Here is a 57,671-nt window from a genome sequence, read left to right as displayed (position 1 = left end):
TAGGGATCGTGACATTGGCAGAGAGGTATTTGACAAAGTCCCATAACGGGAAAGTGCTGGAACTGCCCCAAGAGCGATTTATGATCATAAGTATGACCTTATGCATGAATGAGGAGAAAGAAAAACGAATCTCACTAATTGAAGAAGCGTATTGGGCCCTCTCCAATTTGTATATGACCGTGGCAACCCCTACATTTGCAAATGCAGGAAAAAGCCATGGCCAGTTGTCCAGCTGTTTCATTGATACAGTGGAAGATGATTTAAGAAGCATTTATGACAGTAATACAGACGTTTCTACACTGAGTAAAAATGGAGGGGGATTAGGGATATATTTAGGTAAGGTCCGGAGCAGGGGTAGTGACATCAAAGGCTTTAAAGGGGTGAGTTCAGGTGTCATTCCGTGGATGAAGCAACTGAATAATACGGCTGTCTCAGTCGATCAATTAGGGCAGCGTCAGGGTGCGATTGCCGTATATTTAGATGTATGGCACAAAGATATCTTTCCATTTCTCGATACACGGTTGAATAATGGGGACGAAAGACAGCGGACCCATGACCTTTTCACGGGTGTCTCTATACCGGACTTATTTATGGAACAGGTGGAGGAGCGGAAAGATTGGTATTTATTCGATCCACATGAAGTGAAAACAATCATGGGCTATTCACTGGAAGATTTCTATGATGAAACAAAAGGCGATGGAACATTTCGGCAAAAGTACTGGGAGTGTGTAGCTCATCCGATCCTCTCCAGGGAAGTGGTGCCGGCGATTGACATTTTTAAGCGGATCATGATCTCCCAGCTTGAAACGGGGACACCTTATATGTTTTACCGTGATAGCGTAAATCGCCTGAATGCAAACTCACATAAAGGAATGATCTATTGCAGTAACCTATGTACGGAAATTGCTCAGAATATGAGTGCGACTGTTATGGAAGAAGAAGTGATCCGGGATGGAAAGATCGTCACGTATAAGTCTCCGGGAGACTATGTCGTTTGTAACCTCGCCTCCATCTCCTTAGCCAAGACGATGATGGATGATGAACTGAAGAGAGTCGTCGCCATAGGAGTAAGATTGCTTGATAATGTGATTGATATAAATAATCTTCCCGTCCTTCAGGCACAAATAACCAATCAGCGATACAGGGGGATAGGATTAGGAACATTCGGCTGGCATCATCTCCTTGCCTTGAAAGGTTTGAAGTGGGAAAGCAGACAGGCAGTTGACTATTGTGATTCCCTTTATGAAGAGATCGCTTATTACACGATAAAAGCAAGTCATGAACTGGCAAAGGAAAAAGGGGCTTATTCTTATTTCAATGGTTCGGACTGGTCCACGGGAGAGTATTTTACCAAGAGGGGATATTCAGGTGAAAGATGGGACCAATTAAAGGAAGATGTTTCTGATAAAGGGTTGCGAAACGGATACCTGATGGCGGTTGCGCCGAATTCCTCAACCTCGATCATAGCGGGGTCCTCAGCGAGCATCGATCCGATTTTCAGGCTCCAGTATTCTGAAGAAAAGAAGGATTATAAGATTCCGGTGACCGCTCCCGATCTGTCCCCGGAAACGACCTGGTACTACAAGACCGCCTATCATGTGGATCAACATTGGAGTGTGAAACAGAACGAAATGAGACAAAGGCATATCGATCAAGGGATTTCATTTAATCTGTATGTACGTAATGACATCAAAGCTAAAGAATTATTGGATCTTCACCTTGATGCTTGGAAGTCAGGATTGAAAACCACATATTATGTAAGGTCTACGTCCGTATCCAATTTTGAAGAATGTGAAAGCTGTCATAGCTAGCAGGGGGAGGAAGAGGTAAAGATGAATGAATTGAAACAGCGGGTCCTGATCGATTCACAGGCCCCAAATAAGTCGACAGGCATCATAAACGGAGCAAGCTCCAATATATTAAACTGGGATGATGTTCGATATCCCTGGGCATATCCCAAATATAAGAGGATGTTGGGGAATTTCTGGACTCCTTTTGAGATCAATATGGCCAAGGATATCAAGCAGTTCCCTACGTTATCACAAAGAGAGCGGGAATCTTTTTTGAAAATCATTGGGTTGCTTGCCTTACTAGACAGCGTTCAGACCGATTATGCCGGAAAAGTGGCAGATTATCTGACAGATTCCAGCCTGAATGCATTGATGATCATACTGGCACAACAGGAGGTCGTGCATAACCATTCCTACAGCTATGTGTTGTCAAGCATCGTATCTAAAAGCGAGCAGGATGAAGTGTTTGAATTCTGGAAAACCGAACCGATCTTGATTAAAAGAAATGAATTCATTACGAATGGATACAAAGGCTTTGTAGAATCGCCAACTATTGAGAATCTATTAAAGTCAATCATCTATGATGTCATCCTGGAAGGATTGTTCTTTTACTCAGGTTTTGCTTTTTTCTATCATTTGGCCAGAAACCAAAAGATGGTCGCAACCAGCACCATGATCAATTATATCAATCGTGACGAACAGCTCCATGTCGGTTTGTTTGAGAAGATATTTAAAGAAGTTTTGAATGAAAATCCCTCTTATCAGACAGAAGAACTGCGTACCTTTGGGAGAGAAACTTTTAAACAAGCGGCACACCTTGAAATAGAATGGGGGAGGGAAATCATCGGCTCCCATGTGGAGGGGCTTTTGATGAGCGACCTCGAGGACTATATAAAATTCATGGCCAATAAGAGGGCGAAGCAATTAGGGTTTGATGAGCCGTTTGAAGGATACAGAACAAATCCGCTAAAATGGATCATCGCCTATCAGGAAGTCGATAGGGGAAAGACCGACTTCTTTGAACAACGTTCAAGGCAATATACCAAAACATCGGATTCGAATGGATTTGATGAGCTGTGAAGAAGCCATAACAAAAAGCGAGTCGGCATGACTCGCTTTTTTGTTATCTTTTTTCAATAAAAGGACCGTAATCCCTTCTTTTATGTTGAACAGCCACCCATTTCACAGTCGTGAATTCTTCGAGGGCCCATTCTCCGTTAAAGCGTCCCAATCCTGAATCCTTTTCTCCACCGAATGGCATATGGGGCTCGTCATTCACAGGTTCATCATTGATATGAATCATCCCGGTTTCCACTTGATGGGCCACATTCGTCGCTCTTTCAATGGATGAAGAATGGACTGCTCCGCTTAATCCATAAGGGTGTTCGTTGGCTAGTCCTACAACTTCTTCTTCGGAGTCGAATGGAATGATGGCTGCCACCGGTCCGAAAATTTCATTCTTTGCAATAGGCATTGAATTGGTCACGTGTTTCAGTACGGTCGGATATAATAAGTTCTTTTCTGCATTTCCGCCAAGGACAACTTCAGCGCCAAGTTCCTTGCTGCTTTCAATATCTTTCAATATCCGGTCTACTTGATTTTGATCGATCAAAGGACCGATATGTGTCTTTTTGTCGGAGGGATCTCCAACATGTAATTCTTTTACCCGGGAAACGAAGGCATCCACAAACTTATCATACATGCCTTGGTGAACCATGATCCGGTTGATGCTCATGCAAATTTGACCCTGGTGATAGAATTTCCCGAAAAGGGCTGATTCCACAGCCTGATCGAGGTCTGCATCATCAAGTACAATAAAGACATTATTGCCACCGAGCTCCAAAGCCGTTTTCTTAAGGTTTTTCCCTGCAAGCTCCCCGATCCGACGTCCCACTTCCGTAGATCCCGTAAAGGAAATCAAGCGTGGGATGGGGTGAGTCACGATGTCATCCCCGATTTCCGACCCTTTTCCTACTACTACATTAAGTAGTCCTTTCGGAAGTCCGGCTTCTTCAAATATACTTGCAAATAATAACCCGCCAGTCACAGGAGTATGGGTTGCGGGCTTAACCACAACCCCGTTTCCAGTAGCTAAAGCAGTCGCGATGGAGCGCACAGCTAAGTGGAAGGGGAAATTCCATGGGCTGATGATGCCTACGACTCCAAGTGGTGCTCTGTACACCCTGTTTTCCTTACCGGGAACTTGGGAAGGCAGGATCTTTCCTTCCATTCTATACGGATACGTAGCAGCTTCCTTCATGCTGTTGATGGAGACAGTCACTTCTCCTGCAGCTTTCATGTACGTACTGCCGGACTCCTTGATGAGCCATTCTATAATTAAATCCTTATTTTCTTCCACAACGGCGACTGCCTTTTCCATAATGGCTCTCTTTGTTTGTGGAAGCTCATTTGCCCATGATTTTTGTGCTTCTTGTGCTGATTGATACGCTTTATCGAGATCTTCTTTACTGGCAGCTTTAATGGATCCGATTTCAGTGTGATCAAAAGGGTTCTGATTCGGGATTGTATTTTCACTGCTTCCATCAAGCCATTCACCATTGATGAAGAGTTTGTCAAATTGTGTATTCATAAACTATTTCCTCCTCGTTGTTTACATATCCTGCTGTGTTGGTCTTACAATGATTTCATTGACATCTACATGATCCGGCTGCAGAACGGCATAAGAAATCGCTTTAGCAATATTTTCACTGTCCAGGGGCTTCATATCCCGATCCTTGAAACCGGCTAGGATATCTTCGTCTGTAATGGTATCAGTCAGTTCTGTTGCAACTGCGCCAGGACAGATGATGGTGGTCCGGATGTTATGCGATGCATTCATTTCCATTCTCAAGCCTTCTGTAATCGCCCTGACGGCATATTTAGTTCCACTGTAGACTGAACTGCCCGGCATGACTTTATGTCCGGCTACGGATGAAATGTTGATGATATGTCCTGACTTCTGGTCCTCCATATAAGGAAGAACTGCAGATATTCCATAGAGTACGCCTTTAATATTCACATCAACCATCTGATCCCATTCTTTGATTTTTCGTTTATTGATGAGTGAAAGGGGCATGAGACCGGCATTGTTGACCAATACATCGATCCGACCAGCTTCTTCTACCGTTTTCTTCGCAAGTTGCTCCATCTCTTCGACGTTCGTTACGTCTGTAACGTGATAATAGGCAGTTCCTCCCATTTGCTCTATTTCATTTTTCAATTCCTTTAAACGTTCTTCCCGTCTCGCTGCAAGCATGACCGTCATATTATTTGAGGCTAATTCCTTTGCCGTTGCCTGGCCAATCCCGCTGCTCGCTCCCGTAATAATCGCTACTTTCTTTGAACTCATATTCTTTCGTCCTCCTAAAAATTCATTTATCTTATTTACCTCTCTTTTGTTTACACGTAAAGTGGAGGAAATAAACAATGCAAAGAGAGTTGAGTGGGTTTTTTCCAAATAAAAGAAAATAAATGATTATTCCTTCCTTTCCTGGGAATATACATAGTAGATTGACTGAGAGGAGAGGTTGGCTACATGGCAAATCATTCTACAGAAGAAAAGATGGAGTCGAAGGTAGGCAATACAATGGATCGTATGTCACAGGACAGAAAAGAGGACATCCTTTCAAACTTTGATCATTTCAAAGAATACTTAGGTAATAAGGTTTCCTTAGCGGATAAGTTAGGAATGAGTGAAGAGCGGCAGGCAAAGGCAGCACAGAAGGTCGGGGACTATCTTGCAGCTCATGAAGAACCGAAAAACAGGGAAGAGAAGTTGTTATATGAATTATGGAAAGCGGGAAATAAAGAAGAACAGCATATGCTTTCTCACATGCTCGTGAAGCTTGTTCACGCAGAATCGTGAGCAAACAAATAAGGGCATCCAATTGGAAGCCCTTTTTTTTGCTACATATGTATTTCTGGATCTACTTTCATCATTACATTCCCTTTAATGGCACGGGTGATCATGCATGACTGTTCAGCCTTCTGCATTAATTTCTTTGAAAGTGCGATGTCTTTCTCACTAGCAGCAGAACCCAGTGACAGGATTGGCCGATGAATGATTTCTTTGTACGTGATGACCCCTTTTTCTACTTCTACAATTCCTTCAGATGTCATCGTTAAGTCTTTTTTCTCTATATGACTTCTTTCCAGCATAGCAGCAAGAGTGATGATATAGCATGTAGCTGCAGCTCCAAGGAGCATTTCATCAGGGTTTGTCCCGATTCCGGGACCGTCCATTTCAGGTGGGATCGAAATTTTCGTATGAAAATTTTCCGAGCTCAAAGTACCTGTATCATTCCTAAGACCCGGCCATTCAGTGGAAATATGAAACGAGTGTATTGCCATATACAGAATCCTCCTGGAAAACATGTTAAGAATATTGTATACACATTGTGAATGGATGGCAAAGAAAAAAGACTCTACAGAGTAGAGTCTTTCAGTATGCATAAATTATGCTTTAGTAACGTTAGCTGCTTGGTCGCCACGGTTTCCTTGAACGATTTCAAAAGAAACTTTTTGACCTTCTTCTAAAGTTTTGAATCCTTCGCCTTGAATAGCTGAGAAGTGTACGAACACGTCGTCTCCACCTTCGCGCTCGATGAATCCGAAACCTTTTTCTGCGTTAAACCATTTAACTGTACCTTCTAACATAATGTTACCTCCTCGTGTGTTCTCCACACAATGTATTACTATTCTTGCTCATGTAACTTCAAGGCGAAAAGCTTTAAAAACTTTGTCTATCCTTCCATTCCGAACAAAAATAATTCTATTACATATTATCAGGTAATTTTATATATGGCAACCCCGCGGATCGACTGAAATAAAAATAGGCTGAAAAATGTGTGAATAGTACATTTATTTTAATAACCTTTTAAAGGGTATGTGTAACGGCAGGATCAAAGGGTTGTGCGCACGTTCCAAAGCTCAGGGAAAAAGCGGTGGTCAAGCACTTTTTTTAAATACCCGACACCGCTGGAGCCACCGGTACCCAATTTATGACCGATGATCCTTTCGACTGTTTTCATATGGCGGAACCGCCATTGCTGGAGCCAATCCTCAATGTCGATTAATTTTTCAGCCAACTCATAAAGGTCCCAATATTGTTCGGGATTTCTATAGACGGTTGACCAGGCTTCAAGTACCGACTGGTCTTCACTGTAGGGCTTTGTATAATCACGATTCTTCACATCTTCACTAATAGGCAATCCTGCACCCGCCAAAGCAAGGATGGAAACATCATATAGGGAAGGGGCTTCATAGGCATCGGTAAGCTGGGCCAATAACTCAGGATCTTTTTTATAAATTTCAAGAACATGCCTTGTTTTATACCCCAGGGAAAATTCGATCATTCTGTATTGGTACGATTGAAATCCGGAGGCTTGACCAAGGCTGTCCCTGAATTGGACGTACTCTGATGGAGTGAGGGTCGATAACACATCCCATGCATGGATGATCTGTGATTGTATCTTTGAAACCCTGGCAAGCATTTTAAATGCCGGGGACAGTTCGCCCTTTTGAATGGAAGCAATGCTTGCCCTGGTTTCATGCAGGATCAATTTCATCCATAGCTCACTGACTTGATGGATGATGATGAACAGCATTTCATCGTGGTGACCGGATAAACGCTTTTGACTCTCCAGTAGCGAATCAAGCCCCAGATATTCACCATACGTCATTCTGTTAATAAAGTCCGTATATACTTCTTCATTCCCCATGGAATCGTTCTTGTTAACCATAAAGTTTCTCCCTTTCTTCTGTGTGAATTCAGAGATGCAACCAATTCATTCTCCTAGATATATATTTCTGGAGAGAAACGGGAAATTCCTCCCTGTAAGGAAGATAAGCGGTTCGTATAGGATTGAATCGTATCTTAAAGGGGAAAATAAGAGTATCTTTTCCTGTTTAGGAGTCTAAAACCATGAATATCTTACATCATATAAAGACGGTGACCCTTCGATTTTTCAAGGAACGGTTCTTCGATCACTCAGCACAGCTGGCCTATTACTTATTGTTATCGATTTTTCCATTTTTGATTTTCGTGTTTTCATTGATCAGTTATCTTCCCATATCCGAGACCAATGTGCTGCTTCTGATCAAACCTTTTGCACCAGATAAATCATACGCCATCATCCAGGATAATATTGAACGCATTCTTTATGACCAGAGAGGGGACGTCTTATCGGTTTCCATTTTCTTTACCTTCTGGCTTTCTTCGATGGCGGTCCAATCGATGGTACGTTCGTTGAATCAGGCATATAGGATAGAAAGGAAGAAACCTTTTTTAATCGCTCTGTTGTATGATCTCTTATTGACGGTCGGTTTCATGGTCCTTATTTCATTTTCCCTCATTGTACCGGTTGTCGAGGAGTATGTCCGTCATGCACGGTTTACAGAAGGCAAAATTAACGGCGAGTGGAGTCAGGCCTGGGTGATCGGCAAATGGGGCTTGAGCTCGGTCTTTATGTTCATTCTTTTTGTCTTTCTGTATATGGTCGTTCCAAGTAAAAGAATATCACTTCTCCATGTCATTCCTGGCGCCCTGGTTGCGACATTCGGGTGGCAGGGGGTGTCGTGGCTTTACGGAACTTACGTAAAATTGAATGACTATTCCCAATTTTACGGTCAGCTGGGGAGCGTCATTACGCTGGTGGTATGGTTTTATATATCTTCAACTATCCTTTTGATCGGGGGCTTGTTGAACGGAAGTGTAGCGGAGAAAACATTGAAATAGAAATCGCTTGGCTATAGTGCCAAGCGATTTCTTGTTGTTATATATGATTTTCTTCCCTCATCATTATTACGAGCTTCTTGGATATGGTCAGCAATACTAATCCTAATATGATGGCGGCAGCGCCAATGACGGCAAATATTTCTAAATACCCCAGGGTCGCAGTGAGGGAAGCGAGTTGACCTGCAAGTAAGCTTGCCACCCCTATGGCAGCCATCCAAACGCCCATCAAGAGTGAGGCAATCTTCACGGGGGCGACTTTACTGACGAGAGACAAACCGACAGGGGACAGAAATAATTCCCCTAGTGTGTGAAGCAAATACGTAAAGACAATGAACAAGAGATTGGCTTTTACTGTGATGTTTTGTTCATCGGACCCCGTTTGCATGACTGCAGGTATGAGGACCATGAATCCCAGGCCGAGTAGGATCATTCCGATCCCCATCTTTGTCGTCATATTTAAATCTCCCCTTTTCGACCGGGAAAGCCGTAACCATACACTTGAGAGGATCGGTGCAAGAATGACGATGAATAATGGATTGACGGATTGGAACCAAGCAACGGGGATGGTATAACCAAACACGTCACGATCGATGAAATTTTTTGTGTAGAGAGTGAATGAGCTCCCTGCCTGTTCAAATCCAGCCCAAAAAAATACGACGAAGCACGCTAGGATGAGAATGGCAGTCGTACGCTGCTTTTCCTTCTTCGTCAAAGGTACATCCCTGTCTTCGTTTGCTTCTTCCGCTAATAGTTTATTCGGCTTCAATCCAACATCCCCGAGATATTTATTGTTTAAAGCACTGAAGATGATCTGTCCGGTGATCATTCCAATTGAGGAGGCAAGGAATGCCCATTTGAAACCGTAATGCATCGTTCCATCCGTCATGGTTGTGAGGAATAGATCTTCTGCAAGAAAACCTGCAATGAGTGGGGCGAATAATGCTCCAAGGTTGATGCCCATATAGAAAATGGTAAAGGCTGCATCTTTTCGTTTATCGTTCCTGGGGTACAGCTCCCCGACTAATGTGGAAATATTCGGTTTGAAAAAACCGTTCCCTAGTACGAGCAGGGCAAGTCCTGCATATAAGCCGATGTGGGAGTGGGTCAGGAAAATGGTGAAATCTCCACATGCCATGGTGATTCCTCCAATGGTGATCGCCTTTCTCAGCCCGATATATCGATCCGTCAGCCACCCTCCTAATATAGGGGTAAAGTAAACACTGCCGGTATAAATACCATAAGTGGACAATGCTTTAGCCGGATCGACTCCCAAGCCTCCGCTTACAAAGGCTGTCGTTAAGTAAAGAACGAGAAGGGCCCTCATTCCATAGTAACTATACCGTTCCCATAACTCTGTAAAGAATAGCAGGTAAAGACCTTTGGGATGTTTTTTACCTTGAGGTAAACGGTCTAATGTTGATGAGTTCACTATATCACTCCTATTTTAATATAAATAAGCAGGTCCGGCAGAAAAGGGAGGTGAGTAAATTTTTTTCCAAATCCTTTCATAGTATTCCCGTTCTTTTCATAGGCATGTACAAAAAGGGATGGTGGGAAAATTGTTCACTGGATGTTTGTATTGCGGTCATTCTAGCTTGACGGAAAACGAATTATATATGAATGAAGGTTATGGAGAAACCAAATGGAACGTCACTGGACAGAGAGTGGAAGGGGACATGGTCATGTACAGCTGTGATCAATGCGGATTCCTTCACCCCTTCATTAAGAAGAAACGAAAGAATTTCGAAAGGGAAGGCATGAAGAAATCCAGGAGCATTCGATGGAATATTCGGTAAACAGCATTTGTAGTAGTATTGCAGTTGACGGTATAATATGGGAAGGGAGGGAGTCAAATGAATACATATCCAGATACGAAGAAGACCATTCAATTGATAAAGGAACTTGTAGAAATACCAAGTCCTTCAGGAAATACGAATACGATCATGAATTTTGTGGAGGAATATTTCTCGGACTTACAGGTAGAAATGAAAAGGAATCGAAAGGGTGCACTCATCATCACCCTGCCTGGTGAAGATACATCGAAGCACCGCATGCTTACGGCACATGTCGATGCATTAGGTGCCATGGTCAAGGAAATCAAGAGCGATGGGCGCTTACGGTTATCCATGATCGGTGGATTCAGATGGAATGCGGTGGAAGGGGAGTACTGCAGGATTGAAACATCTACAGGAAAATCCTACAGCGGTACCATCCTCATGCATCAAACGTCTGTCCATGTCTACAAAAATGCAGGTGAAGCGAAACGGGACGAAACGAATATAGAAGTTCGGATCGACGAAAAAGTACGGAATGCAACAGATGTAAGAAAGCTGGGAATAGAAGTAGGAGATTTCGTATCATTTGATCCCCGTGCTGAAATTACAGAAAGCGGGTTCATAAAATCCCGTCATCTTGATGATAAGGCGAGTGTAGGGATGCTCATGCAGTTAATTCGCCATATTCAGCTTGAAGGAATCACGCTTCCTTATACGACCCATTTTCTTATTTCGAATAATGAAGAAATCGGCTACGGGGGGAATTCAAATATTCCTGATGAAACGATTGAATATTTGGCTGTGGATATGGGGGCGATCGGTGATGGGCAATCCACGGATGAGTTTACCGTATCGATTTGTGCGAAAGATTCAAGCGGACCTTATCACTATGGATTGCGCAAGCATTTAGTCTCATTGGCTGAAGAGAATGGGATCGAATATAAAGTGGATATTTATCCGTATTATGGATCGGATGCTTCCGCTGCCATACGCGCAGGGTTTGATATTGTCCATGGATTGATAGGGGCAGGGATCGATGCATCTCATGCTTACGAACGTACCCACGAATCGTCCATTCTTCACACAGAAAATTTGCTGTGGCATTATGTTCGATCCAAGATGGTCATTGAATGATCAAGGAGTCTTCCATCATCTTTTTTATAGATGATGGAAGACTTTTTTTGTTTGGTCTAAATTCAATAGGGGTATGGTGACATTTGTGTGAGAAAAATTTGTTTTGATTTTAGGAGGTATTTCTCTTATCAAAGCTAAGATGATAAGATAAAATATAAACAATATTAACTTAAAATGAGGTAAAAGAATGATTACATATAATCTGTTAGAGAGCATTAAATTAAAAACGATATACGGTGAACTTCCTTCGGAGATAACTGATATTCACGTCGATTCAAGAAAAGTGACAGAAGGCACGATGTTTGTATGTACGAGAGGTTACACAGTGGATGGGCATGATTTCGCTGCAATGGCCGTTGAAAAAGGGGCGACCTTAATCGTGGCTGAAAAGCAGCTTGATATTGATCTAAGTAAGGCGGCATTAGTCGTAGTAAAAGATACATTCAAAGCTTTGGCTCAATTATCGAATAAATATTACGATTATCCTTCTCAGAAACTCACTGTTCTAGGTGTGACGGGCACGAACGGAAAGACCACAGTAAGTAATCTGATCCATTCCATTCTTAAACGCGCCGGTCAGAGTTCGGCTTTATCCGGAACGATCGGGTTTAACCTGAATGGTGAATTGCTTCCCAGTGAAAATACGACATGTGATAATTTAACGAATCAGCAGATGATGCAAAGTGCCCTTGAACGGAAGATTGAAAACTTCACCCTTGAAGTATCCTCTCACGGATTGGCGCTCGGAAGATTATGGGGAATCGACTTTGATGTTGTAGCATTTACAAACCTAAGTCATGATCACTTGGATTATCATGGGACGATGGAGCATTACGGATATGCAAAAGGTCTATTATTCTCCCAGTTGGGGCAGGACCTTCAACATCCAAAGTATGTCATCCTGAATGCCGATGATGAATGGTATCATCGTTACAGCTACATGACTCCACATGAAGTCATCAGCTATGGACTAGACGCACATGCAGACTTCAAGGCTGTGGACATTGAATATTACAATGATATGACGAAATTCACTTTGAATTCACCGGAAGGAAGCTTTGAGGTGGAAATGAAGCTCTTGGGGAAATTCAATGTCTATAATGTACTGACTGCCATGGCATGCCTGTATGCAAGGGGGATGGAAATCTCAAGACTAGTGGAACTCATCCGTGACCTGCCTCCGGTGAATGGACGAATGGAGAAGGTTGACATGAAGGCACCGCTTTCAGTGTACATCGATTACGCCCATACACCTGATGCCATCGAAAACGCCATTCAGTCCGTCCTTCCGTTCAAGGAGAATAAAATCATCTTCCTTGTCGGTACAGGTGGAAACCGTGATAAGACGAAACGTCCGACTATGGCAGAAAAAGCATCAATTGCAGATTACGTCATCCTGACGACGGATGACCCGAGGTATGAAGAGTACGATAGCATCCTGAACGATCTGGAAAAAGGCATGCAGCATGACAACTATGCCCTTATCGGGGATCGTGCTGAAGCCGTTAAGCATGCCATTGAGGTAAGTGAACCGGGAGATATCATCATCTTCGCAGGAAAAGGGCATGAGGACTATCAGATCATCGAGAACACAAAATATCCACACAGTGATAAGCAGATTGCCGCAGAAGAAAGCAAACTGAAGTACGGGACAACTGAATAAAGTCTATAGTGGAACAGATCAATACACAAATATTGGTCTGTTTTTTTGATGAGGATAGACGGAATTCACAATCTTTGGTAAATTTAAAGTATATATTAAAAGATGAGAGAATGAAGCGAATGAAGTTTTCATTATATTTAAATGATTATGAAACAGAAAAATTATTTTCCACTTTGAGATGGGTGTTTGTCCTGATTGCCACGCTCTTCTTTTACATACCTCCATTTTCAGAGAATATTACAACGAACAAAACGTTCTTTCCTTACTTATTGGTGTCGGGAGTCATTTATATGCTGGTGACTCAAATTGCATTGGTACGGGCTAGGGAGGACAAGCGCAGTCTTCAATTCATCCTGAAGGCGGGTATCGGCTTTGATTTTCTGGCGTTGATTTGGCTGATGGTCTTATCAGAAGGAATACATAGTCCCCTTTATCCGATATCCATTTTATTCGTGATGCATGCGACGATCTACTGGAGGACGAAGGGGGCACTCATCTCCCTGTCTGTATTCAGTGTCACCTATGCTGTGATGGGCTTTATGACAGTCGACATCCTACAATTTCAGCATTATTTCACTTTGACGTCCAACTTGTTCTTTCTATGGATCATCGGGTTGTTCGGGGCGTTAATCATGTTAAGAGAGCGGGCTCATTATGTCCAAAAAGAAGCTTACCATCACCTTGCCCATAAGGACTATTTATCAGGTTTGTTTAATCATCGTTCGTTCCAGGAAAGATTCAGAAGCAAGTTGGAAGAGAAGGAATCTTTCATCCTATTACTGGGAGATATAGATGATTTCAAAAAGGTGAATGATGATTACGGCCATTTAACAGGGGATGACGTCATTCGGAAGACAGGTGAAGTATTTCGTTTACATGCAGAAGCATACAATGGGCAGGCGTTCAGATATGGTGGGGAGGAATTTGTTTTTCTCTTACCGAACATGGATGAGCATAACATCCAACAGTTCCTGCAAGAATTATACGGACAACTAAAGAAGTTGGAGCCAATAGCCATTTCCATGAGCTTCGGTCAGTCTCAAACAACTGAAACCCTGGAGCCTGAAAGACTGATTGCACTTGCTGATGAGCGGCTGTATCATGCCAAGAAAGCGGGGAAACGAAGAACCTGTCTGGCAGATGATACACTGATTGTGCCTTGAGACCCAACAAGCTATAACGAAAAAGAAGCCATCCGGTAGTGGATGGCTTCTTTCATGAAACGGTGAATTAAATGAACATCCCGGCAATGGCAGCACTTAATAATGAAGCAAGTGCACCTGCAATGACCGCTCTGATTCCTAAGCGGGCGATATCACCCCTGCGATTCGGTGCGAGATTTCCAAGTCCGCCGAGTAATATCCCCAGGGAAGAAAGATTCGCAAAACCACATAGGGCGAATGAAATGATCGCAACGGTTTTATCTGATAGGTTTCCGATTTCCGGAGCGAATGCTGAATACGCTACAAATTCATTAATGACAAGTTTCTGCCCAATGAAGTTTCCTGCTGTAACCGCTTCATGCCAAGGTACTCCAATTGCAAAGGCAAGTGGTGCAAATACATAACCAAGAATAAGCTGAAGTGACAGGCTGTCGAATCCGAACCATCCACCCACAAATCCAAGTAAGCCATTGATAAGCGCTACCAGGGCGATGAATGCAAGAAGCATTGCACCAATGTTTAAAGCCAATTGCAGTCCGACGCTTGCACCGTTAGCTGCCGCATCGATCACGTTGGCAGATTCCGAATCCGCTTCCATTTCAAACGCTTCAGGTTCCGGAGACTCATCTGTTTCCGGAACAAATAACTTGGCCATGACAAGTCCCGCAGGTGCAGCCATGAAGCTTGCAGCAAGTAAGTATTCCAGTGGAACTCCTAAAAGAGAATAACCAACAAGGACAGATCCGGCTACTGATGCCAATCCTCCCGTCATGACCGCGAAAAGTTCCGATTCAGTCATTTTTGCTAAGAAAGGTCTTACGACTAAAGGTGCTTCTGTCTGTCCGACAAAAATATTCGCTGCGGCGGACAATGATTCCGCTTTCCTTGTTCCCAACAGTTTAGACAAACCGCCGCCTAAAATCTTGATGAAAAACTGCATGATTTTTAGATAATAAAGAACTGAAATTAAAGCTGAGAAGAAAATAACGACTGGAAGTACATTGAATGCAAAAATGAACGCTATGTTTGATTCCTCAGTGTAAAGTCCTCCAAATAGGAAAGTGATCCCCTCGTTGGAATAATTGATGATGGCATTCACCACTTCGGTCAAACCTTTAAGTGCACCTTGTCCCCAAGATGTCTTTAACACGATAAAAGCGAAAAATAACTGTATGGCAAGTCCTCCAAGGACTGTTCTGAAATTAACCCGCTTTTTGTTCTTGGAAAATGCAAACGCAATTCCCATAACGACAATGATACCCATGATACCCCATAAATATTGCACTTCTTTCACCTCTTCGATAAGTATGATTGGAACTTGATGCTTTCGGATTTTTATTTTACAATTCTTTCAGACGTCTGACAACCTACAAATGCAAGATTTGTCGAAAGTTGTACGGACAACATCGTCAATAGTATGCGCAAATACAGCGTTTTCATGAAAGGGGATACAATTATGAAGATCAGAAAAAATTTTTTGGAAGGCTTGGAACAAAAAGTATATATTTATGAAAATAAGAAAGAAGAGTTCTTCCTAATCGCTGTACCTGCAATCGAATGGTCGTATTCATTCTTATATCAGGATGAAGAAATCCAATCAAAATTGCTCCATTCATTAATGGAAAGGGTTCCACTCGAGACAGCTGAAACATTAAGTTCACGTATTGTCCAATGGACCACTGAGATGTAACAGACGTTTCACCCGGCACTTATTATTCTTGAAAGCGGTAAACGGCGGCTTCTTGCTCCATTCCTTGTTGCATTGTTACTTTAGAACGAATATGATGAGAAAGTGAGAATGACGAGAAAGGATTTTATGAATGAAAATAGACTTTATACAGGAAGTTCAGTCAAGACGGACTTTCGCAATCATTTCCCATCCGGATGCTGGGAAAACAACCTTAACAGAACAGCTTCTATTATTCGGAGGTGCGATTCGCGCCGCTGGAACAGTTAAAGGAAAGAAATCAGGTAAGTTTGCAACATCTGACTGGATGGAAATCGAGAAGCAGAGAGGGATTTCTGTCACTTCTTCTGTCATGGCCTTCGATTATGATGATTATCGCGTGAATATCCTGGATACACCAGGTCACCAGGACTTTTCCGAAGACACCTATAGAACATTGATGGCAGTTGACAGCGCTGTGATGATCATCGATTCAGCAAAAGGGATTGAAGCACAAACCTTGAAACTATTTAAAGTTTGTCGAATGAGAGGTATTCCGATCTTCACCTTCATCAATAAGCTTGATCGCCAAGGGCGTGAACCACTTGAGTTATTGGAAGAGCTTGAAGAAGTATTGGGAATTCAATCTTATCCAATGAACTGGCCGATAGGAATGGGGAAAGAATTCTTAGGAATCTATGATCGCTTCCATAATCGCATCGAGCAATTTCGAGTAGAGGAAGATGATCGCTTTATTCCATTAAATGATGAAGGTGAAATAGAGGGGGAACATCCTCTTAAAGAAAGCAATCTATATAATCAAACTCTTGAAGATGTCTTGTTGCTGAATGAAGCTGGTAACCAGTTTTCCCGTGAGCGGATAGCGAATGGAGAATTGTCTCCGGTCTTTTTCGGAAGTGCATTAACGAATTTCGGTGTCCAGACATTCCTTGAAACATACTTACAGTTTGCTCCATCTCCGCAGCCAAGGAATTCCGATGCTGGAGAGATTGAGCCGACAGCAGAGGATTTCTCCGGGTTTGTATTCAAGATTCAAGCCAATATGAACCCTGCTCACCGGGACCGGATTGCATTTGTCCGCATTTGCTCAGGTCAATTCGAGAGAGGGATGACGGTGAATCTTTCCCGAACAGGAAAGTCCATTAAGCTGGCGCAATCCACTCAATTTCTTGCAGATGATCGGAGTACGGTGAATGAAGCGGTCAGTGGGGATATCATCGGGGTTTATGACACGGGTACGTATCAAATCGGTGATACACTCGTCCAGGGAAAGCAAGGCTTTCAGTATGAAAAGCTGCCTCAATTCACGCCGGAACTTTTTGTCCGTGTCACAGCCAAGAACGTGATGAAGCAGAAGCACTTCCAAAAAGGGATCCTTCAGCTTGTTCAGGAAGGTGCCATTCAATACTATAAAACACGTACGGAAGACATCATTCTAGGGGCAGTCGGTCAACTTCAATTTGAAGTATTCGAGCATAGAATGAAGAATGAGTACAACGTTGATGTGAAAATGGAACCGATCGGATCTAAAATTGCCCGTTGGATTGAAAACGAAGAGGATGTCAAGGAGTCCATGTCCAGCTCCAGGAGCATGCTCGTCAAGGATCGACATGATAATCTTGTCTTCCTTTTCGAAAACGATTTTGCCATGAGATGGTTCAATGATAAAAATCCTGATATCCGATTATATAGTTTAATGTAAGTACCCTTAGCACTTCTCCTAAAACTGGAGGAGTGCTTTTTCCATTTAATAAAGTTATTCTCTCTATGTTGCATTTGAATTAGCGAGTGCTGGTTGATTTCCACTCTAGGTGCTCGCTTTCCGAGGGGGGTAAGAAAAACTAAAACTCCTGAATGAAAAAAAATTCACAGTCATTGAGTAATTTTTCCTAAAATAAAGGGATATCACTGGTGTTAACAGGGTATTAAGTCTTAGTATATAGGTATGGTTATTTTTTGACGTTACAGGGGAAGGAAGAGATGTTATGCAATATGCTTGTGCGAATTGTGGGATAGAGATGGAATATCATGAGGCAGGGTTTTTATTTTTACATAACGAAAAAAGATTGGACTTACCGGTGACAGGATCAGTTGATAGGACAGAAGAAGGCTTGTATGTTTTTCCATATGACAATCTTGATGACCTTTATGAAAAATTATCAGAAATAGAAACCACATTAGTGAATGAAGGATGGACATGCAGTTTTAATTGTTCGGGGCAGCCAGGTCCCTTCCGTCCTGCAGGAGAGTTCCTGGATTTAATTAAATATAGAGAAATGGTAAAGCTGATTCAGGGAGGGGAATTTAAGAGTCATCTTCAGCCGATCATTGATCTTAGTGATTTCAGTCTTTTTGGCTATGAATCGCTCTTACGCTCAAATAGTGGCAATAAGCGCATCAATCCAGGGGAGTTGTTCGAAGCCGCCTCACGAACTGGTTTTCATTCCATGTTGGATCAGAAGGCGAGAAAATCAGCCATCGAGTCTAGAGAGGGCCAAGTCGATCCCGGTACGAAGAGCTTTATCAATTTTCTTCCTTCCACGATTTATAACCCTGAATTTTGTTTGCGCCATACATTCAAGATTGTGAAAGAATGCAATGTGAATCCTGAAGATCTCGTCTTCGAGGTGGTAGAAACAGAGAAGATTGAAGATGTCGATCACTTGAGGTCTGTTCTTGACGTATATAAGAGAGAAGGCATGAAAGTCGCCCTTGATGATGTAGGTTCAGGTTTTGCAACGGTTGAGATGTTCAGCCTGCTTCAGCCGGACTATGTAAAGATTGATCGATCCTTCATCAATCACTGTGATCATGATGAGGATAATCAGGCATTTTTACGTAAAGTGATGAAGATTGCCGGAGAATTGGACATTTCGGTCCTGGCAGAAGGGATTGAGAGAAAAGGAGAATTACTTTTCTGTAAAGAAATCGGAATCCACTATGCCCAAGGCTATTTCATAGGAAAGCCACAAGAAGAAGCGATGGAACCATTTGCAGAGACTCAATTCGTTTAACCGCCAAGCCCTTCCCGACAATTACGGGAGGGGTTCTTTTTGTATGGGGGATCCTTCATAGGGAAAAACAGGATGAAATAGTTCCTTGACAAATTCAAATAGCATGATATTATATTACTATAAAATACTTTAGTGCATAAAAGCTTAAAAGCGTTTAAGGGTAAAAGAGTAAGGAGATCCCTAAACAATCAATCACATATTCATTGTCTTGAACAACGCAGTAAGAAAAAGTGAGACAGCAATCAGAGACTGGACGTCAGCTGGAAGTCCAGGTCCGCTTCTTTCTGAATTACATTGTTTATGAATCCTCTAAGTGTTTTAGGGGGTTTATCAAGAGACAACCTTTATGAAGTGGAAATAAATCATGCGATGTTATGCCAGTCATGAGTTTATTTCAATTAGGGTGGTAACGCGGAGAACTCTTCGTCCCTATCGGGGATGGAGGGTTCTTTTTGTCATACCATCCCATACTAGTCACATAGCTCACAGAAGGAAGTGTTAACATGTTAAACATTCATAGCGTTCATAAACCGTCCGTTAAAGAAGCATCCACAGTATTACTCGCTGTGCTGGGAATCATCAGTGTCAGCATCATCGGAGTGGGAGCGGTCCCTCATATACCAATCATACTTTCCCTCTTCTTTTTAATGGTTTATGGACTGATACGGAAAGTGAAGTTTCAAGAAATTGAAAAGGGGATGATTGCAGGTGCTCAGGGTGGATTAGGTGCCATTCTCTTATTTTTCTTTATTGGACTTCTTGTAAGCAGCTGGTTGATCAGTGGGACCATTCCCACGTTAATGTTTTACGGATTTGAATTTGTCACTCCTCATTATTTTTATGCGATTGCCTTTTTACTCACATCCTTAAGCGGAGTGGCAATCGGAAGCTCACTGACTACGGCAGCTACCATCGGTGTGGCGTTGATCGGAATTGGTGAGGCCATGGGTTTATCCATGTCGATCACAGCTGGTGCGATCGTTTCAGGTGCCTTTTTTGGAGATAAAATGTCCCCTTTATCGGATACAACCAATCTTGCGTCATCCATCGTCAAGGTGGATCTGTTCACCCATATTCGAAATATGGCATGGACGACCGTACCCGCCTTTATCATTACATTGATTGTATTTGGTGTCCTTTCGCCGGGAACCAGTAAGATCAATCTATCCGAGCTTGATGGGTTGCAGGAAGGTTTAATGCAGACAGGCCTTATCCACTGGTACAGCTTAGTTCCTTTAGTGTTACTGGTGGTACTGATTGTATACAGAACCCCTGCGTTATTCACACTGGCCATCACGATTGCCGTCTCTGTGATATTATCTTTTATCCACGGGACGTTAGGGGTAAATGAATTGTTCCAGGTACTGTTCGAAGGGTTCACATCGGAAACAGGGGTGGAATCCGTTGACTCGCTTTTATCAAGAGGGGGAGTGAACAGCATGATGTTTACCATTTCCCTTGTTATTCTCTCACTGAGTCTCGGAGGATTACTATTTAAACTTGGAATCATCCCTGCGTTGCTCCACAAGGTGTCTGCTGTCATTCAATCTGAAAGAAGAACGATTCTTTCCACTGCATTATCAGCGATCGGTATCAATCTTGTAGTAGGAGAGCAGTACTTATCCATTCTATTGACGGGTGAAGCTTTTCAATCTCAATACAAGAAATTGGGTCTTCATCCTAAAAGCTTATCCCGGACATTGGAAGATGCAGGAACAGTGGTGAATCCTCTTGTACCATGGAGCGTATGCGGTATATTCCTTACAGACGTACTAGGCGTTTCAACTATGGAATATCTACCATTTGCGGTCTTCTGCCTCATCTCTCCTGTCATCACGATCCTCTACGGTTTCACAGGATGGACCATCGAGAAAGAGCAAACGGAGAATAACCCTGCTATATCAAATTCATAACAATCGGTAATAGAAAAGGACTGTCCTTCTGAATGATTCATTCTCTTAGTATGAGGATGATTCATTTTGAGGACAGTCCTTTTTGTTGCATTTCTCTATATGTGTCAAAATATCGTTCGTAATAATGGCTTCCTGCAGAAATCATGAATAAATGAAATAGAGGGAGTACGCCGATCATCGCTGGATTGTTAAACAATAATACACCTTCTTGTGCCATAAATACCTCAACGGTCAAAAGAAAAAGGATGCTCCATAATGTATATTTCCAATCCCTGTTCCTAAAAAAAATAACCAAGCTATAAAAGTACGTCGCAAACCAAATGTACATGGCATTCCCTGCGATCAAATCCCTGACAGGATTCGAAAAATGATTCAGGGGAATGATATATAGCTTCAGCAGGGAAGATAAAATCCAGGCAAAAGAAAGTGAGACGGTGGAGAGTGAAAAGAACAAAGTGATGAAATGAACATAATGATTCGAAGAGTCCTCTAGAACCTTCCACCAGGTCTTGGCCAGTATAACAGAAAGGATAAGAAAAAATGTTGTATAATACGATTCCCACCAATGATGTTCGTATAAATTCGTGTGTATGAACCACGTTTCAATAAGGAAGAAGACACCGATGATGACTGCAATCCTCCATGCGGGCAAGCGGTACAACACAATGTACGTTATGGCAACCGGAACCGAAAATGCCTGTGAACTGATCGAACCGAGGACGCTGTCATTGTAATTATTCGATAAAATATGGGGATGATACGTATAGCTGTTAAATAATACAAATATGACATATTCAAATACATAGGCCAACCCGGAAATGAAAAGCCAAAATAGAATGATCCGGCCAGAAATTTGACGATTCTTCATCACGATGAAGAATAATGTAAAAATGCTGAAAAGGCTAAGGAATACAAAGGGAACCCAGTTCGCCATTCTAATGCTCCTTACGTTACAGTATAAAAATAGTGTTCACCGATAAGGTGGAATTATTTATTTTATAGAAAAAAATTGATATTTAGTATCCACAGACGGTTTAATATTGAAGGATCTTCCTTAAGAGACTATAGTTAACAGTAACTCCTTCCAAACCGAATTGAACGCTATACATAAAGAAAGGGGAGCACTTCATTGAAAATTAGTGATTTTTCCATACGACGACCGGTGTTCACCATTGTCACCATGCTGCTAATCCTAATTCTGGGAGGGGTTTCCCTTCTCAGGATTCCGTTGAAACTCATTCCCGACCTCAATCCACCGGTTGGTGTCGTGGTGACCAATTATCCTGGAGCTGGTCCTCAGGAGGTGGTGGAAAAGGTAACAAAACCACTTGAAGAAAGCCTGTCCACCTTGCCTGGGATGAAGAACCTTCAATCGACTTCCAGGGAAGGTTCAAACTTTATTCTCCTTGAATTTTCATGGTCGACCTCCATCGATGAGATTGAAAACGATGTCCTGCAGCGCCTCGACCAAACTCCACTTCCGGACGGGGCCGAGAAACCAAGGTTTCTCAAATTTGACCCTGCCCAGTTCCCGATCATTCAATTTTCTTTACGGGAAGAAGGGGACGAGTCCAATCTAAAGACACTATCCCAGAATTTGAAACAGGAACTGACAAGAGTGGAAGGTGTCGCAAATGTAAATGTTTCAGGTTCATTAACGGACGAAGTGGTCATCGAACTGAATCAGCAAGCATTGAAAGATAATCGTCTAAGTCAAGGGGATGTGGTCAATACCATCCGCGCTAACAATGTGACAGCTCCCGGAGATACGATCGAGACAGAAGGCCAAACATTGACTACGAGAGTAGTAAGCAAGCTCCAGTCTGTGGATGAATTGAAGGGATTGGTCCTTCAAGTGAATCCTCAAACCGGAAAGAAGCTTAAGCTTTCTGATGTTGCGAAAGTTGAACAGAGAAAACAGGATACAAACACAATCACACGTGCAAACGAAGAATCTGCCATTCTTTTCAGTGTGCTGCAGCAATCAGATGCTAACACTGCCTCCGTATCGAAAGCGTTTCAAAAGGAACTGGACCGGCTCCTTAAGCAGGATCAATATAAATCAATCAAAGCTGATATCCTGTTCGATCAGGGGGATTACATTGCTCAAGCCATCGGAAATATCGCCAATTCCCTCCTGATAGGTGGAGCCTTTGCCATGCTTGTGCTCTTCTTATTTTTGAAGAATGTAAAAAGTCCCCTTATCATCGGGGTAGCGATTCCTTATTCAGTCATTGTTACATTTGTTCTTATGTTTTTTGCCGATTTCGCATTGAATATCATGACATTGGGTGCCTTGGCTCTTGGAATTGGAATGCTGGTGGATAATGCGATAGTAGTCATTGAAAACATTTATCGCCATTTATCCTTGGGGAAAAATCCGAGGGAAGCTGCTAGTATCGGGGCAAAAGAAGTAGGGGGGGCCATTACCGCTTCTACCCTGACTACTGTAGCGGTATTTCTGCCGGTTGTTTTTATATCCGGTTTACTGGGTGAATTGTTTACCGAATTCGCCCTTACGATTTCTTTTAGTTTATTGGCCTCCCTTGTAGTGGCATTGACGGTTATACCGATGCTCGCAAGCAGGCTGCTGAAGAAACCAAAAGGGAATATCGAAGCAAAGCGGAGACGTTCTAAGAGCAGAAAGACATTCGCCCGGTCAGTTAAATGGGCGCTTCGTCACCGGTTCATCGTATTATTTATCACTCTCATTATATTAGTGGGTGGCGGGCTTGGTCTTATGACGGTTGGGACGCAGTTTTTACCACCAACTGATGAAGGGTTTTTCAACATGAGAGTCGAATTGGATAATGGGGCTTCCGTCGAAGAGACCAATAAAGTCGTCAAAGCGATTGAAGGCCGGTTGGAAAAAGAAAAAGATGTCGATGTTTTCGTAAGTCTTGTTGGTACAACCCAGGAAGAATCATTTAGAGGAAGTGGAAAAGCGAATATTGCAGAAGTTTATGTGAAGATGGTGCCTCTTGATGAACGGGAGAGGTCGATCTTCAGCTTTGCGGATGAAGTAAAGCCTAAAGTGGAAAAAGCTGCACAAAAGGTAAATAAATCTGCTGAAGTTTCCTTTAACTTACAATCAACATCCGGCTCCAGTCCTCAAACCTTGACGTTTAACTTGAGAGATACGGATCAGAATCGACTGAAGGAGTCCGTCGATACGTTATTCGCTTCTTTAAAAGGCATGAAGGATGTCACAGAGGTTTCAACAGATCAGATGGAGACTGTGAAAGAAGTCCAAATGAAGGTGAACCGGGAGAAAGCCCTTGAACAAGGCTTGGCACCTGCTCAAATCGGGACGCTCGTTCAAGATGTAACCAGGGGGGTCCTGACTACCCAAATGGTCACAGGGTCTTCTGACGTCATCAATGTTCTCGTTCAATATGACAGGAACATCACCGAAAATCTCGATTCTTTAAAGAAACTTCTCATTCCAAATGGACAAGGAAAGTATATTCAATTAAGCTCCGTCGTCGACTTTTCAATTGAGGATGGACCTGTCAGCATTCAGAGAATTGACCAGCAGCATGCCGTTCAATATACACTCAACTATTCATCCTCAACCAATCTTGGAGCCATTTCGAAGGCGGTTGATGAGAAGATCGAATCATTAGATCTTCCAAATGAGACATTGGTTTCATTCAGTGGGGACAGAGAGCTCCTTGAGGATTCAATTGATGACATGGTACTGGCCCTTGGGCTTGCCATCGTGCTTGTCTATATGGTCATGGCTGCACAATTCGAGTCATTTAAGTACCCGTTTGTCATCATGTTTACTGTTCCCCTCATGGTAATAGGTGTAGCGATCGCCTTAGCCATTACACAGACACCTATCAGCATATCGGCGATCATTGGAGTGATTGTACTGGCAGGGATCGTCGTCAACAATGCTATCGTCATCGTGGATTATATCAATCAGCGTAAAGAGGCGGGTACGGGCAGCTTTGACAGCATCGTCGAAGCGGTTCAGGACAGGGCAAGACCGATCTTCATGACGGCACTGACGACGATACTCGGCTTATTGCCACTGGCACTCGGGCTTGGGGAAGGTACCGAAATCAATCAGCCTATGGGCATTGCCGTCATCGGTGGACTGGTCAGCTCGACTTTATTGACCATTTATATCATACCGATTGTTTACAGCTTCTTTGATAAAGAGACGAGAAGAATGAAGAAACCAAGAGAAACATACGTATATAAAGAATAGAACACACAACGAGAGTTAACCAGGTGCTAAGCAATCACCTCAGTATGATGAGGTATCTTAGTCGAAAGGTTAACTCTTTTTTTATCAAAAAATTATGGTTACAAGCGGGGGAGAAGATCGATTTGGAAAAAGGTATCTATTTGATCACGGGGTTTCCGGGCTTTTTAAGTCATAATATTGTGGAAGAGTTACTCAAACAGAATAAGGTATCGAAGGTATACTTACTTCACCTTCGTTCAATGAGGAAGCAGGCGGAAGAAGGTATACGTAAACTGAGATTTCTGTCAGATGCAGAGATCATCCTTGTAGAAGGGGACATTACCCGAACGAATCTTGATATGGCAGAAGAGAAGATCTTCGAGATTCGGGAGGAAGTGGAATATGTTTGGCATTTGGCAGCCATCTATGATCTTGCAGTCCCTCAGGATCTTGCACAGAAGGTAAATGTAGAAGGCACACGACATGTCAATAATTTCTGTCAAACCTTAGCGGAATTAAAAAGATACGTGTATTTTTCCACTGCTTTTATAGCGGGATCACGTGAAGGTGAGCTAATGGAGAATGAATTGATCCTTCCTGAGCGATTTCATAATTTCTATGAAAGGACAAAATATGAAGCAGAGGTCATGGTGGAAGGATTGAAGGGGAGACTGCCGATCACGATCATCCGTCCGGGTATCGTGAAAGGAAACTCAGAAACCGGCGAGACCGTGAAGTTCGACGGACCATATTTTATTATGAATATGTTTAAGCGATTATCTTTCCTGCCGTGGATTCCATTTCTCGGTGAGGGTACCTCTTATATAAATATTGTGCCTGTTGAATATGTCGTGAAAGCATCCATTTATCTGTGCCATGAGGAGGTTGGGACTGGAAAGACGTATCATCTGACTGATCCAGAACCACTGATGGTAAAGGAAGTGTATGAGCAGATTTTATGGCATATGTTAAAAAAGAAACCAAAGGGGAATATTCCATTACCCCTTTCTAATTGGGCACTCGGATTCCGTTTTATACGACGTTATTTAAAAGTCGAACGGGAAGCCTTGGACTATTTTACACTTCCAGGTGAATTCAATTGTCAAAATGCCCAAAATGACCTGGAGGGGACATCGATTATATGCCCAACCCTTTCCAGCCAGATTGAAAAGATGGTTGAGTTTTATCTTGAACATGCGTCTAATGAGCGATTGCACGTAAAAATTGATTAAAAGCCAAATGGAAACATTCTAAGGAACATTCATCGTAATAATTGGGAGAGATATGGTAAAAATAAAGGGAGAAGCATCAATAGGAGGAATCTCAAGATGTCATTTTCCCTTACTCTATACCCTGATCGACACAAACACAGTCCCTTCCATATGCCTATTAAAAGTATCCCATTTCAGCACTCCATTTTTACGGGGTGTATATGAAGTCATCCATTACAAAATTAGAAGGGATCCTCTGGAGTATTGCGCTGCCGGGTTTTCCTCAATTGCTTGTCGGTTTATGGTTTAAGGGAACGCTGTTTGTACTTCTTGAGATCATTATCAATATCCAAAGTAACTTCAATCTGGGGATCATGTACAGTTTTTTAGGTGAAACACATAAAGCAGCAGAGATCATTGATTACCAGTGGCTCATGTTTTATCCATGTTTATATATGTTTGCCATGTGGGATGCGTATAAAATTGCCGGTGCCCAAAAGGAAAACTACAGCTTTTTACCCTTTGTTATGTCTGCTTATATGGTAACGGTTGGTTTGATGTATTCCCCAAAGGTATATCTATTCGGAAAATTTATCGGACCCATTTTTCTGCCGATTTTGTTTGTGATTCCCGGTGTGTTGTTGGGACTTTTGATAAGAGCCATCCTGCTACGAAGTCAATAAAATTTTTCTCTTTACGAATAGGTTTTTTTGAGATAAAATACATCTATACAAATGAACGTTTTCTACCTGTCAAAGGGGAGTAGCTATAGGTTTCATACCTAAACAAAGTCGTCAATTCATGGTGCATGCCATCGGCTTTGTTGGCATATCCGTATGCTAAGCAAGACCTTTGCCTTATTTAGGCAAGGGTCTTTTTATTTTTATAAAATTCCTTGCCTATTGGAAAACTAACTATGTAAATAGGGAGGGACTAAAGGTATGGATGCTTCGATGTTATTGGAATATGGATGGGTCCTACTGATATTGGTAGGTCTTGAAGGGATTTTAGCTGCTGATAATGCGGTGGTAATGGCTGTAATGGTCAAACATTTGCCTGGGGAACAAAGGAAGAAAGCACTTTTTTATGGTCTGTTAGGAGCTTTTGTCTTTAGGTTCGCTGCATTATTTCTTATTTCGTTCTTAGTCAATGTGTGGCAGGTCCAGGCCATTGGGGCCATCTATTTATTCTACGTGGCCATTCACCATTTTGTGAAGAAAAGGAAAGGCACCGGGGAAATAGAAGAGAAACCGGCAAAAGGCTCGGGATTCTGGACTACTGTGCTAAAGGTGGAACTTGCGGATATCGCATTCGCGGTTGATTCCATGCTTGCTGCCGTTGCTTTGGCTGTGACCCTGCAACCGACTGGATGGTTTGATATAGGAGGGATAGACGGAGGGCAATTTATTGTCATGTTCCTTGGCGGCATCATCGGATTGGTGATCATGAGATTTGCTGCAACCTGGTTCGTGAAATTATTGGAGAAATACCCTACCTTAGAATCAGCAGCATTTTTAATTGTTGGCTGGGTAGGTGTGAAACTGGCCGTGTTTACCCTCGCTCATCCTGATGTAGCCATCCTGGACCACCACTTTCCTGAATCAAAAGGGTGGAAACTTGTATTCTGGAGCGTATTGATTCTGCTATCTGTAGGCGGGTATTTATTATCAAGAAGAAAAGCAAAACAGGAAGAAGCAGAAATAGAAAGAAAAGCAAAAGCAGAATGATGTCAATATTTAAAGCTAACGTGGAATTTCCATGTTAGCTTTTTTGCTTTTTTGGGGAGGATGAAGCCTCATATTCACAGCTCGTCCATATGAAAAATCATTCATGTTGAAGCGATTTCTCAATTTTTATTTGGATAAACCCCCTAAAAAAAAATTCTTTTAACGTAACTCCTTTAATAAGGCGATCGATCGGCCAAATCCAAACTAACTTCCGAGGTGTACATATGAAAAAACAATCAAAAATCATGAAATCTTCATTAGCAGTAATTGTAGCGAGTTCTATTAGCTTACCAGGATCACTCGCGTTTGCAAATTCAAACGGCGATAACTTTGACAGCATTAAATTAGATCAAGAGAAAACAGCCAGTGCTGATGTTGCAGTAAATGATGATGCAATGTTGGAATCATCAACTAATGAAATTGAAAAACTGCAGGAATCCACAGAGGCTCCATCCTTGTTGCCTGGTGATTTTTTCTATTTTGCGAAGCTTGCAATCGAAAAAATCCAGCTCGCATTTACAATGGACGAAGCTAAAGAAGCCAAGCTATTAGCCGGGTATGCTGCAGAAAGATTGGCTGAAGTAGAAGAGTTATTCAAAGATGGTAAACAAGAAGAAGCCATCGAAGCCTTAAATAAAGCGATTGAGATGATGAAAAAATCGGAAAATCAGTGGTCTGATGATGAAATCAAAAAGGATTCAGCTGATGGTGACAGTGTTGAGTCTGATACTGAAAAGAAAGATGAATCTAAAGTGGAAGAAGAAACTGATAACACAACTTCTGGAGATGCCGTAAATGAAGAATCCACTTCCGGTGATCGAGAGAGTGAAGAGAATTCCGGTGATATCGCTATGGAAGAAATGATGGCACAAAACATCTTATCACTTAAAGCAAATATGGAAAAAGTGAAGAATCCAAAAGCGAAAGCGGCACTTCTAAAAAATATTGAAAAGAGTTACTTGAAATTAGCTGAAAAGCTTGACAGGTTGGACAAGAAAGCTGAGAAAAAGGCTAAAAAGGATGAAACTGAAGAGAATACAAAAACACCGATGGAAGAATCACCTCTCATAAAGACAGAAGAGCCGGCAAAGGAAGAAGCTCCGGTTGAACAGACTACCGAAATGACAAATCCTGAAAAAGAAGAAACTGTTTCACCAGTAAAGGAGCCTGTAGAGAAAAAAGAAGAGAAAAAAGAAGTGAAGAAAGAATGGAAAGCACAGCATAAAGAAGCAAAACAAGTACGTAAACAAGAAAAAGTAGAAGCAAAAGAAGTACGTAAACAAGAGAAAAAAGAAGCCCACTACGAGAAAAAAGAAGAAAAACAACAACATCCAGCACCAGTCAAAGTAAATCATCGTCACAGTGAGAACGACAAACGGCAAGAAGGCGGTAAGGGTCATCATAAAGAATCATAATTTCGATTTAGAGGCCGAAAGTGATTGACACATCAGTCAGGAAAGGGTTCTAAAACAACCCTTTCTCCCTAATATCCTTTTACATTCAACACCATATGAGTATAATAGTGTGCAGGATGGGGTGAGGCTGATGCTAAATGTTCTACTATTTCTACTCGCTAAACAAAAGAAAAAACAATCGCTTGAAGAGATGGCGATCCAAATACAAAATGGTGATGAGCAATTATTGAACATAGTTCTCGAAGACTATAAGCCATTTATTAAAAAAACGGTGTCATCGGTCTGCAAACGATTCATTTATGAAAGTGATGATGAATTCAGCATCGGTCTGATTGCCTTTCATGACGCTATATTAAAGTATAATCTCCAACGGGGCTCTTCCCTCATCAGTTTCTCTGAAGTAATCATCAAGCGGAAAGTGATTGATTACATCAGGAAAAATGGGAAGTTTCAGGATATCAGCTTCGATAAGAGCATCTTTGAAGATGGGGATGATTCTTCGAATTTAACGATCGATCAGATTGTATCTGTAGAGGAATTCGGAAAACAGGAGGAAGCCAGAAAGAGACGTGAAGAGATCCTGTATTTCCAGGAACAACTGGCTCAATACAAGTTGTCCTTTCAAGATCTGGTTGAACAATCGCCCAAGCATGAAGATGCACGATTGAACGCCATAGAGATCGCCAAAAAGGTAGTAGGTTCACAAGAACTTTTAGATTATCTTATAGAAAAAAGACGATTGCCGATAAAAAAATTAGAAAAACAGGTGAACGTCACCAGAAAAACAATTGAGAGAAATAGAAAATATATTATAGCCATTTCTCTTATTCTTATAGGGGATTATGTCTATTTAAGGGATTATTTAAAAGGGCGGTTAGAGATATGAAAAAAGGGATCATTATGGAAATCAAACAGGATATCCTGGTGATGATGACACCGGAAGGAGAATTTCTTAAAGGAAGAAAGCAACCCGATCAACAGTATGCGATAGGGGAAGAGATTCCTTTCTTTCCCTTGAGCTCAAGAGCTGATAAACCAAAGTCAATTCCTAAGTGGAATTGGAAAGTGTCGACTTCTTTGTTGACAGTCCTTGTCGTCATCATTGCCCTGTTCTCAAGTTCTGTGCTGCAGAACAATCGGGCTTATGCCTATGTTTCGGTCGATATCAATCCCAGTATGGAACTAACATTAAATAAAGAACAGCAGGTATTGAATATCATGCCGTACAATGATGATGCTAAGGTTCTCATAAAGAAACTGAGTGACTGGAAAAACGAAGATGTTGGTGAAGTGACGGAGAAAATCTTCCTTTTAAGTGAACGACTCGGATATTTAAAGGGTATTCAAAATGTGTTCATCACTTCTTCCTTTATTGATGATTCCGATCCTGAACGGGAAACCGAATTACTGGACGAATTAAATGAGTTCGTGGAGGAGTACGGTTCTGATCATTCCACAAACATCATCATGAAAGAAACATCCCGGGAGTTTAGGGAAAAAGCATCAGAAAAAGGAATGACTGCCGGCTCTCTTATACGTGAAACAGAACAAAAGGATTCCAATCAAAAAACAGAGTCTGTAGAAAAAGAATTGAACAAAGAAGATAAAGAAGTTCAAGAAAAAGTGATCAAACAGGAAAAAGAGAAGCAAAAGAAAGCTATTATAGATGAAAAAGTCAAAGCTGCGAATCAAAAGGTGAATCCGCCAGGAAAAGAGAAGAAACAAAATGCGGATAAGATTCAAAAACCTCAGAAAAACAATGACCATCCGCAAAAGCCTCATCCCGAAAATAAAGGGGAGAGGGGAAAACCTGAAAAGTCACAAACTGGGAACTCCTCGATAGGTAACAATGGGAACAGAGGTAATGAGAGACCTAATAAAGTGCATGACAATTCTCAGCGAAATGACCAGGGGACACATAGAAACGATGATAAGCAAAATGATCATCAGAATAGAAATGAAGATAAGAAACACCACCATGAAAACAGGCCGAAAAATAAAAAAGAGTAAGAAAGACAGACAAAGGCTCATTCAACTGAATGGGTCTTTGTTATTGGTTAATTTAAAAGGGTAGCTGGTACGTGCCAGCTACCCGAATGCCATATTATTTAGTTTGTTGTCCAGTTAATTGAGACTGAGCTTGTTTCACAAGACGCTTCGTGATTTCTCCACCAACGGATCCGTTAGAGCGGGCAACTGTATCTGATCCAAGCGTCACGCCAAACTCCTGGGCGATTTCATATTTCACTTGATCAAGGTACTGTTCAACACCGGGAACAAGTAATTTATTTGAACTTCTAGCCATAGTCGTTTCCTCCTTACTAGGATACTTGAAACAATGAATGTTTCAGTACCTATATTATTTGTATTATCATCGTGAACATGAATGGTAATATTTCGCCGAAATTGTATTGTTTGCTTAGAAATAATATGAATCATCACACTTGTCGGTTTAGGAGGCTTTTATTAAAGGAAGAATAAACAATATTAGAAATTATTCATTTTTCCTTTCAATCTTCGGATTTATTCTTTAAGATAGAAAAGGAAATAACGTTGAAAGGGAATTACATATATGTGGTATAAGCTTAGGTTGAATTTAAATAAATTAACTCCAGCACAAGTCATTGTAACGTATTATCTTCTTGCAGTGACGATAGCGACAGTCATGCTCAGTCTTCCCATTGCTCATAAATCAGGGGCAGAGTGGAGTTTCCTGGATGCAATCTTTACGGCAGTAAGTGCCGTGAGCGTCACAGGACTTACTGTTGTGAGTACAGTGGACACATTCAATACGACAGGAATATTCATCTTAATGTTCGTGCTTCAATTTGGTGGAATCGGAATCATGACACTCGGTACCTTTTTCTGGCTGATTGTAGGAAAGAAGATTGGATTGAAAGAACGCCGCCTCATCATGACGGATCAAAACCAGACAAGCCTTTCAGGTCTTGTGAATTTATTAAAACAAATCTTATTATTGATTATTTTCATTGAAATCGTTGGCGCTTTCATTTTAGGAGTCTATTTTTTAGGCTATTATCCCACGTGGCAACAGGCTTTTATCCATGGATTATTTGCTTCTGTCAGTGCCACGACGAATGCTGGTTTTGATATTACTGGACAATCCCTCATTCCCTATGCGAATGATTACTTTGTCCAATTCATCACCATCATTTTATTGACACTCGGTGCCATCGGATTTCCAGTCCTGATTGAGACCAAAGATTATCTGATGAGCAAGAAGAGAAATAAGCATCATTTTTCTTTATACTCAAAAATCACGACCGTGACGTTTTTTGCGCTCATGGCATTCGGGACCCTGGTCATCTTTCTATTTGAATATAACCGCTTTTTTGACGGCATGGAATGGCACGAATCATTCTTTTATGCATTTTTCCAATCGGCTACAACAAGGAACGGGGGACTTGCCACCATGAATGTGGCTGAGTTTTCAACTCCCACCTTATTGGTCATGAGTGCCCTTATGTTCATCGGGGCATCGCCAAGCTCGGTCGGCGGAGGGATCAGGACCACGACATTTGCCCTGAATATTTTATTTTTATTTCATTTTGCTAAGGGAAATCAAACCATCAAAATATTCAAAAGGGAAATTCATCAGCAGGATGTCATCAAATCCCTGGTCGTGACAATGATGGCCATTTTTATCTGTTTCCTGTCTGTCATCATTCTTACTTTCACAGAAGACCATTCGATAATGGAGATTGTGTTTGAAGTTGCGTCTGCATTCGGAACGACGGGATTATCCATGGGAATCACATCTGAACTTTCCTCGGTAGGTAAATGCGTGATCATCGCCCTGATGTTTATCGGTCGGGTGGGGATACTTTCCTTCCTCTTTATGATTGGAGGAAAAGAAAAGACTGCAAAATATCACTATCCTAAAGAACGGGTTATTATAGGGTAATGGACTCTTTAAAAACGATGCTGCATGCAGCATCGTTTTTTTGTTCATTTAAGGATGAAGAGGGTATTCTCATTTCAATGCGGAGTAGGGTACGTTAAAGTGGATCATTAGGTATAGGATGATGGGGATGGAGATGATCCATCCTAATAACGGGTTTTTGTGATGGATTATAAGCACTGTGAACATCATGAGATTAAAAAGAAGATCCCAACCGAAATGCCAGCCGTTGTGGTATGTCATTATCCCGATGAGATGGGAAAGGCCTTCTGTCAAACCATAGATACCTGTCCATAACAAGATCCAACCAAATCTTCTCAATAATCCCGTCGGAAGTCTCCCGATAAAAATGGAGATTGTGACTGGATATTGAATCGCCATCTTGGCCAATGAAATGATGGTATGATTCAAATGAAGAGAGTCACCAAATGGGGTGACAGTGCGGAACTCCCACATGGAGTAATCAAATAGTAGAATTTGTGAAAGCAAATCCCCGATAATGAAAAATAACAAAGTGGGATAATAGCTGTAAAAATCCTTCCAGTTGCCAAACCTCCACCCTAAAAAAGCGTATGCCAGCAAAAAAATTAGTATCATGTCCTCATATCCTATCCTCATTCGCACTTTTCCCTTAGTTTCCGGAGTAAATGTTGATTTATTCAGTTGAGTGAATACCTATTTTTAGAAGAATGGAAAAGGAGGAGGCGGGGAAAATAAGGTCAAAGGAGATGAGTCATAAATGAAACGTAAAGCACATTATGATGCTGCTGAGAAAAACAATCAAACACCACTTAAGAATAAGCGGGAGACTGAATTTTCTGCTGAGTTTTCCCAAGGTGAGGACCCGGCAAAAGGGAAGAATAGAAATTCATCAAAAGGCAAAAAAGGGAGAAGCTGATGAAAGACAAAAAACAGTCTTTCCGTGAAGAATTCGGTCAGGAATTTGGAGATGTCAATGCAGCCAAAATCATGGAAGTGATCCAAAAACAACCAAAGACAGAAGAAAAGAAGAAAAAATGTTAAGCGAATCGCTTAACATTTTTTCTTCTTTATCATTGAACAAGTTGACGGTCAAACTCGAATACGGTTGATTGACCAGTTGAGGGTTCAAAGTAGGCAAGGACGTATTGATCCTGACCTTCTTTTGAACGGATCGTTTCAAGGAGTGTATGCTTATACAACTCTTTTTCGTTTAATTTAAGACTGGCAAATGCCTCACCTGCGATGGTTGGCTGTGCTAAAAGATTTTGATAAATGGCAGATCGCTCTTCCTTCGTAAGCTCATGCGTCCACCACGGTTTTCTTGGTTTGTATTTTTGATTGTCTAAATAATCCAGTTTCATGAGACCCTCAATGACTGAAATTTGAAAGCTTGTTTCAGTGGACAAGAATTCATGCAGTCGCTTGAACAGATCTTCTAACTGATGGCCGATTCGGGACCATCCCCGATCTTCCCAATATGAGCCAAACTGCTGGAAGAAATCAAATGGCGTGTCAAAGCATTCAGTAACCAGGTATTCAATTGTGCGATCCATGCGGTGATCGTTCCAATATTTCTCCAATACGTCTTCCACTTGCTTGATCCGAACGATATCGTCGAAAGACAATACGTTATTCCCCAAAATTTCATAAGGAGAAGTATCCATATACGTATATTGATGATCATTTGCGCGAATTCTCAGGCCGGTGCCGCGCAGCATCTTAAGAAATCCTAATTGTAGTTCTTCAGGTCTCATTTCAAACACATCATTGAACGTTTTTCGGAATGAGTGGTAATCCTCTTCAGGAAGACCCGCGATCAAATCCAGATGCTGATCGATTTTTTTACCCTCTTTCACCATGGTGACGGTTCTAGTGAGTTTTTTATAGTTTTGTTTTCTCATGACCAGATCATTTGTTTCATCGTTGGTTGATTGGATGCCGATCTCAAAACGGAATAGCCCCCGTGGTGCATGTTCATTGAGGAATTCAATCACTTCGGGACGCATGATGTCTGCCGTAATTTCAAATTGAAAGACGGTACCCGGAACGTGCTCGTCAATAAGGAATTGAAACATTTCCATTGCGTAGCTTCGGCTTATGTTAAAGGTCCGGTCCACAAACTTGATGGTTTTCGCTCCATGTTTCATAAGGAATCGGATGTCTTCCTTTACCTTTTCACGGTCAAAGTAGCGAACACCCACTTCAATGGAAGAAAGACAGAATTGACAGCGGAAAGGGCAGCCTCTGCTTGTCTCGATATATGTCACCCTTTTGCCCAGTTCTTGCAGGTCTTCCTTAAAACGGAAAGGGGAAGGGACATCCCTTAAATCAATTTTATTTTGTTGAGGTTTGATGACAGGCTTTCCATCAGCTAAATATGCCACTCCATGTACCTTCGACCAATCTCGATCACCATCAAGCTGATCCAATAATTGTTTGAAGGATTCCTCGCCTTCTCCAATGACAATAAAGTCAACGTCTTCAAGGCGCTCAAGCCAATACGGAACGTCATATGTCACTTCAGGACCTCCAAGGATGATCGTTACCTCAGGCATGATTTTTCGAAGGATCTGAATGACTTTGATCGTTTCTTCGATATTCCAGATGTAGCAGCTGAATCCGATGATGTCCGGCTTTTTAGAGAATAAGTCGGTAACGATATTCAGGGTTGGATCCTTAATCGTGTACTCAGAGAGCTCAATTTCATGTTGTGGTTCCGCATAGGCCTTCAGACAGCGAATGGCTAAATTCGTGTGAATGTATTTTGCATTTAACGTACTTAAGACGACTTTCTTCATTTATAAACTCCTTTATTCTAAGTCCGTTTGACGCTTAGTCAAATGACTTTCAGTAACCGAATTTTATATATATGGCAAGTTGTTCGTACAACATAATCAACCAACCTGATTATCATTTTATCTAAGCTTGCGATAAAGCTCAATGTTTGTCTGATAAGAATTTAAAATTATTGTAACTATTAGAAGGGATTTTAGGAAAAGGTGCGAATAATATAAGGTAATGAACATTTTTGAAAATTGTGTTGAATGGTGATCCGGAAGCTCGTATTCTCCTTAATCGAATAGTTTATCATGAAAAAGGGACTGACCCGTGAACATAATGGGGTCAGCCCTTTCTAGTGAGGGTTATCTTGTTTTCATTTCTCTTTTGGAGAGCAATTTCTGCAGCCTGGTGGACCTAAACTCTATGATAGGCTGCGTGATGCTCGTAAAGAATTTAGTTGAAAATATCATCGTCAGTACAAAGGATACCCCGAGTAACAGTACCAAACTGGTGTTAGGGTCAATCGTGTCCTTTAGATGACTTTCACGGAATAACCGTATGAGAAAACCATGGAGCAAGTAGACATAGAGAGTGTTTTTCCCCCATTTGGTGAAAAACTGCCTCTTTGTAGGGACAAATGTGAAAAAGCTGAAAATCATCACGACGTTCAATAAGTAAACAGCTGCCCTCACACCCATGCTGATTACGTTGTTCCATTCGAAATCTCCGTAAGGTTTGGAACCAAGAAGCCATTTGTCTGAGAATTCAGGAATGAAATACATCCCTAAAAATACGAGTACGAATAATGAACCTGCCACTATACGGGCTTTACTCGTTTTAAAATATTCGAAGTGCTCCTTCTCCATGTAGTACCCCATCAGGAAAATAGGAAAGAACACAAATGTTCGGGACAAGCTTAAATAGTTTGAAATAACATCGGCGAATCCTACAATCAGTCCAAGTGAAAAAGCCACTGTCAAGCCGATTCCGGGTTTAAATTTAAACCATTTAATGAATGCATAAAGCAGTGCGTTCCAGCAAAAAAGGCTGATAAGGAACCACAGAGACCAGTGAGGATTAAGTGGATCCACCTCGAATGTTGATTTTTGGTAAAGAAAATGATAGTACACCGTATAAATCAGTTGGAACACAATGTAGGGAAGTATCAGCTTTTTAGCAAGTTTCTGGATATACCCTTTTTTATAGAATCCTTTTGCGAAGAACCCTGCCACAAGGATGAAGGCCGGCATGTGGAAGGTGTAAATCGTTTTATACAACGAAAGGATAAAGGGATCGCTTTCGATATAGGATCGAATGATATGTCCAAATACCACTAAAAAGATCAAAATGAATTTGGCATTGTCGAAGTAATAGTCGCGCTGTTTCATATCTTCACCATCTTTTATAAAAGTTTAATCCTAATTCATTCTTACCCTAGGATACAATGAGTAAAACATGATTTTCATTGTTAATTATCACCAGAAGTACGGGGAGCTATGCGGATTCTGTAAGATTTAAGCCAATGGTCGTCTTTTAAATTAGTAGGGGGATGAGGAAATGACTAATAGTAGTAAAGTGAAAGAAGAGCATAATCAGGAATTATGTCATCCCGTCGATAGGGAAATTTGCTCAGCTTCACCCATGCCGATGCTTGTGATCAATAAAGAGTTGAAAATCGTTTATGCCAACCCCGAAGCATATGAAACCCTGGAGACTAATGATGAGAATGTTGTAGGAAAGCTCTTCAGCTCATTTTTTTCTTCAGTGCCCGCTCCTATCGTGGCCCATTACAAGGAAGTGATGGAAACGGGAAAGACAATGGAAGACGAAACCCTGATGAATGTAAATGAGAAAAAGATCATTCACGTCGAACTTTTACTGAAAAAATCGACCATTTCACCTAATGCTTATTTATACTTTAAGGATGTAACGGAGCTGAAGGAGAAGGAACGTAAAGATCATTTAAATGTCCATTTACTATCGAACATTTTCCAGAATGCATCAGAGGGGATCGTCTTATTCGACATCAATGGGAATATCAATGATGTGAATCATGCATTCAGTTTGCAGGTGGGCCTCGATAAGGATGAAATCACCAAGAGGAATATCAGTTCCTTCATTCCTGAGAATGCTCATTACAAGGTTGATAAAATCAAAGAACTGATTTCACAAAATAAAAAAGCCCGTGGTGAAATTCCGATCAAGAAATCACAAAGTATTTCCATCGTGGAATTTACGACAAGTCCATACGTCCATCATAAGCTCCATATGGCCATTCTTAGGGATGTAACGGAAAAAAGGCAGATGGAGATCCAACTGAAACGAAATGAAGAATTGTTCAAAGGATTATTTGAAGAAGCGATTGACGCCATTGTTCTATGGGATCAGGACGGAAGGGTCCTTAAAGCGAATTCTTCAGCACTGAAAATATTCGAATGCACTCTTTCTGAGCTCCTCTCAAAAAAAATCAGGGATTTCGTTTATCCTTTGGAAAGCCAGAAGTTTGATTTGGTCATGGAACAATTATATAGAAGCGGGGCTGTAAGGGATGAGGTATTGTTTCTCATGCCGAACAATCAGCTGAAACATTTGGAATTCACTTCAAAGCTTCATTCCGTGGATGGTTATAATATGACCATATTCCGTAATGTCAGTGAACGATATCAAATGGAGAAAGAGCTGCGGGAGAGTGAGGAGAGGTTCCGGAAGATATTCGAAGGTTCATTGGACGGATTGCTTCTGACCAATCACAATTATGTCGTCGTTGATGCGAATCCTGAAGTGAGTAACATCATTAAATTGGATAAAGATCAACTCATTGGTAAAGATGTACGGGAAATATTGAATATCGAGCCGGGTGAAGAAGCCTATGACGATTATCTGCACCAATTGAAGGAGGAAGGTCAGGCGACTTTTTTAAAAACGCTGACATCTTCCAGGGACAGGGTTCAATACGTTGAATTATCATCGAAATATAATTTGCTCTCTAACTTGAATTTAACCATCATCCGGGACATTACCGATCAAATTGAGATGCAGGAACAACTAAGGAAATCTGACACGTTAAGTGTGGTAGGGGAGCTTGCTGCGGGGATTGCTCATGAGATCAGAAACCCGATGACTGCATTGAAAGGATTCATTCAGCTCCTTGAAAACAGCGTTGGCAAAGATCATGAGATGTACTTTAATGTGATCACTTCTGAATTCCAGCGTATTGAGTCAATCATCACGGAGTTCCTTGTATTGGCCAAACCTCAGGCAATCCAATACCAGGAGACGAATTTAATCAGAATCATGAAGGATACCGTGGAATTATTGAGTGCGCAGGCAGTCATGCATAACGTTCAGTATGAGGAAAGATATCAGGGTGACCTTCCGACCATAGTAGCTGAACCCAACCAATTAAAACAGGTATTCATTAATGTCATAAAGAATGCGATTGAAGTCATGTCAGGTGGAGGGGTGATTTCCATCAGCATCGGGGAGACAGAAGACGGGTTGATTCATATCGAGATTAAAGACCAGGGAGGCGGAATCTCCAAGGATAAAATCAAGAAGCTCGGCGAACCTTTTTATACAACGAAAGAAAGAGGGACTGGACTTGGGCTTATGGTAAGCTTTAAGATTATTAAAGAACATAAAGGCAGCGTTCAGGTTGAGAGCATAGTTGGAGAGGGTACCGTTTTCCATATTTATCTGCCTAAATCATAAAGGAGTCCTGTATTATGACCACTCATACGATTGTTATCGACAGTCCCATCGGGAATTTGAAGCTTATGGCCGATCCGACACAATTGCTTTCTGTGCAGTTTGTTGAGGAAGAAGCTCACATCGAAACGGATCATCCCATTTTGATAAGGGCCAAGGAACAGATCCTGGAGTTTTTTAAGGGTGATAGAAGAGCATTTGATCTCCCTTTGAAAATCGAAGGGACCGAGTTTCAAAAGGAAGTATGGAATATCCTTCAGGAAATACCTTATGGGGAAACCTGGTCATACCAGGATGTAGCACAAGCCATCCAAAGACCGAAAGCGGTTCGGGCTGTGGGACAGGCGAATAAAGCCAACCGTTTTCCCGTCATTATCCCTTGCCACCGTGTCATCGGGAAAAATAAGACACTCACCGGTTATGCAGGGGTGCAAATAGACAAAAAAGAAACGTTACTTTCATTAGAAAGGTAATAGGAACAGGCATTTTCCATGAGGGAAATGCCTGTTTTTTTGGTGCTTTTGACACGAAAATAACATGTGGGGGAAAATTCTGAAAATACACATTGATAATTTCTCCTTTTTAGATTATTATCTAATTAGATTAAGGTCGAAGTAGATAGGAGGGGAAATGATGCAATTAAGTAAGCAGATAGCGTTCCATAAAACAATGGGGGATCCGACCCGCATCAAGATTGTGTATTTATTGGCAGAAGAGAGTTTGCACGTGGGAGCCATAGCCGGAAAGCTGGGACTTACTGCGCCAACGATATCCCACCATTTAACGAAACTGAAAGAGTGCAATCTTGTTTATTCACGGAGAGAGAAGAACACGGTTTACTACTATTTGAATAAAAAAGTATTAAGTCATCACGGGGATGTTCTTCACAGGTTTGCGCAAGAAGAGAAAGGGGAGAGGACGATGTCAGAGAAGTTAGTGAAAGAAAAAGAGAAGGTAAAGAATAATTTTCTGGAGAAAAATGGACGGATCAAAAGTATTCCCGCCCAACAAAAGAAAAAATTATTCATTCTTGAACATCTCGTGGAAGGTCTGAAGGTGGGTGAAAAGTATAAGGAAAAAGAGGTGAATGAATACATTCAACAATTCCATGACGACTTTGCCACCTTAAGGAGAGAGTTCATCATCCATCAGTTCATGTATCGGGAAAATGGCATTTATGAAGTGAATCCGAAGGAAATGTGGGCATCGACTAAACTATCAGATTAAAAGGAAAGAGAAGGATGAATTCCTTCTCTTTCGGCGTTATGGTATGTTTATGGTCCCTTGAATGCTTTCTTCAAAATTCGGATACAGCACGCCGTTTTCTGTGATGATGCCGGTGATCAACTCATGCGAAGTCACATCAAAAGCGGGATTATAAACCGGGACATTTTCAGGTGCGATCACAGAGCCTGCCATCCTTGTGATTTCGTCCGGTGCCCTTTCTTCAATCGGGATATCATCACCGGTTCTTGAGGTGAGATCGAAAGTCGAAGAAGGGGCAGCCACATAAAATGGAATATGATAATGATGACATAGGATTGCAAGCATGGACGTACCGATTTTGTTCGCGGTATCCCCGTTTGCAGATATGCGGTCGGCCCCTACGATCACCGCCTCCACGCCCTTCTGCTTTATAGTATGAGCCGCCATGCTGTCAGTGATTAGGGTCACGTCTACACCTGATTGCTGAAGCTCCCAGGCAGTGAGGCGTGCGCCTTGAAGGACCGGGCGTGTTTCACATGCGTATACTTGAAACCCAATTCCCCTTTCCCTTCCTAAATGAAAAGGAGCCAGTGCCGTTCCATATTTACTCGTAGCAATGGATCCTGCATTACAGATCGTCATAATTTTCCTCTTGTCATCCAATACATCCAATGCGTATTCACCGATCAACCTGCACCCTTCCTCATCCTCAGCATGAATCTGAATGGCAGAATGAAGCAGGTTGGTTTTGGCTTCATTAACGGATTGTGCAAGGGCAAGAACTTGTTCCAAACGATTCAATGCCCAGACCAGATTGACTGCCGTCGGCCTCGAGTCTGCGAGGTATTCTTTATCCCTTCTGAAAAGGTCTTTGAATTCTGTCAGATTGTCTGTTTCATAAAGGCAGGCAGCATGAGCCAATCCATAGGCAGCCGTGATCCCGATTGCCGGGGCACCCCTCACTTTAAGCGAAACGATAGCCTCGTAATAATCTGTAATGGTTGTAAGCGTTAGATATTCCACGGTATTCGGCAGCTTTTGTTGATTAAGAATCAGTAAATGATCTTCATGCCACTCGAGTGAAGTTGGAATGGTTGGTGTATGTGTCATGAGTATCTCCTTTAATTATTCAGAATATGATCGAACTAAATTCAGAAGCTCTTCAATGGAATGAATGTGTTTCCGATTAACTATCAGTTTTTTTCCAAGGTTCAGGCATGCCCGTTTGGCCTTTAATCTTTGGTCTTTGTCTTCAATGCTCTCGAGGTCATCCACATGTGCAAGACCAATCGTCCTTCTTATGCACTCGCATCCTGCAAAACCGATGCTGTCCTGAAAGCTCTTCTCCAGTACATACTCAAGGTACCCATTCACCTTTGTATAGGCGTCTCCACTTTCCTTCCAATGTCTGGAGAACGTAGTAGAGAAGACGATCCAAGTATTTTCGATATGATGGAGGATGGATTCCTTATCATGGGGTTTAGAGATCACTTGGAAAATAAGGTTCGCAATAAACTGACCGATATCGAAACCGATTGGTCCATAGAATGCAAACTCCGGGTCAATGACTTTTGTATGCTTCTCATCTACAAAGATACTGCCCGTATGGAGGTCTCCATGAAGCAGGGCTTCCCCTTCGGTAAGAAAACTCTTTTTGAGCTTTGCGACCTCGAGCTTTACATTGAAATCTTCCCATAATTGTTGTACATCCCCGGATAATTCCTCCTCAAACTCATTCGTTTCACTGTTGAAAAAAGGATCCGTGAATACTAGGTCCTCTGTGATTTTGCACAGCTCAGGATTTGAAAATTCCTTCACATACTCCTTTTTCTTAAATGGATGAAGGGCATAATCAGATGTGAAGTATAATGTGTTTGCAAGAAATGTACCAATGTCATCCGATAACCTGGGGTACTTATTCCCATTGATCAGGCCGGCACGTGCGATTGTGAGGTTGCTTAGATCCTCCATCACTGTGACGGCAAGGGATGGATCAGAATGATACACTTCCGGGACGAGGTCACCTACAAATGATCGCTGAAGGTGCAGTGCACCCGCTTCAATTCTTGCCCGTTCGATCGTAAGTGGCCAGCTTTCCCCTACAACCTTTGCATAGGGGAGGGCTTGTTTGATGATAATTCCTTTCCCTGTATCCCTTTCCACTACATGAAAAACCAGATTCAAGTTCCCATCCCCGATTTCTTCACAAGTTAAAAGTGAGCCATCTTCAAAGATCCCTAAATGAACGGCCATAGCGATGGCCGACTGTTCCGTCAATGGTTGATACGTATCGAGTTTAGTGATTGCCATTTTCGTTCCTCCTTTTAGTGCACCCTTATGAAAGAAAGGGCGTTAGGGAGGCTTTTCTGTTGCATAAGAAAAGCCTCTTTCCATGTTCGAAAGAGGCTTGAAGAGTCATCTTCTTCGCCTCTTATCTCCCAGAAAGATTATCTTTCTGTTGGAATTAGCACCGTGCCTTGCTGGATTGATCATCCGGCGCATTCTGCGCCCCGTTTAATAACGGTATTATGGTCGGTTGCTGGGCTTCATAGGGCCAAATCCCTCAGCCAGCTCTTGATAAGAGTTGCGTAAGCTATTAAATTAAAATTCTGAATGTTCATTTGAATTGAATGGTATCATTGAAGTATTTTCCATGTCAACGGTTTTTTTAGTATTCTAATAAAATTCGGGTCTCCGATCTTGAAAGACAGGAATTTGTTTGCGGACTTTTTCTACTTCCTGTAAATTGATTTCAGCAGAGACCAGCTGTTCACTTTGAGTTCCTTTTGCAAGTATTTTTCCCCATGGGTCGATGATAAGGGATGAGCCGCCGAATTCATTGGCAGGGTCACTCCCAACACGGTTACATGCAATGACAAAACATTGATTTTCAATTGCACGTGAGGTTAAGAGAGTCTGCCAGTGATCAATTCTCGCTGCCGGCCATTCGGCAACCACAAATACTATCTTTGCTCCCATCATGACATGTTTCCTGAACCATTCAGGAAAGCGTATATCGTAACAAATGAGTCCTGCCATCATGGTACCATCAAGAGAAAATGCCCCGTCTTCATGTCCAGGAAGTAAATAATGATGCTCATTCATTAGTTTGAATAAGTGAAGCTTAGAATACCGTTTCACCAACCCGCCATTAGCATCCGCCACCAGAAGTGTATTTCTTACCCCATCTTTTGATTTATTGGCAACAGAACCACCTACGATGTGAATGGAATACTTTTTTGAAAGGGAAGTCAGGAAGGATGAAGAATCCTCGGCTTCTTCATCTGCGATCTCCTCTATCCGTGTAAGATCATAACCTGTCGTCCACAGCTCGGGAAGAACGACGGTACCGCACCCCTCTTCCTTTGCTTTTTTGACCCACTTTTCCACTTTCACCTTGTTATCTTCAGGTTTTCCAAACACAATATCCATCTGGGCGAGACCAACCTTTTGAATCATTACCTTCACCTCGTTTTATGTACTTTTTGTCAATTATTCCTTTACATTCTTTATGTTCCGTTATATCATTTGTGACTAGAATTTGAAAGTAATTAATTTTCAAAAAAATGAGTGGGTGAATGTATGAAAAACTTTGAAAGAGCAAAACGATTGGATTTACTACCACAACAATTTTTTGCTTCCCTGGCAGGAACCGTGAATGCTGTTGTGAATGAGGGGTATGACGTCATTAATTTGGGGCAGGGAAATCCGGATCAGCCTACCCCTCCACATATTGTGGAAAAATTAACAGAAGCAGCTCAATCTCCATCCAATCATAAATATCCACCATTTCGTGGCTTAACGAGCTTTAAAGAGGCAATTGCAGCCTTCTATTTATGCGAATACGGTGTGGAGATAGATCCCGAAACCGAAGTAGCGGTCCTATTCGGAGGAAAGGCCGGGTTAGTGGAGATCCCTCAATGTTTATTGAACCCCGGGGATGGAGTACTAGTGCCTGATCCCGGTTATCCGGATTATGTATCCGGGGTCGCATTGGCAGAAGCCAATATGATCAAGATGCCGTTGAAAGAGGAAAATGGGTTTCTCCCGGACTATCGGGTGCATTCCCGTGAAGAATTGGAAAGGGCGAAATTGATGTTCATCAACTATCCCAATAATCCAACCGGTGCAACCGCGACAAAATCCTTTTTTGAGGAAACGGTGAAACTTGCGTCAAAGCATGATATTTGTGTAGTGCATGACTTTGCTTATGGGGCGATCGGTTTCGATGGACAGAAGCCTGTGAGTTTTCTTGAGACGGATGGTGCAAAGGATGTGGGAATTGAGATCTATACATTATCGAAGACTTATAATATGGCGGGCTGGAGAGTAGGTTTTGCCGTTGGGAATAAGAGTGTCATTGAAGCGATCAATCTCCTCCAGGATCACCTTTACGTAAGCCTGTTCGGAGCGATTCAAGAAGCAGCCACTACCGCTTTACTTAGTTCGCAGGATTGCGTAAGGGAACTGGTTGCAACATATGAAGAGCGAAGACAGCTGCTCATCTCGGGACTCCAGGGTATAGGATGGGATGTGAAAGCTCCACAAGGTTCCTTCTTTGCCTGGCTTAAGGTGCCTGAAGGGTTCACATCTGTTGAGTTCTCAACTTATTTACTTGAAAAAATCCAGGTGGCCGTTGCACCGGGTGTAGGCTTTGGTGAATGTGGAGAAGGATATGTACGTGTTGGTCTTTTAACCACAAATGATCGGATAAAAGAGGCGATTTCTCGTATAGAAAGTTTAGAATTGTTTCACAAAAGGGATTGACAACTGTTGAAATTGGTGCAATAATCCAACTGAATTAATTGAATGAAATTCTTATCAAGAGCAGGCGGAGGGACCAGCCCGATGAAGCCCGGCAACCGACTTATTTAAGCACGGTGCTAATTCTTGCAGTTGTACAGCTGACAGATAAGAAAGAGTGACGAATGTAAACCTCTTCTTATTTGGAAGAGGTTTTTTTGTTTGACGGCAAGATGAAATCAGGAGAAGGGCTTTTACATAGGGAGGTAATACGAATGAGTGAAGTGATAGCAACGTATCAACTAAAGGGAAAGAGTGGTTCATTCGGGAAAAAGGCAGAAGGGATTGCTTTGGGACTAACGGTCGGGTCATGGACGGACTTGCCGCTTCTTGAGCAGGAACAATTGAGAAAGTACAAGGGAAGAGTCGTTTCAGTGGAAGACTGGGAGGACGATGATGGTTCCAGGGCTGAGGTGAAGATCGGGTATCCCGGTCATAATTATTCCAATGATATCCCGGCTATCCTTACAACGGTGTTCGGTAAGCTTTCCCTCGATGGTGAAGTGAAATTACTGGATCTGGATTTTTCAGAAGACTTGAAAAAGTCATATCCCGGTCCACGTTATGGGATTGAAGGCATCAGAGAATTAACAGGGGTTTATGAAAGACCGCTGTTAATGAGTATTTTTAAAGGAGTGATCGGCAGGGATCTCACTTTCCTTGAAAATCAGCTAAGAGCTCAGGCCCTCGGCGGAGTCAATGTAGTTAAAGATGATGAAATATTATTTGATAATTCCCTGACTCCCTTTTATGAAAGAGTGAGATTAGGAAAAAAAGTGCTGGACGGCGTATTTGAGGAAACAGGTAAGAGAACATTGTATGCCGTAAATCTGACAGGGAAAACTTCACAATTACGGGACAAAGCAAGGAAAGCCAGTGAGTTTGGAGCCGATGCTCTTTTATTCAATGTATTTTCATACGGTCTCGATGTTCTGCAGGAATTGAGAGAGGACCCTGAGATTTCATTGCCTATCATGGCTCATCCAGCATTTGCCGGGGCTGCTGCTGCATCTCCCCAATATGGTGTGAGTTACTCTTTATGGTTGGGGAAATTATTGCGAATGGCCGGGGCTGATTTTTCACTATTCCCATCTCCGTATGGAAGTGTCGCACTAGAGAAAAGCAATGTTCTATCCATAAGCCGTGAATTAACGAAGGATGACGCTCATTTGAAGAAAACATTGCCGGTACCATCGGCGGGAATTCACCCGGCGCTTGTCCCCCTTTTGGTGAAGGATTTCGGTACAGATTGTGTCATTAATGCCGGAGGAGGCATTCACGGTCACCCGGACGGTGCAATTGGAGGAGGAAGGGCATTCGTTCAAGCGATCGATGCTGTATTAAACGGCACGTCACTCCGTGAGGCAGCCAAAACCCATGAAGAACTGGAGAAAGCCCTGTCCCTATGGGGAGGGGAGGTAAAGGTGTAATGAGTCATCCGGTGATATTCTGTGATTTTGATGGGACGATCACAGAAACAGATAATATCATTTCATTGATGAAAGCATTTGCTCCACCAGAATGGGAACCTATTAAAGATGATATTTTAAATCAATCAATCTCGATCAAAGAAGGTGTAAGCAAGATGTTTTCACTTATTCCTTCTTCACAGAAAGACGATATGATTCAATATCTGGTGGAAACAGCGGTTATACGTGAAGGGTTTAAGGAATTTGTAGACTATACAAAAATTAATGAGATTCCTTTGTATATCGTTAGTGGGGGAATGGACTTCTTTGTTCATCCGTTACTAAAAGAATTTGAGCCTTTTAAGGCGGTTTATTGTAACGAAGCGAGCTTTAACGATTCCACCATAACGATTCATTGGCCATATCCATGTGATGTGCAGTGTGAAAATAAGGGATGTGGATGCTGTAAGCCTGCCATCATGAGGGCTTTATCATTAGAAAATCATGAGGTGATTGTAATTGGGGACTCTGTCACAGATATCGAGATGGCGAAGCTTGGTGATACAGTACTCGCAAGGGACTATTTGGCACGTGCTTGTGAAGAAAAGGGAATCCCGTATCATCCTTTTGAATCATTTCACGATTGCATAAAAGTGATAGAAAAAGGAGTGACAATATGAAGTCATATCAATCCGAATGGGAAGAGCTCGCTGATATCAAAAGAGAATTAGCAGACAGGGACTGGTTTATGGGAACAAGCGGAAACCTGGCGATACGTGTGGGATCATCGCCTGTATCTTTCCTGGTTACGGCAAGTGGAAAGGATAAGCGAAAGCACACGAAAGAAGATTTTCTCCTCGTGAATGCACATGGTGAGGCGATGGAGGAAACAGGGTTGCGTCCATCTGCCGAAACACTGCTCCATAGTCACATATTCAACGAGAGTTCAGCAGGATGCAGCTTACATGTCCATACTGTTGCCAATAATGTGATCAGTGAACTGTATGGAGATGAGGGTGTCATCACATTCAGAAACCAGGAACTGATTAAAGCATGGGATAAATGGGGTGAACATGATTCCCTGTCGATTCCCATCATTCATAATCATGCACATATCCCAACCTTAGCGGATACCTTCCACCCATACATTCAAGAAGATAAAGGGGCCGTACTCATTCGTAATCATGGAATTACCGTTTGGGGCCGTACAGCTTTTGAAGCTAAGAAACTATTGGAAGCTTGTGAGTTTCTGTTCCAATACCAACTCACTGTATTATCATTAACAACTACAAAATCCATTCCTAAGGGAGGAGTGAAATTATGACAACAATTAATATTCAGGGGATAAATCAGATCATTGATCATCAGGAAGATGTAGTAAAGTATTTAAATGAACAAGGGGTAATCTATGAACATTGGAATATTGAAAAGCTGGACGAATCACTAAGGGACAGATACGCTTTAACCGAAGATGATAAAGAGGCAATTCTTTCAACGTTTAAAGAAGAGATAGAAGATATTTCAGCACGCAGGGGATATCAGGCCCGGGATGTGATCTCCCTTTCCGACAGCACACCAAATCTTGAAGAGCTATTAAAGAATTTCCAACAGGAACACCATCATACAGATGATGAAGTACGCTTTATAGTAAATGGACATGGCGTGTTTGTCATTCAAGGAAGGGACGGGGATTTCTTTGAGGTACACCTGAATCCGGGGGACTTAATTTCCGTTCCTGAAAACATCCGCCACTATTTCACCTTAAGCGATGATAAGAAAGTAGTCGCAGTCCGCATTTTCGTCACCCAGGAAGGCTGGGTACCAATCTATTGATCATCTATCAGGATAGACAAAGAGACGTTTCTTTTTGTCTATCCTTTTATTTTTGCAGGATGCGTTTGTGGCGAAAAATGTCTAATTCAGCAATAATACTAGTTATTTTGTCTTGTTTTGCGAATCTATTTACTTTTCTGATAATACTTGCGATAATGCTCAAGTAATGATTTTACTTTAAAAAGACTAGGAGCTAAAAAAAGGAGTTTAGTAGAAATGGGTCGTTTATTTAAACAGAAGTGGCTTTTATTGAAAATCAACCACAAGCGCTCGGAAATGGTATCAATGGGAGTAAACTTAGGATTATGTGCTGAGGAGACAATCAAATGCAGCCAGCAATTGGATCAGCTGTTGAACGACTATGAAAAGTGCATAAATAATAGTGAATCTCAGTCATTGCATGAATCATCAAGCGAATTAGGGCAATACATTAAGAGTTTATTGAAACGCACTGCTTCTTGACCACTCACCAGGAAATCCCTCATCATTCAGGTATATGAGAAAAAGAATCTCCGTTCAATTCCACATTCACATCACTTTAACAAAACTGATTTGTCGTTATTTCAAAAGCAAAGGACGGTTCGCCAAACACGGGCCGTCCTTTGCTTTTTACTCCGGCAGAAAGTCTCTGACAGTTGACAATGACCGGATATATTTGTATAATATTTTGAAACTGAGATATATTCTTTAAAGGAATGAATGCTATGACCGAGAAACAAAATACAAAACAGTCTTTGAAACTTTTTATAGTCCTATCCAGAGCTTTTAAAGCTTTAAACGAAGAGATAAATAAGAACATTCAAGAAAATGGGTTGAACCCGACTGAATTTGCCGTACTTGAGCTTCTCTATCATAAGGGAGACCAGCCTTTGCAGCAAATTGGAGGGAAGATCCTGTTAGCTTCAGGAAGCATCACTTACGTAGTCGATAAGCTTGAAAAAAAGGGGTATCTTAAACGTGTTGCCTGTCCAAAGGATCGTCGGGTGACATACGCCCAGATTACTGAAAATGGAAGAGGGTTGATCGATGATATTTTCCCTAACCATGAGAACCGAATACACGAATTGATGTCTGCACTGTCTCCCGACGAAAAAGAAGAAACCATTCAAATGTTAAAAAAGCTTGGACTATCCATTAAAGATCTGTCCTATTAGGCCCTATGATGTTGCCCTGTCTATTATAGACGGGGCTTTTATTTTGAGGAGATTTTAATGAAATCGATCCCTATCTTAACAGGAGATTCCGGCTTTGAAGTCGAATACCTATAATCGGGATGAATTTAAGAGGAGGCACAAAGCATGAAGTTTGAAGATTATACATATGAAAGACCAAATCTGGAAGAGATTAAGCCGGCATTCGAAAAGGTACTCCAGAAATTCAAAGAAGCTTCAGACGTTTCAGAACAGGTGGAAGCGATCAAGGAAATCAATGACATTCGACTTACCATCGACACCATGCAGAATATTTGCTATATAAGGCATTCCATCGATACAAATGATGCCTTTTACAAAGAAGAGCAGGAGTATATCGATGAAATGATGCCTGAGGTTTCAGGCATGGTGACAGAATATTATCGGGAACTGGTGAACTCCCCATATCGTAAGGAACTGGAAGATAAGTGGGGTAAGCAGTTATTTTCTCTAGCAGAGAGTGAAATCAAGACGTTCTCCCCGGAAATTATCACTCTGCTTCAAAAAGAAAATAAGCTTTCTTCCCAATATACGAAACTGATGGCTTCTGCCAAGATCCCTTTTGAAGGCGAAGAGAGAACATTGGCCCAAATGGGTCCCTTTACACAATCCGTAAATCGCGGTACAAGGAAAGAAGCGGCCTTTGCCACCGTCTCTTTCTTTGAAGAAAATCAGGAAGAATTAGACCGTTTATTCGATGAGTTAGTTAAAGTCCGGCATACGATTGCGACGACGTTAGGATATAAGAACTTTGTTGAGTTGGGTTATTATCGCATGACGAGAACGGATTATACACCAGATATGGTAAAGGCATTCCGTGATCAGGTGAAGGAGCATATCGTTCCTCTTTCTACAGAGCTGAAAGAAAGACAGGGGAAGCGGATCGGAATCGACTCCATGAAATTTTATGATGAAGGATTTAAATTCACATCCGGCAACGCATCCCCTAAAGGAGACCCTCAGTGGATCATTGACAATGGTAAGAAAATGTATGAAGAGTTGTCACCTGAGACAAAGGAATTCTTTGACTTCATGATTGAACGCAATCTCATGGATTTAGAAGCGAAGAAGGGGAAAGCCGGAGGTGGATATTGTACATATATTGCAGGGTATGAAGCACCCTATATCTTCTCGAACTTCAATGGAACGTCTGGCGATATCGATGTATTGACACACGAAGCGGGCCACGCTTTCCAAGTATATTCAAGCCGTGGTTTCGATATTCCGGAATACATTTGGCCAACGTACGAAGCGTGTGAGATCCATTCCATGAGCATGGAATTTTTCACATGGCCATGGATGAATTATTTCTTTAAGGAAGATACGGATAAGTATCAATTCTCCCATTTGAGTGAGGCATTGCAATTTCTCCCGTACGGTGTAGCGGTCGATGAATTCCAGCATTTTGTGTATGAGAATCCGGAAGCCACACCTGCTGAACGGAACGCAGCATGGAGAAAGATCGAGGAAGAGTATCTGCCACACAAAGACTATGATGGGGTTTCGTATTTAGAAAATGGAGGGTTCTGGCAGCGCCAATCCCATATTTACAATTCCCCATTCTACTATATTGATTATACGTTAGCTCAAATCTGTGCTTTTCAATTTTGGAAGAAAATGAATGAGGATCGTGAAAGGGCATGGAGTGACTATGTTGCCCTTTGTAAACTGGGTGGCAGCCGTTCATTCACAGCACTGGTGGAAGCGGCCCATCTAGACTCCCCTTTCCAGGAGGGAACGGTCGAAAAAGTAATCGAACCAATCAGGCAGTGGTTAAATGGAATCGATGATACAAACCTATAAATGAAACTGGGCAGCCGTATTTTATGCGGTTGCTTTTTTTTCGTTTAATTAAAGAATTATGTTCTTTTGCTTCTGATTTTCCATGCTTGTACATAAGGTGAAGTAGAAGGTGTCAGGGGTGATGGGATGAAAAAGATGGCTGGATCGTTTCAAATAGCAGCAGTATATGTAGGTACTGTCATAGGAGCCGGCTTTGCAACGGGAAGGGAAATTGTCGAGTTTTTCACCCGATTTGGTTTTGTCGGGTTTATTGCCATATTACTTAGTGGATACTTATTTATTACGATGGGAACCAAGATCATGCTCAAATCCCATGATATTAAAGCGAAGTCTTTCGAGGAATTCAATGAATATTTATTTGGCAAATGGTTTTCAAAGATCATGAATATCGTCATGATGATCATGCTGATCGGAGTTTCAGCCGTCATGCTTTCAGGGGCCGGGGCAGTCTTTCAGGAGCAGCTCCTATTATCCAAACAGTTAGGCATATTATTGACCATCGCATTGGGTTTTTTCACGATGATGGTAGGTATTAAGGGCTTATTTGCTGTGAATACGTTTGTCGTTCCTCTTATGATTGTCTTCAATTTGTTCCTGATGGTGTATTCTGTTCGCCATGCGGATTTTTTGGATGCCTTCCTGATGATCCCTCATGCGGAAGATGGATGGAAATCGGTCGTGGCTCCATTTTCATATGTTGCCTTCAATTTAGCCATGGCACAGGCTGTTCTCGTTCCAGTTGCAGGAGAAGTGAAAGATCGGGAAATCATTAAATATGGGGGATATCTTGGCGGATTTTTTCTCACACTCATATTGATCTCCAGTCATATCACGCTCGTTATGATTCCAAACGTAACCCAGTATCAGATTCCCATGGCCGTAGTGATGAAGTCATTTGTATCGGGCTTCTACTTTATTTATATCCTCATTATTTATGGTGAGATTTTCACTTCTGTCATCGGGGGGGTATTCGGGCTCGAAAAACAGCTGGCAAGTTATTGGAAGGGCTCACCCCTATTGACTTTTACCGGTATCTTCATGATGATTTATTCTTTGAGCTTCTTTGAGTACAGCGAACTCCTATCCTATTTGTACCCTCTATTTGGATATATGAGTTTGTTATTCATTATTCTTCTCTGGATGAAGCCGAATAAATAATGTTCAAAAAGAGTAAAAAGTGAGTCTGCTGCTCATGTTAATAGAGAATAAATAATCAAAAGGAGTGGCAAACATGACGCAGTCCAAACACGAAAAAGAAAGACAGTGGAATGTAAGAAAAGAGGAGCAGCATCCTCACGGTAAAGTTTCTTCGTTCAAGGAGCTTTCAGAAGGAAAGAAAAATAAATAAAAGGAAAACGGATGCTAAAGGGCATCCGTTTTTTTACGTTATCATTCTTTATCGTGATGATAGGAGTCATCGGTTTTGTATTGCTCGGGAAAGTATTTATTTCGCACTTCATCTTTGTCCCACTCTTCTTTACCACAAGCTGCGGCCAATTCGTCAAGATGTCTCATAATGTACTGCATATCAAGGTCCTGCAGGCAGTCATAGTCGATGCCTTCAAGGATATAATTCTTGAATGTCCAGACAAGGCGCTTTGTTTCACCGTTGTTATTTTCACTAATCATTCTCAGTGAACGCAGGATTTCTGCAATGATGGATACATCTTGTTTACCGTAATGTCTTAATTGATAAAAGCTTTTATATAAATAATCAACAAAGGTTGGCTGTTCTAAAATGATTCGCAACTGATTTTCATCATCTGTCAAATATGAGCTTGGAAGCTTGTGTTTTGCGAGCTTTGAAAGAATGATCCCGATTTCTTCAATGCAGTTTTTGGCTGTATTAGGGTCGTTGATGGCAGGGGAAATGGCCCTTAAGGCTATTTCTACAAGCTTACGGATCCCGAGTTCAATGTCTTCCATCGGCTCTTTATCAGGTCCCAGTACAAGGTAGCCAAGGTAGTCTTCAGCATCAATATCTTCATTCACCGTCCAAATCGTCATCACAGGGGTTCCCTCAAGTAGGTATTCGCCAGGTGTCTTCACCATCCGGACGATACTCTTATCCTTCCCGGCTTTTTTGATCATCCCTTCAATATCTATCTGTTGTAGATAACCGGACGCTTCACTGAACACATTGATGGGTTCAGTTTCTTTAAAGAAAGACTCATTGAATGTGGATGGGTCCTCTTGAATGGCATTCCTTCTATAGAGGTAGCTATTGTCAATTTTATTATTCGTTTTAATGGTGATGTTATGGATTAAATTGCTCACCTTCACCCAATTGGAGACATGGTGCACGAAAAATACGAAGACAAATAAACAAATAACTGCCACTATGCCTGCAAAAGCTGAAGAGATATATAATTCCTGACCCGATTCATCATGGAGGAGGACCAGCAGGGTGATGCAATAAACCACACCTGACACAAAGATGGCAAGCACCCGCTGAGTAGGGCGATCATTGATGAAATTCTGTAAGGTCCTGGGTGAATACTGGGATAGAAATGTCGTGAGAACAACCATGATGGTTGAAAAGGTAATGGTCGTCATCGTCATGATCGATGATGCAATCGTACTGATGATGGTCATGGATAAGTTGAAATTAGAGAACAAAACCTTTGGGAAGATGGGGTAGTTATGCTGACTTAACCACCAATCAAAATAAAAGGTGACAAGAGAAAGAAGTAAAGAAATCAGTGAGAATAAAAATGGCACAAACCAAAAGCTTTTTTGCGCTTTATTCAATATATGTATATTCAGGTTCATAACAGGGTTCCACCTTACGGGACAGTATGCTATAAGAATAACCTCAAAGGCGTCACCGTAAACCTTTCTATGTTGTCTTACATCAAAAAAAGGAGGAGGGAGTCCTCCACCTCTTAGAATATATTTGTAGTATTTATGCCTCTACAATTTTATAGTTTTTGTGATTCACTACCGTCTTTTCTTCTAATTCAAGATCTCGATAATTCTTCATATAAGTTAAATCGACGATTACTGAATTTTCATTCACTTTCTCAACGATTCCTTTTAATCCTTCTCTAAATTCAATCACATTTCCAATTTCTGCTTTTTTCATCAAAAGCCGCTCCTTTTTGGCAAATTTCTACAAACAATTACTAATATTTTGACGTAAAGTCACGAAAAGGTAAAGAGTTTTCTAAAAATTCCATATAAAATTTATGACTTGAGCTCATTAGCCTTTTGAAACTACAATAGAAACAGTGAAGATGGAGGTTATGGATATGAGTGAAACAGAAATTCTTAAACAGTTGCAGTCATTGCGTGCAAGAGAAGTAGAGGAAATAATGGTATTGAAGGAAGATTTTCTTGCTTTCCGGTCTGTGCTGGTGAAACAGGATGATTTTAAACAATTCCGAGGGATAGCTAAACAAGGTGGGAATATCCTTTTTCAATATCTTGATACACCGCGAAGTTAAACGAAGTGGAGGAGATCATCCTCTGCTTTTTTTTGTTCATTTGCGGGCATTGGAGTCTTGCCGTATATGCTCATTATATGAACGGGTTTCCTCATTTAGTATAGAAGCATGAAAGATTGGTGGTAACCATTACCTGCTGAAATTCTCCCCATAGATTGTTATCTTATGGGGGAGCGCTATTTAGGAGGTAGAAATATGATTAAGAAAAGCTTTATTTTAGGAATTGCAGCACTTTCTTTTGTTACATTCTCTACTCAAACATTTGCTGCAGGGGACATGTACAATGTAGAAAAGGGTGAGTCCCTGTGGGATATCGGTAAAGAGAAATCTGTATCCGTCATTCAATTAAAGGAAGCAAATAATCTGAAATCCAATGAAATCCACCCAGGTCAAACAATCGAGATCCCTGACAATAATGTCACAAAAGAAGATCGGGAGTTGCTTGCAAAGCTTGTACATGCAGAAGCGAAAGGGGAGCCGTATGCAGGAAAAGTCGCAGTCGCAACCGTCGTACTAAATAGAGTGGATTCTACTGAATTTCCTGACACTATCAAAAATGTAATCTATCAGGTATCAAATGGGCACTTTGCTTTCTCACCTGTACAAAACGGACAAATCAACCAGGCGCCTTCACAGGAAGCAAGGGATGCTGTCCAGGAAGCCTTGGCATTCAGGGGGCAGGGGAAGGGCTCACTCTTTTTCTATAATCCAGTGACATCTACAAGTGACTGGATCACAAACAGGGAAACCTTGCTGACAATCGGAAAACACCGATTCGCAAAGTAAGAATAATCCTCAACAATAAATGAACTTTTGGGTATCTTTTTCTTTCCTCTATGTGGGATTAATAGTAAAATAGAGAAAAGAAAAAGAGGTGATGTTGATGAATGGGACTATTGTTGCTCGAATTGAGTTGGTAAGGTGGAAGATGATAGAGTCTGGCCTTCGTTTAGGGCTGAACAGTCCTACGACCATCCAACTGAGTAAAGAGCTGGATACCTTGATCAATATTCATCAGCGAAATGATACTAAAGAAACAACTCATCATAAAATGATCCAATAATTTAAAGGGTTAACCCTTGGAAATCTCTCCTATTTTAAAAAGAGAATTCCAATCGGGTTAACCCTTTTCTATTAAAGTAGATTGAACCTTCAGGGCTAAGGGTATCCTTCTATATAAACATTTGATGGGAGATGAAGAGAATGAAGAGCAAAATTGTATGTATCACAGGGGGAGCCAGTGGCATAGGGAAAAAACTGGTTGAAGAATTTGCCAGAAAGGGCGCCGTGGTTGAATTCATTGATAGGGACGGAGAAAAGGGGAGAGAACATTCTCATAGGCTTAATGCTGAGGGATATACGACACAATTCCATGAAGCAGATGTTGGTGTCCCCGAAGAGGTGAAAGTCGTCTTTAATAAAATAAAAGAAGATCATGGGGTGATTGACGTTTTGATTAATAATGCAGGTGTCTCCAGATTCATGTCATTCTGGGAGATGGAACCTGAGGATTGGAACAGCATTCTATCATCAAACTTAAGTAGCGTATTTTATTGCACCCGGGAAGCGGCACCATTAATGAAGGATCGAGGGGCGTGCATATTAAATATGGCCTCCACAAGGGCCGCTATGTCTGAACCTGATACTGAAGCCTATTCAGCGACAAAAGGAGGCATAGTAAGCCTCACTCATTCCCTGGCCATTACCTTAAGCGAAATGGGGATCCGCGTCAATTCCATCAGCCCGGGATGGATTCAAACGGAAGACTATGACTCCCTGAGAGACATCGACCATCGTCAGCACCCTTCCGGCAGGGTAGGGAAGCCTGAAGATATTGCGAGGGCATGCTTATTCCTTGCCCACCCCGATAATGATTTCATCACAGGCGAAAACATTGTCATAGATGGGGGGATGACAAGGAAAATGATTTATGAGCATTAATGGTATATAGAAACCAACCACTTCACCATCCAGGTGAAGTGGTTGGTTTTTTTTTAGGAAAAGGGATAATTTAACAACGAATTATGATAGAATGAAAAAATGATATATTTAGAAAATTTAATCAATAGAGTGAATGAGGGGGAAAAAGAATGAATCGATTGGATTCAATCAAGAGAGAGATGAATAAAGTGCTAGTGGGGAAGGACAAAGAAATCGACCTG

General features: G+C 41.7%; 56 protein-coding genes and 3 riboswitches (2 of these 59 only partly in view). Of the genes, 39 read left to right on the top strand and 17 right to left on the bottom strand.

Going from position 1 to position 57,671, the window contains the following annotated elements; genetic code table 11:
• Window positions 1–1,811 carry the 3' portion of a ribonucleoside-diphosphate reductase subunit alpha gene (locus AM506_RS01710; RefSeq protein ID WP_060670175.1) on the top strand. Its footprint begins 427 nt before the window's first position, so the window shows 1,811 of its 2,238 coding nt (coding positions 428–2,238); its start codon lies beyond the left edge, outside the window; its stop codon occupies window positions 1,809–1,811.
• A 21-nt stretch (window positions 1,812–1,832) separates the two neighbouring features.
• A complete protein-coding gene (locus tag AM506_RS01705; RefSeq protein WP_060670174.1) occupies window positions 1,833–2,870 on the top strand; it encodes a ribonucleotide-diphosphate reductase subunit beta in 1,038 nt (345 codons plus the stop codon).
• 43 nt (window positions 2,871–2,913) lie between these two features.
• Here AM506_RS01705 and AM506_RS01700 read toward each other — a convergent pair whose 3' ends face one another.
• Window positions 2,914–4,380 (bottom strand): aldehyde dehydrogenase family protein, encoded by a 1,467-nt coding sequence (locus AM506_RS01700; protein ID WP_060670173.1) that lies wholly within the window; start codon window positions 4,378–4,380, stop codon window positions 2,914–2,916.
• Between the two features lie 21 nt (window positions 4,381–4,401).
• Window positions 4,402–5,139, bottom strand: a complete 738-nt coding sequence (locus AM506_RS01695; protein ID WP_060670171.1) for an SDR family oxidoreductase — start codon at window positions 5,137–5,139, stop codon at window positions 4,402–4,404.
• A 186-nt stretch (window positions 5,140–5,325) separates the two neighbouring features.
• Between AM506_RS01695 and AM506_RS01690 the strand changes: the two genes are divergently transcribed.
• Entirely contained in the window at window positions 5,326–5,655 is a 330-nt protein-coding gene (locus AM506_RS01690; protein ID WP_060670169.1) for a DUF3243 domain-containing protein, read from the top strand.
• A gap of 41 nt (window positions 5,656–5,696) precedes the next feature.
• Here AM506_RS01690 and AM506_RS01685 read toward each other — a convergent pair whose 3' ends face one another.
• The 3 genes from AM506_RS01685 to kynA all read right to left on the bottom strand — a co-directional run bounded on the left by AM506_RS01685 (window position 5,697) and on the right by kynA (window position 7,531).
• The gene (locus AM506_RS01685; RefSeq protein ID WP_060670167.1) at window positions 5,697–6,140 is read right to left on the bottom strand and encodes an SACOL1771 family peroxiredoxin; all 444 of its coding nucleotides are present in this window, start codon (window positions 6,138–6,140) and stop codon (window positions 5,697–5,699) included.
• 105 nt (window positions 6,141–6,245) lie between these two features.
• Window positions 6,246–6,446: a cold-shock protein gene (locus tag AM506_RS01680; protein ID WP_034763568.1), complete on the bottom strand. Its 201-nt coding sequence runs from the start codon at window positions 6,444–6,446 to the stop codon at window positions 6,246–6,248.
• Window positions 6,447–6,691: 245 nt separating this feature from the next.
• A complete protein-coding gene (kynA, locus tag AM506_RS01675; RefSeq protein WP_060670165.1) occupies window positions 6,692–7,531 on the bottom strand; it encodes a tryptophan 2,3-dioxygenase in 840 nt (279 codons plus the stop codon).
• Window positions 7,532–7,713: 182 nt separating this feature from the next.
• Here kynA and AM506_RS01670 point away from each other — a divergent pair, with 182 nt between their 5' ends.
• The gene (locus AM506_RS01670; protein WP_060670163.1) at window positions 7,714–8,526 is read left to right on the top strand and encodes a YihY/virulence factor BrkB family protein; all 813 of its coding nucleotides are present in this window, start codon (window positions 7,714–7,716) and stop codon (window positions 8,524–8,526) included.
• A 37-nt stretch (window positions 8,527–8,563) separates the two neighbouring features.
• Here AM506_RS01670 and AM506_RS01665 read toward each other — a convergent pair whose 3' ends face one another.
• Window positions 8,564–9,958 (bottom strand): peptide MFS transporter, encoded by a 1,395-nt coding sequence (locus AM506_RS01665; protein WP_060670161.1) that lies wholly within the window; start codon window positions 9,956–9,958, stop codon window positions 8,564–8,566.
• A gap of 421 nt (window positions 9,959–10,379) precedes the next feature.
• On the opposite strand from AM506_RS01665, the gene AM506_RS01655 reads away from it, so the two are divergent.
• The 3 genes from AM506_RS01655 (at window position 10,380) to AM506_RS01645 (ending at window position 14,261) form a co-directional block, all read left to right on the top strand.
• A complete protein-coding gene (locus AM506_RS01655) occupies window positions 10,380–11,435 on the top strand; it encodes a M42 family metallopeptidase (protein WP_060670157.1) in 1,056 nt (351 codons plus the stop codon).
• A 187-nt stretch (window positions 11,436–11,622) separates the two neighbouring features.
• Window positions 11,623–13,098 (top strand): UDP-N-acetylmuramoyl-L-alanyl-D-glutamate--2,6-diaminopimelate ligase, encoded by a 1,476-nt coding sequence (locus tag AM506_RS01650; protein WP_060670155.1) that lies wholly within the window; start codon window positions 11,623–11,625, stop codon window positions 13,096–13,098.
• A gap of 119 nt (window positions 13,099–13,217) precedes the next feature.
• Window positions 13,218–14,261: a GGDEF domain-containing protein gene (locus tag AM506_RS01645; RefSeq protein ID WP_060670153.1), complete on the top strand. Its 1,044-nt coding sequence runs from the start codon at window positions 13,218–13,220 to the stop codon at window positions 14,259–14,261.
• A 67-nt stretch (window positions 14,262–14,328) separates the two neighbouring features.
• Here the strand turns inward: AM506_RS01645 and AM506_RS01640 are convergent, their stop codons facing one another.
• Window positions 14,329–15,546 carry a NupC/NupG family nucleoside CNT transporter gene (locus AM506_RS01640; RefSeq protein WP_060670151.1) on the bottom strand — a complete coding sequence of 406 codons (1,218 nt, stop codon included), beginning with the start codon at window positions 15,544–15,546 and terminating at the stop codon, window positions 14,329–14,331.
• A 171-nt stretch (window positions 15,547–15,717) separates the two neighbouring features.
• On the opposite strand from AM506_RS01640, the gene AM506_RS01635 reads away from it, so the two are divergent.
• From AM506_RS01635 to nhaC, 4 genes are all read left to right on the top strand, one after another.
• Window positions 15,718–15,951 carry a YueH family protein gene (locus tag AM506_RS01635; protein ID WP_060670149.1) on the top strand — a complete coding sequence of 78 codons (234 nt, stop codon included), beginning with the start codon at window positions 15,718–15,720 and terminating at the stop codon, window positions 15,949–15,951.
• Window positions 15,952–16,081: 130 nt separating this feature from the next.
• Window positions 16,082–17,650: a peptide chain release factor 3 gene (locus AM506_RS01630; RefSeq protein ID WP_060670147.1), complete on the top strand. Its 1,569-nt coding sequence runs from the start codon at window positions 16,082–16,084 to the stop codon at window positions 17,648–17,650.
• Window positions 17,651–17,933: 283 nt separating this feature from the next.
• A complete protein-coding gene (locus tag AM506_RS01625; protein WP_060670145.1) occupies window positions 17,934–18,962 on the top strand; it encodes an EAL domain-containing protein in 1,029 nt (342 codons plus the stop codon).
• A 503-nt stretch (window positions 18,963–19,465) separates the two neighbouring features.
• Window positions 19,466–20,875, top strand: a complete 1,410-nt coding sequence (gene nhaC, locus AM506_RS01620) for a Na+/H+ antiporter NhaC (protein ID WP_060670143.1) — start codon at window positions 19,466–19,468, stop codon at window positions 20,873–20,875.
• Window positions 20,876–20,936: 61 nt separating this feature from the next.
• On the opposite strand, the gene AM506_RS01615 is transcribed toward nhaC, so the two are convergent.
• Window positions 20,937–21,809: a hypothetical protein gene (locus AM506_RS01615; protein ID WP_060670141.1), complete on the bottom strand. Its 873-nt coding sequence runs from the start codon at window positions 21,807–21,809 to the stop codon at window positions 20,937–20,939.
• A gap of 195 nt (window positions 21,810–22,004) precedes the next feature.
• On the opposite strand from AM506_RS01615, the gene AM506_RS01610 reads away from it, so the two are divergent.
• The 7 genes from AM506_RS01610 to AM506_RS01580 all read left to right on the top strand — a co-directional run bounded on the left by AM506_RS01610 (window position 22,005) and on the right by AM506_RS01580 (window position 31,436).
• Window positions 22,005–25,094 carry an efflux RND transporter permease subunit gene (locus tag AM506_RS01610; RefSeq protein ID WP_060670139.1) on the top strand — a complete coding sequence of 1,030 codons (3,090 nt, stop codon included), beginning with the start codon at window positions 22,005–22,007 and terminating at the stop codon, window positions 25,092–25,094.
• 122 nt (window positions 25,095–25,216) lie between these two features.
• Window positions 25,217–26,305 (top strand): SDR family oxidoreductase, encoded by a 1,089-nt coding sequence (locus AM506_RS01605; protein WP_060670137.1) that lies wholly within the window; start codon window positions 25,217–25,219, stop codon window positions 26,303–26,305.
• A 200-nt stretch (window positions 26,306–26,505) separates the two neighbouring features.
• Window positions 26,506–26,967 carry a hypothetical protein gene (locus AM506_RS01600; RefSeq protein WP_060670135.1) on the top strand — a complete coding sequence of 154 codons (462 nt, stop codon included), beginning with the start codon at window positions 26,506–26,508 and terminating at the stop codon, window positions 26,965–26,967.
• Window positions 26,968–27,029: 62 nt separating this feature from the next.
• Window positions 27,030–27,125: riboswitch (yybP-ykoY riboswitch) on the top strand.
• A 100-nt stretch (window positions 27,126–27,225) separates the two neighbouring features.
• Entirely contained in the window at window positions 27,226–28,011 is a 786-nt protein-coding gene (locus tag AM506_RS01595; RefSeq protein WP_060670133.1) for a TerC family protein, read from the top strand.
• 224 nt (window positions 28,012–28,235) lie between these two features.
• Window positions 28,236–29,426, top strand: a complete 1,191-nt coding sequence (locus AM506_RS01590; protein WP_060670131.1) for a DUF5667 domain-containing protein — start codon at window positions 28,236–28,238, stop codon at window positions 29,424–29,426.
• Window positions 29,427–29,556: 130 nt separating this feature from the next.
• On the top strand, window positions 29,557–30,312 hold the full coding sequence (sigI, locus tag AM506_RS01585) for an RNA polymerase sigma factor SigI (RefSeq protein WP_060670129.1): 756 nt from the start codon (window positions 29,557–29,559) through the stop codon (window positions 30,310–30,312).
• Window positions 30,309–31,436 (top strand): anti-sigma-I factor RsgI family protein, encoded by a 1,128-nt coding sequence (locus AM506_RS01580; RefSeq protein ID WP_060670127.1) that lies wholly within the window; start codon window positions 30,309–30,311, stop codon window positions 31,434–31,436. Before sigI ends, AM506_RS01580 begins: the two co-directional genes overlap by 4 nt.
• A gap of 94 nt (window positions 31,437–31,530) precedes the next feature.
• Here the strand turns inward: AM506_RS01580 and AM506_RS01575 are convergent, their stop codons facing one another.
• Window positions 31,531–31,731 carry an alpha/beta-type small acid-soluble spore protein gene (locus AM506_RS01575; RefSeq protein WP_034763616.1) on the bottom strand — a complete coding sequence of 67 codons (201 nt, stop codon included), beginning with the start codon at window positions 31,729–31,731 and terminating at the stop codon, window positions 31,531–31,533.
• A gap of 267 nt (window positions 31,732–31,998) precedes the next feature.
• Between AM506_RS01575 and AM506_RS01570 the strand changes: the two genes are divergently transcribed.
• Window positions 31,999–33,351 (top strand): TrkH family potassium uptake protein, encoded by a 1,353-nt coding sequence (locus tag AM506_RS01570; protein ID WP_060670125.1) that lies wholly within the window; start codon window positions 31,999–32,001, stop codon window positions 33,349–33,351.
• Between the two features lie 69 nt (window positions 33,352–33,420).
• On the opposite strand, the gene AM506_RS01565 is transcribed toward AM506_RS01570, so the two are convergent.
• Window positions 33,421–33,945, bottom strand: a complete 525-nt coding sequence (locus AM506_RS01565; protein ID WP_152968507.1) for a CBO0543 family protein — start codon at window positions 33,943–33,945, stop codon at window positions 33,421–33,423.
• A 142-nt stretch (window positions 33,946–34,087) separates the two neighbouring features.
• Between AM506_RS01565 and AM506_RS22925 the strand changes: the two genes are divergently transcribed.
• Complete coding sequence (locus tag AM506_RS22925) at window positions 34,088–34,246, top strand: hypothetical protein (protein ID WP_060670121.1); 159 nt, start codon at window positions 34,088–34,090, stop codon at window positions 34,244–34,246.
• Window positions 34,246–34,371 (top strand): hypothetical protein, encoded by a 126-nt coding sequence (locus AM506_RS23250; RefSeq protein ID WP_268788365.1) that lies wholly within the window; start codon window positions 34,246–34,248, stop codon window positions 34,369–34,371. Before AM506_RS22925 ends, AM506_RS23250 begins: the two co-directional genes overlap by 1 nt.
• A 29-nt stretch (window positions 34,372–34,400) precedes the next feature.
• Here the strand turns inward: AM506_RS23250 and AM506_RS01555 are convergent, their stop codons facing one another.
• On the bottom strand, window positions 34,401–36,128 hold the full coding sequence (locus AM506_RS01555) for a B12-binding domain-containing radical SAM protein (RefSeq protein WP_060670119.1): 1,728 nt from the start codon (window positions 36,126–36,128) through the stop codon (window positions 34,401–34,403).
• 345 nt (window positions 36,129–36,473) lie between these two features.
• Window positions 36,474–37,499 carry an acyltransferase family protein gene (locus AM506_RS01550; protein WP_060670117.1) on the bottom strand — a complete coding sequence of 342 codons (1,026 nt, stop codon included), beginning with the start codon at window positions 37,497–37,499 and terminating at the stop codon, window positions 36,474–36,476.
• Window positions 37,500–37,668: 169 nt separating this feature from the next.
• Between AM506_RS01550 and AM506_RS01545 the strand changes: the two genes are divergently transcribed.
• The 3 genes from AM506_RS01545 (at window position 37,669) to AM506_RS01535 (ending at window position 41,046) form a co-directional block, all read left to right on the top strand.
• On the top strand, window positions 37,669–39,822 hold the full coding sequence (locus tag AM506_RS01545; protein WP_060670115.1) for a PAS domain S-box protein: 2,154 nt from the start codon (window positions 37,669–37,671) through the stop codon (window positions 39,820–39,822).
• Window positions 39,823–39,836: 14 nt separating this feature from the next.
• Window positions 39,837–40,292 (top strand): methylated-DNA--[protein]-cysteine S-methyltransferase, encoded by a 456-nt coding sequence (locus AM506_RS01540; RefSeq protein WP_060670113.1) that lies wholly within the window; start codon window positions 39,837–39,839, stop codon window positions 40,290–40,292.
• Window positions 40,293–40,452: 160 nt separating this feature from the next.
• The gene (locus tag AM506_RS01535) at window positions 40,453–41,046 is read left to right on the top strand and encodes a metalloregulator ArsR/SmtB family transcription factor (RefSeq protein WP_060670111.1); all 594 of its coding nucleotides are present in this window, start codon (window positions 40,453–40,455) and stop codon (window positions 41,044–41,046) included.
• 36 nt (window positions 41,047–41,082) lie between these two features.
• Here the strand turns inward: AM506_RS01535 and mtnA are convergent, their stop codons facing one another.
• From mtnA to AM506_RS01520, 3 genes are all read right to left on the bottom strand, one after another.
• A complete protein-coding gene (gene mtnA / locus AM506_RS01530; RefSeq protein WP_060670109.1) occupies window positions 41,083–42,135 on the bottom strand; it encodes an S-methyl-5-thioribose-1-phosphate isomerase in 1,053 nt (350 codons plus the stop codon).
• 15 nt (window positions 42,136–42,150) lie between these two features.
• Window positions 42,151–43,335, bottom strand: a complete 1,185-nt coding sequence (gene mtnK, locus AM506_RS01525) for an S-methyl-5-thioribose kinase (RefSeq protein ID WP_060670107.1) — start codon at window positions 43,333–43,335, stop codon at window positions 42,151–42,153.
• A 118-nt stretch (window positions 43,336–43,453) separates the two neighbouring features.
• Window positions 43,454–43,609: riboswitch (SAM riboswitch) on the bottom strand.
• 92 nt (window positions 43,610–43,701) lie between these two features.
• Window positions 43,702–44,484 (bottom strand): carbon-nitrogen family hydrolase, encoded by a 783-nt coding sequence (locus AM506_RS01520; RefSeq protein WP_060670105.1) that lies wholly within the window; start codon window positions 44,482–44,484, stop codon window positions 43,702–43,704.
• Between the two features lie 123 nt (window positions 44,485–44,607).
• Here AM506_RS01520 and AM506_RS01515 point away from each other — a divergent pair, with 123 nt between their 5' ends.
• The 10 genes from AM506_RS01515 to AM506_RS23050 all read left to right on the top strand — a co-directional run bounded on the left by AM506_RS01515 (window position 44,608) and on the right by AM506_RS23050 (window position 53,411).
• The gene (locus tag AM506_RS01515) at window positions 44,608–45,792 is read left to right on the top strand and encodes a pyridoxal phosphate-dependent aminotransferase (RefSeq protein ID WP_060670103.1); all 1,185 of its coding nucleotides are present in this window, start codon (window positions 44,608–44,610) and stop codon (window positions 45,790–45,792) included.
• 48 nt (window positions 45,793–45,840) lie between these two features.
• Window positions 45,841–45,943, top strand: a riboswitch (SAM riboswitch).
• 100 nt (window positions 45,944–46,043) lie between these two features.
• Entirely contained in the window at window positions 46,044–47,258 is a 1,215-nt protein-coding gene (locus tag AM506_RS01510) for a 2,3-diketo-5-methylthiopentyl-1-phosphate enolase (RefSeq protein WP_060670101.1), read from the top strand.
• On the top strand, window positions 47,258–47,917 hold the full coding sequence (locus AM506_RS01505) for a 2-hydroxy-3-keto-5-methylthiopentenyl-1-phosphate phosphatase (protein WP_060670099.1): 660 nt from the start codon (window positions 47,258–47,260) through the stop codon (window positions 47,915–47,917). Before AM506_RS01510 ends, AM506_RS01505 begins: the two co-directional genes overlap by 1 nt.
• Window positions 47,914–48,561, top strand: coding sequence for a methylthioribulose 1-phosphate dehydratase (locus AM506_RS01500; RefSeq protein WP_060670097.1), 648 nt, complete (start codon window positions 47,914–47,916; stop codon window positions 48,559–48,561). The genes AM506_RS01505 and AM506_RS01500 overlap by 4 nt, the downstream gene beginning before the upstream one ends.
• Window positions 48,558–49,070 (top strand): 1,2-dihydroxy-3-keto-5-methylthiopentene dioxygenase, encoded by a 513-nt coding sequence (locus tag AM506_RS01495; RefSeq protein WP_060670095.1) that lies wholly within the window; start codon window positions 48,558–48,560, stop codon window positions 49,068–49,070. The genes AM506_RS01500 and AM506_RS01495 overlap by 4 nt, the downstream gene beginning before the upstream one ends.
• Window positions 49,071–49,286: 216 nt before the next feature.
• Window positions 49,287–49,532, top strand: a complete 246-nt coding sequence (locus AM506_RS01490) for an aspartyl-phosphate phosphatase Spo0E family protein (RefSeq protein WP_060670094.1) — start codon at window positions 49,287–49,289, stop codon at window positions 49,530–49,532.
• Window positions 49,533–49,765: 233 nt separating this feature from the next.
• Window positions 49,766–50,224, top strand: a complete 459-nt coding sequence (locus AM506_RS01485; protein ID WP_430340704.1) for a MarR family winged helix-turn-helix transcriptional regulator — start codon at window positions 49,766–49,768, stop codon at window positions 50,222–50,224.
• Between the two features lie 144 nt (window positions 50,225–50,368).
• A complete protein-coding gene (locus tag AM506_RS01480; protein WP_060670090.1) occupies window positions 50,369–52,063 on the top strand; it encodes a M3 family oligoendopeptidase in 1,695 nt (564 codons plus the stop codon).
• 126 nt (window positions 52,064–52,189) lie between these two features.
• The gene (locus AM506_RS01475; RefSeq protein WP_060670088.1) at window positions 52,190–53,221 is read left to right on the top strand and encodes a YkvI family membrane protein; all 1,032 of its coding nucleotides are present in this window, start codon (window positions 52,190–52,192) and stop codon (window positions 53,219–53,221) included.
• A 73-nt stretch (window positions 53,222–53,294) separates the two neighbouring features.
• Window positions 53,295–53,411, top strand: coding sequence for a DUF6254 family protein (locus AM506_RS23050; protein WP_235576018.1), 117 nt, complete (start codon window positions 53,295–53,297; stop codon window positions 53,409–53,411).
• A 41-nt stretch (window positions 53,412–53,452) separates the two neighbouring features.
• Here the strand turns inward: AM506_RS23050 and AM506_RS01470 are convergent, their stop codons facing one another.
• Both AM506_RS01470 and AM506_RS01465 read right to left on the bottom strand, forming a co-directional pair.
• Window positions 53,453–54,835: a DUF2254 domain-containing protein gene (locus AM506_RS01470; RefSeq protein WP_060670086.1), complete on the bottom strand. Its 1,383-nt coding sequence runs from the start codon at window positions 54,833–54,835 to the stop codon at window positions 53,453–53,455.
• 133 nt (window positions 54,836–54,968) lie between these two features.
• Complete coding sequence (locus AM506_RS01465; protein WP_044337597.1) at window positions 54,969–55,148, bottom strand: YkvS family protein; 180 nt, start codon at window positions 55,146–55,148, stop codon at window positions 54,969–54,971.
• A 166-nt stretch (window positions 55,149–55,314) separates the two neighbouring features.
• Here AM506_RS01465 and AM506_RS01460 point away from each other — a divergent pair, with 166 nt between their 5' ends.
• The 5 genes from AM506_RS01460 to AM506_RS01440 form a co-directional block, all read left to right on the top strand.
• Window positions 55,315–55,509, top strand: a complete 195-nt coding sequence (locus tag AM506_RS01460; protein ID WP_060670084.1) for a hypothetical protein — start codon at window positions 55,315–55,317, stop codon at window positions 55,507–55,509.
• Window positions 55,510–55,704: 195 nt separating this feature from the next.
• Window positions 55,705–56,295 (top strand): cell wall hydrolase, encoded by a 591-nt coding sequence (locus AM506_RS01455; protein ID WP_060670082.1) that lies wholly within the window; start codon window positions 55,705–55,707, stop codon window positions 56,293–56,295.
• A gap of 97 nt (window positions 56,296–56,392) precedes the next feature.
• The gene (locus AM506_RS01450) at window positions 56,393–56,572 is read left to right on the top strand and encodes an aspartyl-phosphate phosphatase Spo0E family protein (RefSeq protein ID WP_060670080.1); all 180 of its coding nucleotides are present in this window, start codon (window positions 56,393–56,395) and stop codon (window positions 56,570–56,572) included.
• Between the two features lie 140 nt (window positions 56,573–56,712).
• The gene (locus tag AM506_RS01445; RefSeq protein WP_235576017.1) at window positions 56,713–57,450 is read left to right on the top strand and encodes an SDR family NAD(P)-dependent oxidoreductase; all 738 of its coding nucleotides are present in this window, start codon (window positions 56,713–56,715) and stop codon (window positions 57,448–57,450) included.
• A gap of 149 nt (window positions 57,451–57,599) precedes the next feature.
• Window positions 57,600–57,671: the beginning of an AAA family ATPase gene (locus AM506_RS01440; RefSeq protein WP_060670076.1), read on the top strand. The gene runs 867 nt beyond the window's last position; only the first 72 of its 939 coding nucleotides appear in the window; the start codon lies at window positions 57,600–57,602; the stop codon falls past the right edge of the window.

Source organism: Rossellomorea vietnamensis, assembly GCF_001305855.1.
Taxonomy (GTDB): domain Bacteria; phylum Bacillota; class Bacilli; order Bacillales; family Bacillaceae_B; genus Rossellomorea; species Rossellomorea vietnamensis_A.
The sequence above is the reverse complement of the archived record's forward strand: the minus strand, read 5'-3'. Positions and strand labels throughout refer to the sequence as shown.

Coding starts and splice junctions, on each gene's coding strand:
- AM506_RS01465 (WP_044337597.1), bottom strand. CDS start 55,148: ATGAAAAAAGCAGAAATTGGAAATGTGATTGAATTTAGAGAAGGATTA.
- AM506_RS01535 (WP_060670111.1), top strand. CDS start 40,453: ATGCAATTAAGTAAGCAGATAGCGTTCCATAAAACAATGGGGGATCCG.
- nhaC (WP_060670143.1), top strand. CDS start 19,466: ATGTTAAACATTCATAGCGTTCATAAACCGTCCGTTAAAGAAGCATCC.
- AM506_RS01695 (WP_060670171.1), bottom strand. CDS start 5,139: ATGAGTTCAAAGAAAGTAGCGATTATTACGGGAGCGAGCAGCGGGATT.
- mtnK (WP_060670107.1), bottom strand. CDS start 43,335: ATGGCAATCACTAAACTCGATACGTATCAACCATTGACGGAACAGTCG.
- AM506_RS01470 (WP_060670086.1), bottom strand. CDS start 54,835: ATGAACCTGAATATACATATATTGAATAAAGCGCAAAAAAGCTTTTGG.
- AM506_RS01595 (WP_060670133.1), top strand. CDS start 27,226: ATGGATGCTTCGATGTTATTGGAATATGGATGGGTCCTACTGATATTG.
- AM506_RS01510 (WP_060670101.1), top strand. CDS start 46,044: ATGAGTGAAGTGATAGCAACGTATCAACTAAAGGGAAAGAGTGGTTCA.
- AM506_RS01650 (WP_060670155.1), top strand. CDS start 11,623: ATGATTACATATAATCTGTTAGAGAGCATTAAATTAAAAACGATATAC.
- AM506_RS01540 (WP_060670113.1), top strand. CDS start 39,837: ATGACCACTCATACGATTGTTATCGACAGTCCCATCGGGAATTTGAAG.
- AM506_RS23050 (WP_235576018.1), top strand. CDS start 53,295: ATGACGCAGTCCAAACACGAAAAAGAAAGACAGTGGAATGTAAGAAAA.
- AM506_RS01545 (WP_060670115.1), top strand. CDS start 37,669: ATGACTAATAGTAGTAAAGTGAAAGAAGAGCATAATCAGGAATTATGT.
- AM506_RS01565 (WP_152968507.1), bottom strand. CDS start 33,945: ATGATACTAATTTTTTTGCTGGCATACGCTTTTTTAGGGTGGAGGTTT.
- AM506_RS01685 (WP_060670167.1), bottom strand. CDS start 6,140: ATGGCAATACACTCGTTTCATATTTCCACTGAATGGCCGGGTCTTAGG.
- AM506_RS01615 (WP_060670141.1), bottom strand. CDS start 21,809: ATGGCGAACTGGGTTCCCTTTGTATTCCTTAGCCTTTTCAGCATTTTT.
- AM506_RS22925 (WP_060670121.1), top strand. CDS start 34,088: ATGAAACGTAAAGCACATTATGATGCTGCTGAGAAAAACAATCAAACA.
- AM506_RS01655 (WP_060670157.1), top strand. CDS start 10,380: ATGAATACATATCCAGATACGAAGAAGACCATTCAATTGATAAAGGAA.
- AM506_RS01480 (WP_060670090.1), top strand. CDS start 50,369: ATGAAGTTTGAAGATTATACATATGAAAGACCAAATCTGGAAGAGATT.
- AM506_RS01520 (WP_060670105.1), bottom strand. CDS start 44,484: ATGATTCAAAAGGTTGGTCTCGCCCAGATGGATATTGTGTTTGGAAAA.
- AM506_RS01700 (WP_060670173.1), bottom strand. CDS start 4,380: ATGAATACACAATTTGACAAACTCTTCATCAATGGTGAATGGCTTGAT.
- AM506_RS01490 (WP_060670094.1), top strand. CDS start 49,287: ATGGGTCGTTTATTTAAACAGAAGTGGCTTTTATTGAAAATCAACCAC.
- mtnA (WP_060670109.1), bottom strand. CDS start 42,135: ATGACACATACACCAACCATTCCAACTTCACTCGAGTGGCATGAAGAT.
- AM506_RS01550 (WP_060670117.1), bottom strand. CDS start 37,499: ATGAAACAGCGCGACTATTACTTCGACAATGCCAAATTCATTTTGATC.
- AM506_RS01690 (WP_060670169.1), top strand. CDS start 5,326: ATGGCAAATCATTCTACAGAAGAAAAGATGGAGTCGAAGGTAGGCAAT.
- AM506_RS01645 (WP_060670153.1), top strand. CDS start 13,218: ATGAAGTTTTCATTATATTTAAATGATTATGAAACAGAAAAATTATTT.
- AM506_RS01570 (WP_060670125.1), top strand. CDS start 31,999: ATGTGGTATAAGCTTAGGTTGAATTTAAATAAATTAACTCCAGCACAA.
- AM506_RS01580 (WP_060670127.1), top strand. CDS start 30,309: ATGAAAAAAGGGATCATTATGGAAATCAAACAGGATATCCTGGTGATG.
- AM506_RS01455 (WP_060670082.1), top strand. CDS start 55,705: ATGATTAAGAAAAGCTTTATTTTAGGAATTGCAGCACTTTCTTTTGTT.
- AM506_RS01635 (WP_060670149.1), top strand. CDS start 15,718: ATGAAGATCAGAAAAAATTTTTTGGAAGGCTTGGAACAAAAAGTATAT.
- AM506_RS01475 (WP_060670088.1), top strand. CDS start 52,190: ATGAAAAAGATGGCTGGATCGTTTCAAATAGCAGCAGTATATGTAGGT.
- AM506_RS01555 (WP_060670119.1), bottom strand. CDS start 36,128: ATGAAGAAAGTCGTCTTAAGTACGTTAAATGCAAAATACATTCACACG.
- AM506_RS01575 (WP_034763616.1), bottom strand. CDS start 31,731: ATGGCTAGAAGTTCAAATAAATTACTTGTTCCCGGTGTTGAACAGTAC.
- AM506_RS01625 (WP_060670145.1), top strand. CDS start 17,934: ATGCAATATGCTTGTGCGAATTGTGGGATAGAGATGGAATATCATGAG.
- AM506_RS01680 (WP_034763568.1), bottom strand. CDS start 6,446: ATGTTAGAAGGTACAGTTAAATGGTTTAACGCAGAAAAAGGTTTCGGA.
- AM506_RS01515 (WP_060670103.1), top strand. CDS start 44,608: ATGAAAAACTTTGAAAGAGCAAAACGATTGGATTTACTACCACAACAA.
- AM506_RS23250 (WP_268788365.1), top strand. CDS start 34,246: ATGAAAGACAAAAAACAGTCTTTCCGTGAAGAATTCGGTCAGGAATTT.
- AM506_RS01485 (WP_430340704.1), top strand. CDS start 49,766: ATGAATGCTATGACCGAGAAACAAAATACAAAACAGTCTTTGAAACTT.
- AM506_RS01460 (WP_060670084.1), top strand. CDS start 55,315: ATGAGTGAAACAGAAATTCTTAAACAGTTGCAGTCATTGCGTGCAAGA.
- AM506_RS01500 (WP_060670097.1), top strand. CDS start 47,914: ATGAAGTCATATCAATCCGAATGGGAAGAGCTCGCTGATATCAAAAGA.
- AM506_RS01670 (WP_060670163.1), top strand. CDS start 7,714: ATGAATATCTTACATCATATAAAGACGGTGACCCTTCGATTTTTCAAG.
- sigI (WP_060670129.1), top strand. CDS start 29,557: ATGCTAAATGTTCTACTATTTCTACTCGCTAAACAAAAGAAAAAACAA.
- AM506_RS01600 (WP_060670135.1), top strand. CDS start 26,506: ATGAAGTCATCCATTACAAAATTAGAAGGGATCCTCTGGAGTATTGCG.
- kynA (WP_060670165.1), bottom strand. CDS start 7,531: ATGGTTAACAAGAACGATTCCATGGGGAATGAAGAAGTATATACGGAC.
- AM506_RS01505 (WP_060670099.1), top strand. CDS start 47,258: ATGAGTCATCCGGTGATATTCTGTGATTTTGATGGGACGATCACAGAA.
- AM506_RS01450 (WP_060670080.1), top strand. CDS start 56,393: ATGAATGGGACTATTGTTGCTCGAATTGAGTTGGTAAGGTGGAAGATG.
- AM506_RS01705 (WP_060670174.1), top strand. CDS start 1,833: ATGAATGAATTGAAACAGCGGGTCCTGATCGATTCACAGGCCCCAAAT.
- AM506_RS01495 (WP_060670095.1), top strand. CDS start 48,558: ATGACAACAATTAATATTCAGGGGATAAATCAGATCATTGATCATCAG.
- AM506_RS01630 (WP_060670147.1), top strand. CDS start 16,082: ATGAAAATAGACTTTATACAGGAAGTTCAGTCAAGACGGACTTTCGCA.
- AM506_RS01590 (WP_060670131.1), top strand. CDS start 28,236: ATGAAAAAACAATCAAAAATCATGAAATCTTCATTAGCAGTAATTGTA.
- AM506_RS01445 (WP_235576017.1), top strand. CDS start 56,713: ATGAAGAGCAAAATTGTATGTATCACAGGGGGAGCCAGTGGCATAGGG.